This window comes from Nocardia sp. CDC159 (assembly GCF_023740735.1).
Taxonomy (GTDB): domain Bacteria; phylum Actinomycetota; class Actinomycetes; order Mycobacteriales; family Mycobacteriaceae; genus Nocardia; species Nocardia pulmonis.
In genome coordinates this window covers 568602-611830 of record NZ_JAMRXH010000003.1, presented here as the reverse complement: position 1 = coordinate 611830, position 43229 = coordinate 568602, and the positions used below count along the sequence as shown (strand labels likewise).

48 protein-coding genes and 1 pseudogene (1 of these 49 only partly in view) are annotated in these 43229 nt (G+C 67.7%); 27 read left to right on the top strand and 22 right to left on the bottom strand.

The features are described from left to right. The first annotated feature begins 258 nt into the window (after positions 1 to 258). Both NDR87_RS09855 and NDR87_RS09850 read left to right on the top strand, forming a co-directional pair. Positions 259 to 1080, top strand: coding sequence for a hypothetical protein (locus tag NDR87_RS09855; protein ID WP_251910826.1), 822 nt, complete (start codon positions 259 to 261; stop codon positions 1078 to 1080). A gap of 52 nt (positions 1081 to 1132) precedes the next feature. After that, positions 1133 to 1456 carry a GntR family transcriptional regulator gene (locus tag NDR87_RS09850; protein ID WP_251910825.1) on the top strand — a complete coding sequence of 108 codons (324 nt, stop codon included), beginning with the start codon at positions 1133 to 1135 and terminating at the stop codon, positions 1454 to 1456. Positions 1457 to 1980: 524 nt separating this feature from the next. Here the strand turns inward: NDR87_RS09850 and NDR87_RS09845 are convergent. Both NDR87_RS09845 and NDR87_RS09840 read right to left on the bottom strand, forming a co-directional pair. After that, positions 1981 to 2229, bottom strand: a pseudogene (locus NDR87_RS09845) (DNA-directed RNA polymerase subunit alpha C-terminal domain-containing protein); the annotation flags it as partial. A 67-nt stretch (positions 2230 to 2296) separates the two neighbouring features. Beyond that, positions 2297 to 2626: a M1 family aminopeptidase gene (locus NDR87_RS09840; protein WP_251910824.1), complete on the bottom strand. Its 330-nt coding sequence runs from the start codon at positions 2624 to 2626 to the stop codon at positions 2297 to 2299. A gap of 270 nt (positions 2627 to 2896) precedes the next feature. On the opposite strand from NDR87_RS09840, the gene NDR87_RS09835 reads away from it, so the two are divergent. After that, entirely contained in the window at positions 2897 to 3184 is a 288-nt protein-coding gene (locus tag NDR87_RS09835; protein WP_251910823.1) for a hypothetical protein, read from the top strand. Here the strand turns inward: NDR87_RS09835 and NDR87_RS09830 are convergent. Then, entirely contained in the window at positions 3153 to 3752 is a 600-nt protein-coding gene (locus NDR87_RS09830) for a GNAT family N-acetyltransferase (protein ID WP_251910822.1), read from the bottom strand. The genes NDR87_RS09835 and NDR87_RS09830 overlap by 32 nt on opposite strands. A 330-nt stretch (positions 3753 to 4082) precedes the next feature. On the opposite strand from NDR87_RS09830, the gene NDR87_RS09825 reads away from it, so the two are divergent. Next, the gene (locus NDR87_RS09825) at positions 4083 to 4295 is read left to right on the top strand and encodes a DUF397 domain-containing protein (RefSeq protein ID WP_251910821.1); all 213 of its coding nucleotides are present in this window, start codon (positions 4083 to 4085) and stop codon (positions 4293 to 4295) included. A gap of 494 nt (positions 4296 to 4789) precedes the next feature. Here NDR87_RS09825 and NDR87_RS09820 read toward each other — a convergent pair whose 3' ends face one another. After that, the gene (locus NDR87_RS09820; protein WP_251910820.1) at positions 4790 to 5077 is read right to left on the bottom strand and encodes a hypothetical protein; all 288 of its coding nucleotides are present in this window, start codon (positions 5075 to 5077) and stop codon (positions 4790 to 4792) included. Between the two features lie 325 nt (positions 5078 to 5402). Continuing rightward, a complete protein-coding gene (locus NDR87_RS09815; RefSeq protein ID WP_251910819.1) occupies positions 5403 to 5561 on the bottom strand; it encodes a hypothetical protein in 159 nt (52 codons plus the stop codon). 23 nt (positions 5562 to 5584) lie between these two features. Between NDR87_RS09815 and NDR87_RS09810 the strand changes: the two genes are divergently transcribed. The 3 genes from NDR87_RS09810 (at position 5585) to NDR87_RS09800 (ending at position 9789) form a co-directional block, all read left to right on the top strand. Beyond that, a complete protein-coding gene (locus NDR87_RS09810) occupies positions 5585 to 6535 on the top strand; it encodes an ankyrin repeat domain-containing protein (protein WP_251941106.1) in 951 nt (316 codons plus the stop codon). A 498-nt stretch (positions 6536 to 7033) separates the two neighbouring features. Then, entirely contained in the window at positions 7034 to 7195 is a 162-nt protein-coding gene (locus NDR87_RS09805; protein WP_251910817.1) for a hypothetical protein, read from the top strand. 680 nt (positions 7196 to 7875) lie between these two features. Continuing rightward, positions 7876 to 9789 carry a peptidase M61 gene (locus NDR87_RS09800; RefSeq protein ID WP_251910816.1) on the top strand — a complete coding sequence of 638 codons (1914 nt, stop codon included), beginning with the start codon at positions 7876 to 7878 and terminating at the stop codon, positions 9787 to 9789. 342 nt (positions 9790 to 10131) lie between these two features. Here the strand turns inward: NDR87_RS09800 and NDR87_RS09795 are convergent, their stop codons facing one another. Further along, entirely contained in the window at positions 10132 to 12213 is a 2082-nt protein-coding gene (locus tag NDR87_RS09795; protein WP_251910815.1) for an ATP-dependent DNA helicase RecQ, read from the bottom strand. Between the two features lie 165 nt (positions 12214 to 12378). Beyond that, complete coding sequence (locus NDR87_RS09790; protein ID WP_251910814.1) at positions 12379 to 12552, bottom strand: hypothetical protein; 174 nt, start codon at positions 12550 to 12552, stop codon at positions 12379 to 12381. 354 nt (positions 12553 to 12906) lie between these two features. Between NDR87_RS09790 and NDR87_RS09785 the strand changes: the two genes are divergently transcribed. Both NDR87_RS09785 and NDR87_RS09780 read left to right on the top strand, forming a co-directional pair. Then, positions 12907 to 13782, top strand: a complete 876-nt coding sequence (locus NDR87_RS09785; RefSeq protein WP_251910813.1) for a helix-turn-helix transcriptional regulator — start codon at positions 12907 to 12909, stop codon at positions 13780 to 13782. Further along, positions 13779 to 13955 carry a DUF397 domain-containing protein gene (locus NDR87_RS09780; RefSeq protein ID WP_251910812.1) on the top strand — a complete coding sequence of 59 codons (177 nt, stop codon included), beginning with the start codon at positions 13779 to 13781 and terminating at the stop codon, positions 13953 to 13955. The genes NDR87_RS09785 and NDR87_RS09780 overlap by 4 nt, the downstream gene beginning before the upstream one ends. A 7-nt stretch (positions 13956 to 13962) precedes the next feature. Here the strand turns inward: NDR87_RS09780 and NDR87_RS09775 are convergent, their stop codons facing one another. After that, a complete protein-coding gene (locus NDR87_RS09775; RefSeq protein WP_251910811.1) occupies positions 13963 to 14397 on the bottom strand; it encodes a GNAT family N-acetyltransferase in 435 nt (144 codons plus the stop codon). A 127-nt stretch (positions 14398 to 14524) separates the two neighbouring features. Here NDR87_RS09775 and NDR87_RS09770 point away from each other — a divergent pair, with 127 nt between their 5' ends. Next, positions 14525 to 15217 carry a hypothetical protein gene (locus tag NDR87_RS09770; protein WP_251910810.1) on the top strand — a complete coding sequence of 231 codons (693 nt, stop codon included), beginning with the start codon at positions 14525 to 14527 and terminating at the stop codon, positions 15215 to 15217. 8 nt (positions 15218 to 15225) lie between these two features. On the opposite strand, the gene NDR87_RS09765 is transcribed toward NDR87_RS09770, so the two are convergent. Further along, positions 15226 to 16593, bottom strand: coding sequence for an APC family permease (locus NDR87_RS09765; RefSeq protein ID WP_251910809.1), 1368 nt, complete (start codon positions 16591 to 16593; stop codon positions 15226 to 15228). 111 nt (positions 16594 to 16704) lie between these two features. After that, complete coding sequence (locus NDR87_RS09760; protein ID WP_251910808.1) at positions 16705 to 17742, bottom strand: M48 family metallopeptidase; 1038 nt, start codon at positions 17740 to 17742, stop codon at positions 16705 to 16707. A gap of 131 nt (positions 17743 to 17873) precedes the next feature. On the opposite strand from NDR87_RS09760, the gene NDR87_RS09755 reads away from it, so the two are divergent. Together NDR87_RS09755 and NDR87_RS09750 are read left to right on the top strand one after the other, a co-directional pair. Next, positions 17874 to 18287, top strand: a complete 414-nt coding sequence (locus NDR87_RS09755; RefSeq protein WP_251910807.1) for a nuclear transport factor 2 family protein — start codon at positions 17874 to 17876, stop codon at positions 18285 to 18287. A gap of 272 nt (positions 18288 to 18559) precedes the next feature. Continuing rightward, entirely contained in the window at positions 18560 to 18937 is a 378-nt protein-coding gene (locus tag NDR87_RS09750) for a VOC family protein (protein ID WP_251910806.1), read from the top strand. A gap of 7 nt (positions 18938 to 18944) precedes the next feature. On the opposite strand, the gene NDR87_RS09745 is transcribed toward NDR87_RS09750, so the two are convergent. Both NDR87_RS09745 and NDR87_RS37695 read right to left on the bottom strand, forming a co-directional pair. Next, the gene (locus NDR87_RS09745; RefSeq protein ID WP_251910805.1) at positions 18945 to 19211 is read right to left on the bottom strand and encodes a hypothetical protein; all 267 of its coding nucleotides are present in this window, start codon (positions 19209 to 19211) and stop codon (positions 18945 to 18947) included. Between the two features lie 167 nt (positions 19212 to 19378). Continuing rightward, positions 19379 to 20323, bottom strand: a complete 945-nt coding sequence (locus tag NDR87_RS37695) for a S1 family peptidase (RefSeq protein WP_251910804.1) — start codon at positions 20321 to 20323, stop codon at positions 19379 to 19381. Between the two features lie 529 nt (positions 20324 to 20852). On the opposite strand from NDR87_RS37695, the gene NDR87_RS09735 reads away from it, so the two are divergent. Both NDR87_RS09735 and NDR87_RS09730 read left to right on the top strand, forming a co-directional pair. After that, positions 20853 to 21518, top strand: coding sequence for an endonuclease/exonuclease/phosphatase family protein (locus NDR87_RS09735; RefSeq protein ID WP_251910803.1), 666 nt, complete (start codon positions 20853 to 20855; stop codon positions 21516 to 21518). Between the two features lie 58 nt (positions 21519 to 21576). Next, positions 21577 to 21924, top strand: coding sequence for an MmcQ/YjbR family DNA-binding protein (locus NDR87_RS09730; RefSeq protein WP_251910802.1), 348 nt, complete (start codon positions 21577 to 21579; stop codon positions 21922 to 21924). A 1-nt stretch (position 21925) separates the two neighbouring features. On the opposite strand, the gene NDR87_RS09725 is transcribed toward NDR87_RS09730, so the two are convergent. Beyond that, positions 21926 to 22312, bottom strand: a complete 387-nt coding sequence (locus tag NDR87_RS09725; RefSeq protein ID WP_251910801.1) for a MerR family transcriptional regulator — start codon at positions 22310 to 22312, stop codon at positions 21926 to 21928. A gap of 73 nt (positions 22313 to 22385) precedes the next feature. Here NDR87_RS09725 and NDR87_RS09720 point away from each other — a divergent pair, with 73 nt between their 5' ends. After that, positions 22386 to 23315 carry an LLM class flavin-dependent oxidoreductase gene (locus tag NDR87_RS09720; protein ID WP_251910800.1) on the top strand — a complete coding sequence of 310 codons (930 nt, stop codon included), beginning with the start codon at positions 22386 to 22388 and terminating at the stop codon, positions 23313 to 23315. On the opposite strand, the gene NDR87_RS09715 is transcribed toward NDR87_RS09720, so the two are convergent. Beyond that, entirely contained in the window at positions 23300 to 24187 is an 888-nt protein-coding gene (locus tag NDR87_RS09715) for an alpha/beta fold hydrolase (RefSeq protein ID WP_251910799.1), read from the bottom strand. The genes NDR87_RS09720 and NDR87_RS09715 overlap by 16 nt on opposite strands. A 186-nt stretch (positions 24188 to 24373) precedes the next feature. On the opposite strand from NDR87_RS09715, the gene NDR87_RS09710 reads away from it, so the two are divergent. Further along, complete coding sequence (locus tag NDR87_RS09710; RefSeq protein WP_251910798.1) at positions 24374 to 24790, top strand: hypothetical protein; 417 nt, start codon at positions 24374 to 24376, stop codon at positions 24788 to 24790. A gap of 3 nt (positions 24791 to 24793) precedes the next feature. Here NDR87_RS09710 and NDR87_RS09705 read toward each other — a convergent pair whose 3' ends face one another. Both NDR87_RS09705 and NDR87_RS09700 read right to left on the bottom strand, forming a co-directional pair. Continuing rightward, complete coding sequence (locus NDR87_RS09705) at positions 24794 to 25984, bottom strand: RtcB family protein (RefSeq protein WP_251910797.1); 1191 nt, start codon at positions 25982 to 25984, stop codon at positions 24794 to 24796. Between the two features lie 100 nt (positions 25985 to 26084). Beyond that, entirely contained in the window at positions 26085 to 26468 is a 384-nt protein-coding gene (locus tag NDR87_RS09700; protein WP_251910796.1) for a DUF6188 family protein, read from the bottom strand. 87 nt (positions 26469 to 26555) lie between these two features. Between NDR87_RS09700 and NDR87_RS09695 the strand changes: the two genes are divergently transcribed. Then, the gene (locus NDR87_RS09695) at positions 26556 to 27752 is read left to right on the top strand and encodes an aldose epimerase family protein (RefSeq protein WP_251910795.1); all 1197 of its coding nucleotides are present in this window, start codon (positions 26556 to 26558) and stop codon (positions 27750 to 27752) included. Positions 27753 to 28054: 302 nt separating this feature from the next. Here NDR87_RS09695 and NDR87_RS09690 read toward each other — a convergent pair whose 3' ends face one another. Then, a complete protein-coding gene (locus NDR87_RS09690; protein ID WP_251910794.1) occupies positions 28055 to 28861 on the bottom strand; it encodes an endo alpha-1,4 polygalactosaminidase in 807 nt (268 codons plus the stop codon). A gap of 28 nt (positions 28862 to 28889) precedes the next feature. Beyond that, the gene (locus NDR87_RS09685; protein ID WP_251910793.1) at positions 28890 to 29354 is read right to left on the bottom strand and encodes a cupin domain-containing protein; all 465 of its coding nucleotides are present in this window, start codon (positions 29352 to 29354) and stop codon (positions 28890 to 28892) included. Positions 29355 to 29523: 169 nt separating this feature from the next. Here NDR87_RS09685 and NDR87_RS09680 point away from each other — a divergent pair, with 169 nt between their 5' ends. Beyond that, positions 29524 to 31083 carry an esterase-like activity of phytase family protein gene (locus NDR87_RS09680; RefSeq protein WP_251910792.1) on the top strand — a complete coding sequence of 520 codons (1560 nt, stop codon included), beginning with the start codon at positions 29524 to 29526 and terminating at the stop codon, positions 31081 to 31083. Here the strand turns inward: NDR87_RS09680 and NDR87_RS09675 are convergent, their stop codons facing one another. Next, the gene (locus tag NDR87_RS09675) at positions 31084 to 31260 is read right to left on the bottom strand and encodes a hypothetical protein (RefSeq protein ID WP_251910791.1); all 177 of its coding nucleotides are present in this window, start codon (positions 31258 to 31260) and stop codon (positions 31084 to 31086) included. A 98-nt stretch (positions 31261 to 31358) separates the two neighbouring features. Here NDR87_RS09675 and NDR87_RS09670 point away from each other — a divergent pair, with 98 nt between their 5' ends. The 3 genes from NDR87_RS09670 to NDR87_RS09660 are packed head-to-tail and all read left to right on the top strand — an operon-like array spanning position 31359 to position 34208. Beyond that, entirely contained in the window at positions 31359 to 32198 is an 840-nt protein-coding gene (locus NDR87_RS09670; protein ID WP_251910790.1) for a glycosyl hydrolase family 32, read from the top strand. 32 nt (positions 32199 to 32230) lie between these two features. Further along, positions 32231 to 33709, top strand: coding sequence for an FGGY-family carbohydrate kinase (locus NDR87_RS09665; RefSeq protein WP_251910789.1), 1479 nt, complete (start codon positions 32231 to 32233; stop codon positions 33707 to 33709). Between the two features lie 31 nt (positions 33710 to 33740). Continuing rightward, the gene (locus tag NDR87_RS09660) at positions 33741 to 34208 is read left to right on the top strand and encodes a thioredoxin domain-containing protein (RefSeq protein WP_308212068.1); all 468 of its coding nucleotides are present in this window, start codon (positions 33741 to 33743) and stop codon (positions 34206 to 34208) included. A 19-nt stretch (positions 34209 to 34227) separates the two neighbouring features. Here NDR87_RS09660 and NDR87_RS09655 read toward each other — a convergent pair whose 3' ends face one another. Both NDR87_RS09655 and NDR87_RS09650 read right to left on the bottom strand, forming a co-directional pair. Continuing rightward, positions 34228 to 34986 (bottom strand): maleylpyruvate isomerase family mycothiol-dependent enzyme, encoded by a 759-nt coding sequence (locus NDR87_RS09655; RefSeq protein ID WP_251910788.1) that lies wholly within the window; start codon positions 34984 to 34986, stop codon positions 34228 to 34230. Between the two features lie 10 nt (positions 34987 to 34996). Further along, positions 34997 to 35758, bottom strand: a complete 762-nt coding sequence (locus NDR87_RS09650) for a nucleotidyltransferase domain-containing protein (protein ID WP_251910787.1) — start codon at positions 35756 to 35758, stop codon at positions 34997 to 34999. Positions 35759 to 35848: 90 nt separating this feature from the next. Here NDR87_RS09650 and NDR87_RS09645 point away from each other — a divergent pair, with 90 nt between their 5' ends. Genes NDR87_RS09645 through NDR87_RS09630 form a run of 4 tightly spaced genes read left to right on the top strand, consistent with a single transcriptional unit; the run spans position 35849 to position 39880 of the window. Continuing rightward, positions 35849 to 36868: a glycoside hydrolase family 172 protein gene (locus NDR87_RS09645; RefSeq protein WP_251910786.1), complete on the top strand. Its 1020-nt coding sequence runs from the start codon at positions 35849 to 35851 to the stop codon at positions 36866 to 36868. 54 nt (positions 36869 to 36922) lie between these two features. Then, positions 36923 to 37924, top strand: coding sequence for a zinc-dependent alcohol dehydrogenase family protein (locus NDR87_RS09640; protein ID WP_251910785.1), 1002 nt, complete (start codon positions 36923 to 36925; stop codon positions 37922 to 37924). Beyond that, complete coding sequence (gene xylB / locus NDR87_RS09635; protein ID WP_251910868.1) at positions 37921 to 39321, top strand: xylulokinase; 1401 nt, start codon at positions 37921 to 37923, stop codon at positions 39319 to 39321. The genes NDR87_RS09640 and xylB overlap by 4 nt, the downstream gene beginning before the upstream one ends. 37 nt (positions 39322 to 39358) lie before the next feature. After that, the gene (locus NDR87_RS09630) at positions 39359 to 39880 is read left to right on the top strand and encodes a DinB family protein (protein WP_251910784.1); all 522 of its coding nucleotides are present in this window, start codon (positions 39359 to 39361) and stop codon (positions 39878 to 39880) included. Here NDR87_RS09630 and NDR87_RS09625 read toward each other — a convergent pair. Beyond that, positions 39867 to 42143: a LuxR C-terminal-related transcriptional regulator gene (locus NDR87_RS09625; RefSeq protein WP_251910783.1), complete on the bottom strand. Its 2277-nt coding sequence runs from the start codon at positions 42141 to 42143 to the stop codon at positions 39867 to 39869. The two genes, NDR87_RS09630 and NDR87_RS09625, sit on opposite strands and share 14 nt — an antisense overlap. Positions 42144 to 42265: 122 nt before the next feature. Here NDR87_RS09625 and NDR87_RS09620 point away from each other — a divergent pair, with 122 nt between their 5' ends. Beyond that, positions 42266 to 43177: an LLM class F420-dependent oxidoreductase gene (locus NDR87_RS09620; protein ID WP_251910782.1), complete on the top strand. Its 912-nt coding sequence runs from the start codon at positions 42266 to 42268 to the stop codon at positions 43175 to 43177. Between the two features lie 44 nt (positions 43178 to 43221). Next, a protein-coding gene (locus tag NDR87_RS09615; RefSeq protein ID WP_251910781.1) for a bifunctional 2-polyprenyl-6-hydroxyphenol methylase/3-demethylubiquinol 3-O-methyltransferase UbiG crosses the window boundary here: on the top strand, positions 43222 to 43229 show its beginning. The gene runs 655 nt beyond the window's last position; only the first 8 of its 663 coding nucleotides appear in the window; its start codon is at positions 43222 to 43224; its stop codon lies off the right edge, out of view.

The window sequence follows — 43229 nt, the reverse complement described above, 5'->3', positions numbered from 1 at the left end:
GGCAAGCCAATTTGAGAGCCACACCGAACCCTGATGGTGGGCAGCCGAACGAGAGAGCACCCCCACCGGGCACCTGGACCGGATCCTGGCCGGGACCCGATCGTGATACCAGTTTCTAACTAGCCGACGAGCGGACGTCGGCGTCGGCCGGGTTCTGACGACGGATTCGCCGACGAGGAGCGTGCCCACCATCCGATCGACCGCAGCGGGTTTGACACATATGCCAGTATTGTGTCGACCCTTTGATACAAAGCTGGGATGGGCATGGGCACCTTCGCCGTCATTCACTTTGCGGCCCTCGCGGTGTCGGCCGCTGTACTGCTGTGGCTGCTATGGCCGAGTGAGCGCAGCGGGCCGAGGCTTCTCCGCAGATGGGGGGTGCCCGATCCCACCGAGGAACAGGGGCGAATCGTACGTACCTACCTGCGAAACCGTCGTGTGCTGTATGTGGTGTTTTTGGTCTTGCCCGGCTATTGGTTCGGCGGGCTCTGCTGGATACTGATCGCGTTACTGCTTGCTGAGCTGATCGCGATGATTCGACCGGTACGCGGCCGTTTCCGAGTTGCCACACTCACCCGTCGCAGCATCGGTGACATGTTGCCGACGTGGATGATCGCCGTACACCTCACTGCCGTGGCGCTGGCTGTCTGCGGTGTGTTGCTGACGTCCGCGGCGGAGACGTCGGCTACAGGACCGGCGACCGCCGGCGAGCCGTGGATCTCGGTGGCTGCGGCTGTGGGTAGCACGGGCGTTGTGTATGCCGTGGCGTGGTTGGCGATCGCCCGGCCCGCCATGGGCGACGTCGCGGTCGACACGGCGCTGCGGCTTCGCAGCGCGCGCGTGATGACGGGTCTGGGCACCATGGCCGCGGCGACGTTGCTCGCCGATGCGCTCTGGGGCTTGGCCAATCTTCGGCGGTCGGGCAAGGAGATGCCGGACTGGGTGGCGTGGATCGGCCCCCAGGCAATCCCGTTCGCCCTTGTCACGCTCCTGCTGGGCCTGGTTGCCTGGTGGTTCATGGTCAGGGTCCGGGTTCTTCGGACCGGCGCCGACAGCAAGCGTACTGTCTGCCATGACTGACCCTGTCCAGATCGTTGTCGAGCCGGACAGCGGTGTGGCACCGTGGCGCCAGGTGCGCGATCAGATCGCGGCCCGGGTCGGCTCCGGCGAACTGCCGGTCGGTTCGCGGTTGCCGACCATCCGGCAGCTCGCCCGCGATCTCGGCTTGGCCGCCGGCACCGTGGCGCGGGCGTATCACGAGTTGGAGATCGCCGGTATCGTTCACACCGCCCGGCGACAGGGAACTGTTGTGGCGCAACATATTTCCAATGACCGAGCCACCGATGGACTGCGTCTTGCGGCAGCAAGCTATGTCACAAACGCTCGCGCGTTGGGCTTCGACGCAGAGGCCACCCTCGCCGCCGTCGCCAACCTGCTCGAAGCATTCGACAAGTAATTCCCCCGAATCGATTTCGGTCCACGGCACAGACTGAGCCACGTCCGATAATGCCGCTGGTCGGGCGTTGGCCGGTCGTCCAGATTGGTTGGCTGGCAAGGCTTTCAACGCACGGAAATGCCGAATGCAGGATGTCATGAGCAAGGATGTCGTTGCCCGACAAGGGCTGTCGGGGCGACGGACGTGTCCGTCGCCTGGTGTGGGCTTAGCGGCCGAAACTGCGTCTGTCGAACCGGCACCGGGTCAGCCAGCGGGTTTCACCTCGAACTGCTGAGTCTTCTCGCCTGCAGCGCAGGAGCCGTAACTGAGCGCCTTGGAGGAGTTGTCCGTGGGCAGTCCCCAGCAGAAACGAGCCCGTCCCTCGTGGTTACGTTGATCTGTCCTGGTGTCGACGGAGCTGACACCGTGCCCGCGAACTGGGACTCGATTTCCTTGCTTTCCTTGGCCCTGATCGTGGCGCAGTCCTCGGATCTGATCCGCGCCACATTGGTTTGGGACCTGCCCCCACTGTGGTCGGGCAGTTCTTACTCGTCGGCGATGGATGCTGACGGCCAGTTCTCCACCGGCATTCCGAGGGAGAGCCCCCTGGAGGCGAGGACGTTCTTGATCTCCGCCAGGTCTTTCGTGCCGAGGTTCGGTGTCTTGAGGAGTTCCACTTCGGTGCGTTGAACCAGGTCGCCGATGTAGTGGATAGCCTCGTCTTTGAGACGGTTGGTAGTACGGACGGCGAGGTCGAGGCTATCGACCTTCCGAAGAAGGACTGGAGCCAACTCCGCAGACCTGGCGGTCTGGGCGGCATCCTCTTGATCACTCATGATCAGTATCTCATTCCATCGCGGATCAGCGTGCCGTGTGCGGTGGTGGTGTGCCGCGTAACTCGGTCAAATCGTCGGTGACGGTCTTCCAAAGCAGTTCGAGCGCAACCCGTATCGGATCATCACCCCGTGACCCGCGGACGAGGGCGTGCTCCCGGAAGGTGGTCAATCCCCAGTTCTCCCTGCCCCCGGAGCTGTAGTCGGGGATGCCCACCTGGTCGACCTTCGGATACTCGAAGCCGTCCAGTCGCTTGGTGAGCAGGCCCACGGCCGCGCGCGTGGCGGTTTCCGCGGTGGCACGGTCGGGCAGTCCGGCACGTGCCTGTACCTGGCCGATGAAGTCGTCGTCTGGCATGGGATCTCCTTCCGAACCGCTCTGTCCCGGTGCTACCACCTGGAATCGGCGGCAAACTCCTCCCCACGCTGCCGAACGCACGAAAATGCCGCGTTCCGGTCGCCCGGGGGGCCACAGTCGGTGGGCAATAAACGATCTTGCGGACTGCACGCTCATGGCTCCATGAGCGCCAGTGGCTGAATCATGGCTGGCAACTGAATCCTGGCCATGGGCTGGCCTCGAGGCGTAAAGTTGCTGGTCCACCTCGTCCGTAGAACGGCTGGAGCAACCATGGCGTTCCTGTTTTGCAACACGCGACAGATCCAGCTCGGTCCGCCTCACCCACCGACCATCGGGGAACACAAGGCCAACATCGCGCACCATCTGAATCAGAGTGCCTTTACCGACGTAATCAACAATGACGCCGAAGTTGCCGGCAATCGGGCCGGCATGCGTCTGTCCGTACTCCACCTGCCCATCAGCGGTGGACGCTTCTATGAGCAGGTTATGGCGGCAGGCGACAACCGCGATGCCACACTCGCGCTGGTCAACGAGACTGTCGCAGCCCTGAACTTCTGAAGACAAGAAACTCCTCGTGACGAAGCCTCGGCAACGCACGAGAATGCCGAGAAGTGGATGTCGGTAGGCCGCCAGCGATCTTCTCCCATCTGCGAAGCAGGCCCTCGCGTTGGTATCCGGCCGACTCCGCGGCGCGCCATGATCCCTCGTTCCATGGCTCGACATACAGCTCGAGCCGCGACACTTCCTCCAGAGTCCCGGCCCACGAGGTGAGCAGGCGCAGAGCCCGCCCTGCGTAACCACAGCGTCGATAGGCCGGTCCGACCCAGTACCCGACCGATGCTCTGCCATGACGAATATCTCGCCGCCGGAGCCCGATCTGCCCTACCGCCGAACCGGTGTCGAGATCCGAGACGGCGAACGACCACCCTTCCCCGGTCGCTGCCCGTTGGTACTGGCGCCGGATGAAGGCCTGCCCGTCGGCCTCATCCCCATGAGTAACCACCGTCGTGATCAGCGGAATCAACGGATCCTGCCCGGCGTCGACGATTAAGCCCACGTCTGCTGTCACAAAGGGCCGCAGCCGAATCCCCTCGCCCTCCAATACCGGCACCACCAGCGCTGTCACGAGCCCTACCCCACACCTGAGAGCCGCAGTCACGCAATTCGGTGACGTGGCGTCGACCGATCGACAGTGTGATAACCCGTTCCACATCTGTGCTGTCGTCGGTGGTCCCACGACTGGTAGAAGCAGAGGCTGAAACACCCGGTATCCCACCCGGGCGGAGGACACAATGCGGACAAGTCTTCCTGCTCACTCCAATGCGTTGTGCAGCAGTCGGTTTCGCGATGTGCCTATCGGGTAGGGCGAAGCGAGAGCGAATTGTCAGCGCTGTGGCCGCGTAACCACGACGACCTGGTTACCGGCATACTCGACCAACCGCAGAAGGGACTCGACATGACTGCCGATCCATCCACCGCCACCTGGTTCAAGAGCAGCTACAGCGATGGTGGCCCCGACTGCGTCGAGGTGGCCTTCCTCGACCACGGCCGCGTCGGCGTCCGCGACTCCAAGAATCCGACCGGCCCGGCCCTGGTCTTCACCGGCGACGAGTGGGCCGCCTTCACCGACGTACTGGACAACGGCGTCATCGCCGACCCGACCGCCTGATTCGGACCCACCAACTGTGCTCAGTGCCGGACCCCCCGACAGCGGTGCCCGGCCCGAAGCACGAACACCGGCCGCACGACGATTCACCCACGGCGATCTCGGTGAACGGAACCGGCCGGGGGTGCACGTGCTGGCAGTGCGCTGCCGCTACACCTCGCATCCTGACAGGTCATACAATGAATGACCGCCACGCCCGGCAATGCACGCTCATGGCGCTGCGCGGTCGTTCGGCACAGCGAGATCGACTGCGGCGCAGGACGTCCGCACATGCCGAGTTGAGGGCGTTGCAGAAGCTGCCGTCAGGCGGGAGGGCGGTCACACACCGGTGCGGACTCGAGCGCATGGTGGCGGATCCGATCGAGCTGGAAAGCAGGCGCGGGCAGTTGCTGGCGCAGGTGGGTGAGCTGCGCTGTGCGGCGCCGAACTGTCCGAAGGGTATGCGGCATTACCCGAGTCGGGGCCGATCATCGATACCGGTTGGGGCCGGGCACTGGCTACCCCCGGCTACTCGCGGGCTGCCGCCGCGACAGTGCGAGTATGAGCCCGCGGATCGCGGCGGCGACCAGCAGGAACGCGGCCGCGATCCCGGTGCCGAGAAACGTTCCCCAGAGGATGACGAAGGGACCGATGTAGCCGACCTGCGGCCAGAATCCGCAGGGCCCGACGTCTCCGGGGATCGCGACGCACTCCGGGTGGTCGTTCATGGCGAACACGATGGTCGCCGATATCGACAGGACCAGTGCCCCCAGCAACGCGAACATCAGCCCTTTGAGCAACCACATGGGGGCCACTGTACAAAAGGTCCGCGCAAACGCGCGGACCTTCGTCGTGCCATTGGATTGGGTTGTCGGACAGCGTGTTCCGAGCGGCGGCCCCGCCGCCCCGCCACGCAAATCATCCGCACAGGCCGACGAGTGTGCGTCTGCTCCGGAGGCGGATACGGGATGTTCTGAGGGTATCGGCATCCGGCTTGCCCTGGATTCGGTACGCCAGAGTTCGCTCTCGTCGGTATCACGTGTGACATCGTGTGGCACTCGGTCACGGCACCAACCCGCTACTCGCCAAGGCCCAAGGCGCGCCTGCCTCACGCGCAGTCCAGCCACCGCTTCACATACAGCAGCACCCACCGGAGGTGATGCGGATCTTCTCCGAGAAGCTCTTCACTCGCGCCACGCGCCGACCCGACTCGACGGCGCCGTCGCTCGGTACCGGCAGCTGTGCGCCACCGGTGTTGCCGGGACCGACGCAGCGGATTGCCGAACGCATGTTCGAGACTGCACACTGTAGTCATGCATGATGAGCAGGGTGGCTGGGCTGGCCTCGACTGGGCGGCATGGACCGATCCAGGGCAGATACGCGCACGTCTAGAAGCGGGTGCCGACCCCGATGCCCTACTGCGTTACCACCAGAGACCGTTGGACATTGCCGCCGTACACGGGTCTGCGGAGGTGGTGGCGGAGCTGGCGTCGTGGGTGTGTGATGTCGACGCGATGGCGTTGGGCCGTACCGCGTTGTGGCGTGCGGTGTACGCCAACCGTCCCGACAACGCCCGCGTGTTGCTGGCTGCGGGCGCTGATCCGGCGCGACCGATGATGGCGGGCTGGTCCCCGGGAAGGCTGAGCCTGGCTGGGCAGCATCCGCTGGTCACCGGCGAGTTGTCGGCCTCCGAACAGGCCGCGGTCGAGGAAAGGCGCCAGCTGACCACGGCACTGGGCGAAACATGGGTCGACGGGATGAGCCTGGTCTGTGTCGCGGGCATCGACGCGGCCGAGGCTGTCCGCCGGTTGGACGCCGAGGTCGTCCCGGCGGAATCGGTGACCGAGGAAGACATGTGCACCTATCCTCCGGCCAGCCACACCGAGTTGACGATGTGGGCGACCGACGTGCCCGGCGGCTGCGCAATCGTCCAACCCTGGTACTACATCGCCTCGGCGCCCGGCATCTCCATCCGCCTGTCTCCCGGCACGAAATGCTATGGGATGTACTTCAACCCGAAGAGCGGCTGCCAGGGCCGCACCAGTTTCGACGGCGTGCTCACCGACTCAGATATCAGTCCCGCCCCCATCCCGGACGAGGAGGATTCCGCCGAGGACATCCTCACCTCGTATCTGTATCAGTTCGATGTCCTCGCCTACTGCTGCGCGTGGGCCGGGTTGCGCCCGCGCGACGCGCGCGCCTTCGCTGGACCGCCGGACATCTGGCTACGTGTGCCCGACGGCGACTATCTGTACCGACCCTGACCGCGCGGATGACCGAACTGGTGGCCGCGGGCGCGGGGTGTCCCAGATCGCGAGCAGTACGAGCGCCTTTCATACATTCTGCAAAGGTGTCGACTGGCCGAACCGGAGAGGTATCGCCGCCGGCGGGACGAACCGCCCGGCCTCTACCTTCTCCCGGCGGAGAGCCTTGGGCAATGGTCGGATCGCGACGAGGACCAACGGTTCCCATTCGACCCGAAAGCGTGGTCGACATTCCAGTCGATTCCGCGTTCGTTCGGTTCTGACGCAGCGATGACGAGATCGCCGGCGGCGAATTCTATTCGGGGGCAATCTATTTGTTCCGATGGGACACGTCGCAGCCGCGATGCCTCGCGACGCGGCTGTCGACATAGTTGCGGTGACTGACACCGGCCCTTTGTTCCGTTTGGGTGCTATCAGATTGGTCGGGCCGCAGCCCGGTAGCGGGTCCCTTGGGGGGTAGATGAGACAGATCCTGTTCGCCGTGATGATTGCGTCGGCGTGTCGATCACGTTGACGCCGATGCTCGTCCGCTTGTTCACCCGCGAGAAGCTGGGCCAGGAAATCCGCGCGGCGTTGCCGCAGAGTCACCAGGTCATCGCCGCAGCCGCAGGACTGATGCTCTTCTACGGCGAGCACCTCGCCGTTACGGGCAATGGTTGAGAACGTACTGATGTGCCGCTGGCGGGTCGGTAGCCGGGGAAGATCGACTGCGCCGCAGGACATCCTGAAATGCCGTGTTGAGGGCGTTCGATCCGTTATCGGCCCCTGGAGCGTCCGGCCGAGCGGGTCGGGCTGTATTCCGCCCGTGGGTCCGCTTCGGGGTAGCGCTGTCGATCGATGATCATCCTCTACCAGTACACATCCCAAACCTCGTTGGACTTCGACCATTACAGGCCGGAACACCAGGAGCGGACCGGCGGCCCAGCCCACAGGTGGATTGGCGTTCTCCGCTCCGATGAAGCGCACCAACGAGGCCGAGGGCTCTGACGAGCGTTGCCGTCGCGCACCAAAACCAGTGCCTACCAGCGGGCTACGCCGTATCCGTCGGAAGTTCGGCCAGTCGGCGACCGCGCCGCGCGACAGGTATGACGCAGCCCACACTCGCTCCTCGCACACCGCGATACCAACCCTCGTAGTATGAACAATTAGTTCAGCAACCAAGGGACGCTCGCCGACCCGAACAAGCTATTCGAAGCGTTGACGCCGGAGGAGGGGATGGGGCAGGCGGTCGCGGCGACCGCACCGTACGCGACCTATCCTTGGCCGATGAATACCAGCCGCCGGGGCGGGCATTGCGTCTAATTCGTAGTGTAGACAAGATCGTCTGTGTGACTCGGGGAGTGTCGTTGTCCAAGATTCGTATCATTGGCGCTGTTGGCGTCGTCGTTATCATTCTCCTGGCAGGCTCGCTCTACTTCGGCTTGCGCAACAAGGCTGATAAAGCTCCGGCGAACCAGAAAGCGATCTCGGTGGCGGTCGACGTGACCAATCTGCCGCAACGCGTGATTCAGGTGAAACAGACGATTCCCGCTCAGCCGGGTGAGATGGTTTTACTTTTTCCGCAGTGGCTGCCCGGCAACCACTCTCCGTCCGGTCCGATCGACAAGATCGCGGGCATCACCTTCACCAGCGCCGGGAACAAGCTGGAGTGGAAGCGTGATCCGCTGAACGTGTATGCGTTCAAGGTTGCTGTGCCCGACGGCGTGGAATCGATCAACGCGAGCTTCCAGTACCTCACCCCCACCGATTCCACTCAAGGGCGCGTGGTGATGACGCCGAATATGCTGAATTTGCAGTGGAATGCCGTGGTGCTCTATCCGGCCGGTGCTCCCGTCAGTGAGATTCCCTTCACCGCGAGCGTTACCTACCCGCCAGGATTCGAGGCCGGAACCGCGCTGGAGATCGCCGGCAAGGACGGCGACACCGTGAATTACAAGCCGGTTCCGTTGGATATCCTCGTCGACTCGCCCGTGTATGCGGGGCGCTACCACAGAGAGTTCGACCTGGCTCCTGGCGCGAAAACCCCGGTGCGGCTGCAAGTATTCGCAGACGCACCGGAGCAGCTCGAAGCCAAGCCCGAGCACATTGAGCTGCACAGGGCTCTGGTGCGACAGGCTCTGGCACTGTACGGCTCACAACACTATGACCACTACGACTTCCTGCTGTCGTTGTCGGATCAGCTCAGCTCCAATGGGTTGGAACACCAACGATCCAGCGAGAACGGCCGACCCAAGGACTATTTCACGGGGTGGAACCCCGCGGTTGGCAGCGCCGATCTACTCGCGCACGAGTTCACCCATTCCTGGAACGGCAAGTTTCGACGCCCGGCCGACCTGTGGACACCCAACTACAACGTCCCGATGCAAGACAGCTTGTTGTGGGTCTACGAGGGACAGACGCAGTATTGGGGCAACGTGCTCACCGGACGGTCCGGCTTGCGACCCGCGGAAGCCTCTCGTGATGCGTTGGCTTCGGTAGTCGCCGCATACACCGAAGACCGGCCCGGACTCACCTGGCGCAATCTGCAGGACACCACCAACGATCCCATCATCGCTCAGCGGCGTACGAAGCCGTATCGGTCGTGGCAGCTCAGCGAGGATTACTACCGGGGCGGGCAACTGGTGTGGCTGGGGGTGGACGCGCGTATCCGTGAGCTGTCGGGGAACACGAAGTCACTCGATGATTTCGCTCGCGCGTTCTTCGGTGTCGACGATGGTAAGTGGGCGTCACAGAACACCTACGACTTCAACGACGTCGTCTCGACGCTGAATGGCGTGGTCTCCGACGATTGGGCGAAGTACCTGCGCGATCGCCTCGACGGAAAGGAACCGTTCGCCACGAGTGTCGAGAAGACGGGGTGGAAGTTGGTCTACGACAACAACCCAGGCGCCTTACTCACGGCTCAGATGAAAGAGGCCGAGGGCGCAGTCAACTACACCTACTCGATCGGTCTCAACGTGTCCGGTGAAGGCAAGGTCACCGACGTGCGATGGGACGGACCCGCATTCAAGGCAAAAGTCGGCTCCGGGATGACGGTGGTTTCGGTCAACGACGCCCCCTATTCCCAAGCCACGATGGAAGCCGCAATCGAGGCGGCCAAGACAGACCCCGCACCGATCCGATTGCAGGTGAAGGACTTCGATCAGACACGGACCGTTGAACTGAACTATCACGACGGCCTCCGTTACCCGCATCTGCAACGCATCGACGGCACCCCGGACTACCTCACCCAGATCCTGGCCGCGCGGAACTAGCGCCGTACGGTCTAGCATCGCGACGTCGCGGGCGCGCGGTTGTCGCGTGTGGGTCGATTGTCCAATCCGGTCAGTCTTGACTCGCCCTGGTGGTGAGTTTTCGATGACTGGATGGCATTTGGGCGATGCGGGCGCTGGTGTTAGTGGTGGTTTGGGACGGGCGCTTGGGTTACGGGCGGAGGGGGTTGTTCGACCAATTCGTCCAGGCCGGAGGCCCAGGGGGCCAGCTGCGGCCGTCGATCAGGAGTTTTCAGACGGTGGGGGCGGGGGGCGATGTGGTGGCGGTGACGTGATAGTGGGGCACGGTGATCCTTTTGTTGTTGAGCGTTGTGGCGCAAGGGATTAGGTGGGGGTGGCCAGGGCGAAGGGGAGGACTGCGGGGGCACCTGCGCGGCGGAGGGTTCGGGCGGCGAGGGTTAGGGTCCAGCCGGATTCGGTGTAGGTGTCCACCAACAGGATTGGGCCGTCGAGGGATGGTAGGGCTGGGGGTTCCCAGGAGTCGTAGAGGGCGGCTACGCGGTGGGCGGAGTTGGCGGCCGAGACCGGTGGGCGACCGGGGCGCGGGTGGAGGGTGCCGAGGTCTTGGAGGCGGCCGACCTTGGCGAGGCGAGTGGCCAGATCGGTGGTCAGTTGGGGGTGGGTAGGGGAGGGCATGGCCATGACGGAGGTGGGGCGCTGGGCCCAATTCCATTCGCGCAGAACGGCTATGCAGGCGTCGAAGATGTGGTCGGGGACCGGGCCGTCGGGCGCGTCGAGCAGGGCGCGCAGGCGGGTGCCCCAGCCGAGGTCGCTGAGGCGGCCCAGGACCCGACCGGTCTCGAGGCCGTCGGTTATCTTGCCGGACAGGGGAATTCCGAGTTTGGCCATGCCGGTGGGCCACTGTTTGCGCGGGGAGAGGTCGATGCCGGGGCGGTCCAGGCGGGTGCGGATGGCGGCGAGGTCGGCCTGGTCCACCGCGGTGTCGGGGCGGGTGCCGGTGCAGTTGTCGCAGCGGCCGCAGCCCTGGTCGGTGAGGCCGGGGTCGTCGAGCTGGCGGCGCAGGAAGTTCATCCGGCATTCGGTGGTGGACTGGTATTCGATCATCGCCTGCTGTTCGGCCTCGCGGGCCGCGGCCAGGCGCTCGTAGCGTTCGGCGTCGTAGTGCCACGGTTGGCCGGTGGCCAGCCAGCCGCCGCGCACGCGGCGCACCGCGCCGTCGACGTCGAGCACCTTGAGGACCATTTCCAGGCGGGAACGGTTGAGCTCGACCAGCGGTTCCAGCGCGATGGTCGACAGCGGGCGCTCGCGGTCGAGGGCGTCGAGCACCGCGCGGACCGCCGGTTCGCGCGGGAAGGCCACCGAGGCGAAGTAGCTCCAGATGCGGCGGTCTTCCGGGCCGGGCAGCAGGATCACCTCGGCGCGTTCGGTGCCGCGGCCCGCGCGCCCGACCTGTTGGTAGTAGGCGATGGGTGAGGAGGGTGCGCCGACGTGCACGACGAAGCCGAGGTCGGGTTTGTCGAAGCCCATGCCCAGCGCGGAGGTGGCCACCAGCGCCTTGACCTCGTTGTCGAGCAGGGCCGCCTCCAGTGCCTCGCGTTCGGCCGGATCGGTCTGGCCGGTGTAGGCCGAGACGCGGTGGCCGTGCGAGGCGAGGACGTCGGCCAGGTCGTGGGCCGCGGCGACCGTGAGGGTGTAGATGATGCCCGAGCCGGGCAGCTCGTGCAGGTAGCGGCTCAGCCAGGCGGTGCGCTGGACGGCGTCGTCCATGCGGATGACCGACATGTGCAGGGATTCGCGGTCGAGGGTGCCGCGCAGGACCAGGGCGTCGTCGCGGCCCAGGCCGATCTGGGTGGCCACGTCGGCGACCACGCGATCGTTGGCCGTGGCGGTGGTCGCCAGCACCGGGATATCGCTGCCGAGGTCGGCGATGAGGGTGCGGATGCGCCGGTAGTCGGGGCGGAAATCGTGGCCCCAGTCCGATACGCAATGTGCCTCGTCGATGACCACCAGCCCGGCGTCGGCGGCGAGTTTGGGCAGTACCGAATCGCGGAAGTCCGGGTTGTTGAGCCGCTCGGGACTGACCAGCAGTACGTCGACCGCACCGGCGGCGACCCGGGCGTGGATCTCGTCCCATTCGGTGACATTGCCCGAATTGATCGTCGCCGCAACGACTCCCGTGCGCTGGGCGGCGGCCACCTGGTTGCGCATCAGCGCCAGCAGGGGCGAGACGATGACCGTCGGCCCGCGGCCCTGGGCGCGCAGCAGTTTGGCGGAGATGAAATACACCGCCGATTTGCCCCATCCGGTGCGCTGCACCACCAGCGCGCGGCGACGGTCCACCACCAGCGCCTCGATGGCCGTCCATTGATCCTCACGCAGCCGCGCATGCGGCCCGGCCAGGTCGCGGAGCAGCGTCTCGGCGGATTCGCGCAGGTCGGTAGTCATGGGGCCTATCGTGCCCGAGCCCACCGACAACCGGCCAGAGGCGAATCGGACATCCGCACCCTTTATGGAGCATTTGTATCCCGCACACGTCGATAAGCGGTGCGGATGTCCGTATCGCGAAGGTCGGCCGACTATAGCGTGGAGGTGGCGGCCGCGAAAGGGCATTCACCTCGCGCTCGGTTTATTGCCGCGGATGCAGGTGGCCCAGAAATCGTGTCTCACGGCATTCCAGAGTCCGTCGAATTCCGGCAGCATTTCGCGAACCTCCACGAGATCCGGATAGTCGCGGGGTCCGAAGGAGACGGCCGGGGTCGGATCGGTGGCGTCGTAGACGGCCACTATTCCGATCCGGCAGGCTCGATCGAGCCGCCAAACGGCTTGCAGCCCATTGTCTTCTGTGCGATGGATACCCTCCATGATGTCGTTCGGTCAGCTGGTCGGATGTTCTGTCGATGTAATCTCCGAATTGTTCATTGGTACCCCCGATCGGTCGTAAAGTGTTGGGTGCGCCCGGGTTCCAGCTGGGGAGATTTGGAACTGGGTGGGACTTGTCTTCGTGGGTCCCGCGTCCCGGGCGCGGAGTAAGCACAGCTCGAACGAGGTCTCGGCGCAAGCGCAACAGCGAAACGATCCGAAACCTCCAGCGTCACATCCGCAATGCACGGATCTTTCGTTCAGACCAGGGAGGATGCCATGGGGGATACCAACCCGAAACGCACTGTGAGCGGTCCCGAAGTACCCCGCCGCCAGCTCGGCCGTCTGCTTCGCGATCTGCGGCAAGGAGCAGGATTGACGATTGCTCGGGTCGCCGAGCTCATCGAATGCGGGACTGCTACGGTCCAACGCCTGGAGACGGCTGGCACGCAGCGTATTGACCTGAACGAGCTCGAGGCCTTCTGTCGGGTATGCGGGGCGGACGACCACACAGTCGAGGCATTGCGTGATTTTGCGCAGGGCGGAAGTGAGAAGGGCTGGTTTTACAACTTCGAGCTTTATCTGGGGCTGGAGGCGATGGTCGAGTCGCTGACTATGTTCGCGGAGATTATGCCCGGGTTGTTGCAGACCGCTGATTACGCGCGTTTCTTGTTCCAGGTGGGGCACCCCGATGAGTCCCCCAGTCAAATCGAGCGGCGGGTCGAGATGCGCATGCGCCGTAAGCGTTCGATCGTACGGAAGGGCCGGCCGGTCCGGCTCGATGCCGTTGTCGATGAAATGGCGCTGCGCCGGGTGATCGGTGACAGGCGAATAATGCGGGCGCAGTGTCGCCACTTGGCGGACATGAGCACCAGGCCGAATATTACGGTCCGTATCTTGCCCTTCTCCGCAGGCCTGCCTGTGGGGGAGGTGACAGGACCTCTCATCATCATGGACTTCGGATCGAGGCCCGGTGGCGAGCCACTCGAGCGGTCCCTGGTCTACGTCGAGAATTACCGGGGCGCAATGTATTACGACGACAAAGACGAGGTCAAGGCCTATCGGGCCACGCACGAGGCGATGGTGCGGGCGGCATTGTGCCCCGACGCCAGCAGGGCGTTGCTTCGGCAGGCGGCGAGAGAGTACTCGGCATGACCGGCGACAAATCAGGAGCCCGCTGGTTTCAGGAGCAGTCACAGTGGTGGCAGCCAAACTTGGTGGCTGTCCGTGACTCCAAGAACCCGACCGGCCCCGCCCTGACCTTCACCCCCGCTGACTGGAACACCTTCATCGCAGGTGCCCAACACGGCGAATTCGACTGCCCCTGAACAGCTCTCAGAACTGCACCACGTACTGGATGAACCCCCGGTTCTCCGCTACCCGGTCGTAAAGCCGACGCGCGGTTCGGTTGCTCTCGTGCGTATGCCAGTACAACCGTGAGCAACCATGCTCACGTGCCCATTTCTCCGTCGCCGCGATCAGTGCGCGGGCGACGCCCCGACCGCGGGCCCCAGGATCGGTGAAGAGGTCTTGGAGGTAGCAGACGTCGGGGGAGGTGGTGCTGGCGTGGACGAGGAAGTGGGCTATGCCGACGAGGTGGTCGTCCAGGCGTGCGCCCAGGGCGTGGATGCGGTCGTCGTTGCGGATTTCCTTCCAGGTGCGGTCGGCCTGGTCGGAGGTGAGGTCGCGGCCGTAGAAGGTGTTGTAACCCTGGAACAATCGTTCCCAGGCGTGGCGGTCGCTGGCGCGTAGAGTACGGACTTCGATCACCGGGCCCATGGTGCCATCGTTCGGGCTTGCTCGCGGATTCGAGCCATTGGCCGGTTTGTCAATCCCCGAAAGGTTGCGGCCTGGGCGGGGTTAACGGGTGCGCTGGCCCGGTCGATTTTTCGACGTGATGAAAAATGTTGTGGCGGTGGCCGTTTCGGTGCTGGCCCTGGGTGTGCTGGCGGGCTGCGGTAATGAGGGTGGCGGGGGTGTCGCGGCCGACCGCACGGTGGTGACCATTTCCGGCTCCGCCGCGACCGGGTCTGCTCGGCCGAGTACGGCCGCGCCGGAGACCGCCACGGGGTCGCAGGTCGCGCCGCAACCGCCCGCGCCGCCCGCCCAGCCCGGGCCACCCGCCCCACCCGCGACGAAGGCGCCGCAGCAGCCCCCGCCCGCCCCCGGGGCGGTCGACTCCGGCGACATCCAGATGCGGGAGGCCAACGCCCGCGATTACCAGCGCGACAGCCGCCGCTACTTCTTCCAGTCGCCGTGGGGAAGTGTCATGTGTGGCTACACCGTCACCGACGCCATCATGGGATGCCAGCTCATCCGGGTCAAGGTCGCCTCCCCGGGACTCCCGGACTGTCGAAACACGGGTCATATCGCAGCCGAGATCGATAAGTTCGACGCTTCGCGATTCACCTGCCTCCCACTGCCGCACTACGTGGTCGACCCACACGGCGGCAGCCCGGCTCTGCCCTATGGCCAGTACTTGGACGTGGCCAATGTGGTCTGTGAGTCACGCTCCGCGGGGATCCGATGCACCGCCGGGAACAGCGGGCATGGATTCATGGTCGGGCCGGATGGGCAGTCGTTGTTCTGAGCACGGAATCACTCGCGCACCAAGCGCAGTTTGCGCAGCAGCGCCGGATGGGTGATCGCCCACAGCACGACACCGATGGCGAGCAGGATGGCCGCGACCACGTATTGGAACCGGTCGCGGCCGGTGAACGGGGTGACCAGGAAGCCGCAACACAGGGCGCCGATCACCGGCAGGATCGTGGGGGTGCGGAAGTGCTGGTGTGACACCGGATCTCGGCGCAACACCAGTACGGCGATATTGACGATGGTGAAGACCGCGAGCAGCAGCAGGGCCGTGGTGCCGCCGAGTTCGCGCACCTCGCCGACGAAGGTGATCAGGCCGATCGCGAGCAGGGTGGTGAAGGCGATCGAGACCCAGGGGGTGCGGCGCATCGGGTGGACCTGGCCGAGTACCCGGGGGATCACGCCCTGGCGGGCCATGCCGTAGAGCAGGCGGCTGGCCATGAGCATATTGATCAGTGCGGAATTGGCGACGGCGAACATGGTGATGAAGGCGAAGATTCGGGTGGGAAAGGCAGGCGCGCCGATCTCCACCACCTTCAACAGTGGGGTGTCGCCCGCGCCGAGTTCCTGCAGCGGGACCAGGGCGACCGCGGTGATCGCCACCAGCACGTACACCACGCCGGTGATGCAGATTCCGGCCAGCAGCACCTTGGGGAAGATGCGGCTGGGTTCCTTGCATTCCTCGGCCATGTTCACCGAGTCCTCGAATCCGACCATGGCGAAGAAGGCCAGGGTGGTAGCGACGATGACGCCGCCGAGGGCGGTCCGGTCACCGGTCTCGAATTCGACCACGCGGCTGAAGTCGCCGTTACCGAAACCCAGGGCCCACAGGCCGATTCCGACGATGATCAGCAGGCCGCTCAGCTCGACACAGGTGAGTACGACATTGGCCCAGACGCTTTCGCTGACGCCGCGCAGGTTGACCGCGGCGATCACCGCCATGAAGGCCACCGCCACCAGGGTGATGCCGATCCACGAGCTCAGGTTCAGGTGGAATGCCTCGGTGAAGTTGGCGGCGAAGGCGCGCGCCGCCGTGGAGGCGGAGGTGAGGCCCGAGCTCATCACCGCGAAAGCGACCATGAACGTGAGGAATTGGATGCCGAAGGCCTTGTGCGTGTACAGCGCGGCGCCAGCGGCGTGCGGATACTTCGTGACCAGTTCCAGATAGCTGAAGCCGGTGATGAGCGCGACCACGAACGCGACCACGAACGGCACCCAGACCGCGCCGCCGACATAGCCCGCGACCCGTCCGGTGAGGGCGTAGATGCCGGTGCCGAGGATGTCGCCGACGACGAACAGCAGGAGCAGGCCCGGGCCCATCACCCGTTTGAGGGGAGGTTCGGTATGCGTGGGATCCGCCGCAAGCTCGGCCATGCTGACTCCTCGATTCGCCCCGTCGCGGCTGCCGCCCCCGCGCGCCTGTGGTTCTTGGGTACCGAAAATAGTCGCGTCGCGAGGATTCGGGGCTCTAATCAGTGCAAAGGGCTAGAAGCCGAGCCGGTCGCGAATCTTCGAGGCCCGTTCGCTCACTTCCTGTCCCACGGTGCTCACCGCGGCGCCGACGTCGCGGCCGAGGTTGCGGACGGTGCGGATGAGCGGATCCTCCGATTGGTCGAAGTCGGACCGGTAGGAGCGGGCGGCCTCGCGGATCTCGTCGCTGATGCGGGCGTTGCGATCGTGCTCGCGCAGGGGATAGCGGCCGTCGAGGATGCGGTCGTAGTCGCCGCTGGCGATCCAGCGGCGTAATTCGGCGGCGCGCAGGACCGAGAACGGGTGGGATTGCAGTTCCAGGTTCAGCAGTTTCAGTACGCCGTCGCGCAGATCGCCCGCGCGGTCGTAGTCGTCGGCCTGCTGCAGGAAGGCGGCGTGGTTCATCTCGCGGACCATGGTGCCGCCCGCGAGTTTCATGTGCACGCGCACCGATGCCTCGACGTCCTGGCCGCACAGCAATCCGGCTCGGTCGCCGGACAATTCGGATTTGCGGCTCCACTCCATCAGCGCCGCCACGATGGCCCGCAGCGCCCAGCCGCCGATGGGCATCCAGCCGATCGAGCCCGCCAGTCGCAGCAGATGCAGCAGCATCGTGCGGTAGACGGCATGTCCGGACATCGCGTGTCCGAGTTCGTGGCCGATGACAAAGCGCAGTTCCTCGGTGTCGAGCAGTTCGACCAGGCCGGTGGTGAGGACGATGAACGGCTCGTCCATGCCGACGGTCAGGGCGTTGGCGGCGGGGTCCTGTACGACGAACATCTCCGGGGTCACCGGCGAGTCCAGTATGCGCACGCAATCCGCGCGCAGCTCGTGCAGGAGCCCGAACTGCCGCTCGTCCACCCGCACCGCGGTGGCCAGATACATCAGCCGATGCTGGCGCTCCGGCAGCAGACCCGACAGCGTGCGCAGTACGGTGTCGAATCCGGTCAGCATGCGCAGCATCACCAGCGCGGTGCGGTCGGCGGGATGCTCCCAGGCGCGGGTGCTGATATCCGGGAAGGTGCGCCGGATGCGATCTGGAGTGTCGGTCATGTCGCCCCCGTCAGGTTTCGTCGAGTCCGCGCTTCGCCGAAGGGTTTTCGGGGCGGCCTCGAGACCATCTGACCGCATGGATTGTGCTCGAGGCAAGAGCGCCTCGTCCCCGAGATTCATAGCATTGACCCATGTCTTCCCCACCAGCAGCCGGGGGTCGCAACGAGGCCGTCGAACGCGAGATCATCCGCCGGAGTGACGAGTGGGCGGCGGCCATCGTCGCCAACGACGCCGTCGCCCTGGCCGAGTTCGTGTCCGACGATTGGGTTTTCGTGACCGACCAGGGCATCTCCCCGGGCTCACAATTTCTCGACCTGGTCCGCGCGGGCAGGCTCACCCACTCCGCCATGACCCGAATAGGCGAGCCGCGCATCCGTGTCTACGGCAATACCGCCGTCTGCACGGCCCGGGTCACCAATACCGCACACTACGAGGGGCGACGATACGACGCCGATGAGTGGACCACCGACGTCTTCGTCGAACGGGATGGCAAGTGGGTCTGCGTCCTCACTCAGCTCACGAACTGCCGCGGCTCGGGAGAGTAGAACTCGGTCACCCGGATTCAACTATCCGCTTGGCCGACGCGCGGTACGGCAACCATGGCCGGGTCCAGAACGGCAGTCTCGGCGTGCGTATCGGCTAAATGCCGATGTCGGGAGCTGAAGAGGTACTTCCGGTAGCCGATGGATCGCAACGTCCCGGCCGTACCACGAAGTCCCTAGGAAGATCGCCGAATTCGATCGCCCACCGCGCATGGTGGTCGTGGGCGAGCAATAGCGCCGCTTTCCCGCGGCGAACCCGCCGCTAAGGTGGACCGGTGGCATCGGTCAAACAGGTTCAAATCACTTTCGACTGCGCGGAACCCGAGCGCCTCGCACGTTTCTGGTGCGAGGTGCTCGGTTACGAGTACCAGGGTGAGCATCGCGGTTCGGCATGCGTCGATCCCTCGGGTGTGGGGCCGCGCTTGTACTTCCAGCAAGTTCCCGAAGGAAAGGTTGTCAAGAACCGGGTGCATCTCGACGTGTCGGTCGGCGCCGGGCTCGTGGGTGAGGAGCGGGTGGCCGCACTCGAGGCCGAATGCGCCCGACTGGTCGCGCTCGGTGCGGTCCGCGTGCGATTACTGCGTTCCGACGGCGTTTACGAGTCGTGCCTGGTGATGCAGGACATCGAGGGCAACGAGTTCTGTCTCGATTGAGCGGGTGTCATTTACGCACCCAGAGCCCCCAGCCCTTCAGTTCCCGGCTGCACGAGTAGTCGGCGTAGATATCGCGGTTGACCAGGTTGTGGCCGGTCTGGCCGCACACCGCCTGCGTCGGATATACGCCGTACTTGATCCAGGGGGTGCCGGGCGGGGCGGACTCTCCCGCCGCGGGGGGTTCGCCCGGTGCGGCCTGGGCCGCGATCGGGCTGAGCGCGGTGAAAGCGCAAGCGGCGGCGATGGTCAGGACGTTGCGAGCGGACTTTTTCATCGTTCCCCCTCGGGTGCGAGTGTTCGAATTGGCACGCTATCTCCGGATTCGCTTGGCGCGCAGGCTAATCAGGCCGTCACATGTGCGGTCTTGACGTCGACCGGATTCTGCACCGCGACTGGGGAATTCGGTACGGTCGTTGCCGTCGGCGACCGGAGCGGGGGGCGTCACTCGGTGCGGATTCGCAGCCCGGGGTTTTCGGCCAGCACGATGGCTATCGGTTGGGCGATGGTGACCGGGACGGGTTGTGCGGGGCCGATTTCGCCGATGGTGCTGGCGGAGACGATGCCCAGCGCTTTGGTTCCGGTTACCACGGGGCCACCGCTGTCGCCGGGTACGGCGAGAATGTCGGCCCAGAACATGTTGTGCAGAAGGACGTTTCCGTTGGTGGTCAGCGACTCGTCGACGCCGCGGACCGTACCGCAGGTGAAGCCGGTGGTGGCGCCGGATTTGCACGCGGGTGCGCCGACCACGGGATCGGCCACCCCATCGATCGGAATCGCCGGGCCGCCGCGCACCCCGACCAGATTGTTCTGGAAACGGGATTCGGCCGCCGGATCGACGATTCGCACAATCGCGTAATCGCGACCGCCGAACATCGATTTCTGGAAGCTGCCGATCCGCCGCACGGTTCCCAGTGGCCTGCCCGGGGGCGGGGCGAGGTCGAGGACGAGGGCGGCCGCGTCCGGGGTGCCGGTGGCCGCCCGGTCCATATCGCAGTGGCCCGCGGTGATATTCACCGTATTGCCCTCGCTGTCGATGCCGTTGAATCCCGTCGAGCACGGTCCGCCGTTGCTCCTGCGGCCGTTGGTGGTGATGAAATACGGTGTCCCGCCGACGACGGGCGGACCGTCGGCGACGAGTGTGGTGCCCGCGGAGACGACCGACTTCGGTGTCGATTCCGGGTCGGCAATGGTCTCGATCGTGAATCCGGCACTTTCGGCGGCCGCGCGGGCAGCGAGTGCGGTCGGGCCGTCGGTCAGGGTGACGACCGGGCGTCCCGCGTCGTCGAGTCGAACGCCGGCGAACACCGACGGGTAATTCTGGCGCGCTGCCGATGCGAATTCCCCCAGTCGCTGGGCCGTGGCGGAGCGCTGGAGATATTGCGTCACCGTAAGTCCGAGATCGCGGGAAATGGCGACGGCCAATCCCGAAGGCAGATCGGCACCGTGCTGCGGGCTCGCCGAGGCGGCCGTGGCTCCGGTTCCCGCGGCCGACGCCGCGACACCGCAAATGACCAGCACGCGTGCGACGTGGCATCGCATGGACACTCAGCCTCCCACTCGTATTTGCCGGGCCGTTCCTATCCTGCTCCCCGTCGAGCGCGTGCCTGGTGTTTGCTTGCGGGTGTGTTATCGATGATTCGGGTCGGTATTGGCCTGCTCGCGGGGGTCGCGACCTTGTCGGGTGCGGCCGGTGTCGCATTGCATTTCAGTCGTTCGGAGGCTCGGCCGCTGGTGTTGGCCGCCTCCGTCGCGCCGTATCTGATGGTCGGCGCGCTTTTCGGGGTCGTGGTGTTCGCATTGCTGCGGTGGTGGAGCGGGGTGGCGGTGGCGGCCGTGGTGGTGGCCCCTGGCGGCCTGGACGCAGGCGCCGCTGTATGCCGGTGCCGCCGCGGGCGACGGGCCCGAGGTGACGGTGATGCAGGCCAATCTGCTCTTCGACGGGGCCGATCCGCGGGCGCTGGTCGAGCAGGTGCGGGCGCGCAAGGTCGGCGTGCTGACCGTGAACGAGCTCACCCCCGCGGCGGTCGAGATGCTCGGCCGGGCGGGGCTCGACGAGGTGTTGCCGCATCGCTATCTGTCGCCGGGGCGGACGGCGACGGGGACGGGGATCTGGAGCAGCTATCCGCTCTCGGACACCGTGGAATTCGACGGATTCGTCCTGAATCAGCTCGCGGCGACCGCGCATATCACGGACGTGGGGCCGGTACGGGTGTTCGCCTTCCACCCGGTGCCGCCGGTCTACGGGACGCGGGTCTGGGCCGATGAGCTGGCCCGGCTGCGCGGCATACTCGAGCGGTCGCCCGCCGATCCGCCGGTGATTGTGGGGGGCGACTTCAATGCGACCTACGACCATGCGCAGTTCCGCGCGATGCTGTCGGGACGGTTCGGCGACGCCGCGGAACAGGCGGGCGCGGGACATCTGGTTACCTATCCGACCGACAAGCCGATCCCGCCGCTGATCGGCATCGACCACATCCTCCTCGCCGGAGGCCGCGCGGCGGAGGTGTCCGCGGTCGGTCTGCCCGGTGCGGATCACCGCGCCCTGGTCGCGCGCGTTCATCTGGACCGCGAGCGGCGGTGACGTGTCGTGGTTCCCATTCGTCCAAGGCGTTCGCCGTTTGGTGGTGCAGACTGCGTGAATGGCGCTTACCTGGCAAGACGTGGTGGGGATCGCGACCGAACTGCCCGCGGTCGAGGAGTCCACGTGGTGGCGCAGCCCGGCGCTGAAGGTCGGCGGCAAGGGGTTCGCGCGGCTGCGCTCGGAGGCCGAGGGTGGGCTGGTGCTGCTGTGTGAGATGGCGGAGAAGCAGGCGCTCCTCGCCTCGGGCGATCCGGCCTTCTACACCACGCCGCACTACGACGGTTATCCCTACATCCTCATCGATCTGGATCGCGTCGCACCCGATCAACTGCGGGAACTCATCGATGCGGCGTGGTGGGCGGCGGCTCCGGCCAAGGTGCGCAAACAGCGGGAGCGAGACGCCTGACTCAGCGCGGCGCGGGGAAGTCGACCATCGCCCGGAAGCCGTCGCAATGCTCCAGTCCGGCGTCGTGCGGGCAGTCGAGCAGGCGGCGCAGATAGGCGCGCGCGGTGTCGAGCCGGGCCCTCTCGGTGTCGATGGCGGCAATGCGCGCGGTGACGATGTCCCGCCAATCGGGCGCGTCGAGCACGGCGGCGATCTCCTCGACCGGCAGCTGTCCGGTGCCGCGCCACAGGCGGATCAGCGCGATCCGGTAGATCTGATCGCGGTCGTAGCAGCGACGGCCGGACCGGCGGCTGGAGGTGATCAGACCGCGGCGTTCCCAATAGTGCAGCGTCGAGATGGGGAGGGCGAAATGGTCGGCGACTTGCCGGATCGGTATCAGGTCGGGCACCGAACCAGTTGAACTCAACCGGGGTTGAGCGGGCAAGGTGGGCAGCACCGACTCGGAAAGGACGGATATGCCCGTGAGCCTTGGCGTTTCGCTGCCCACCTTCGTCGACAGGGGCGGGGCCATCGGCGATATCCCCGCGCTGGCACGACATGTCGAGCAGGCCGGACTGGACGCGGTGTGGGCCGGTGATCACCTCAGCGCGCGGACGCCGTTTCTGGAGAGCGTGGTCGCGCTCACCGCGGCGGCCGCCGTCACCGAGCGAGTGCGGATCGGGTTCGGCGTCCTGCTGCTGGCACTGCGGCAGCAGGCGTGGGTGGCCAGACAGCTCGCCTCGCTGCAGTACCTGTCCGGCAATCGCGTCCTGCTCGGTGTCGGCGCGGGATTCGATCCGGACGAGTGGCCCGCGGCCGGAATACCTTTCGCCGGGCGCGGGCGTCGAACCGATCGGATGCTGCGCACGCTGCCCGCGCTGTTCGCGGGCGAGCCGACCCCATTGTCGACCGAGCCCGGCGCACCGGTGCTGCGGCTCGAACCGGCCGTGCCCGCGCCTCCGGTCTGGGTGGGCGGGATGTCCGATCGCGCACTGCGCCGAGCGCTCGACCACGGCGCCGGATGGCTGGCCTCGCTGCTCACCCCGGCCGAACTCGCCGAGCGCGCCGCGGTGTCGGCGGCGATGGCCGATGCGGCGGGCGTGCGGGCGCCGGAGGTCGGTACGACCGTATTCGCCGCTCTGAGTACCGATTCCGCGGGGGCGCGGTACGGACGCGAGCGAGTGGTCCGCTTCCTGCGCTCGTTGACCGGCGAGGCGGGGTTGAGCGAGCGGGCGGCGGATCGGCTGGTGGTCAGCGGGCCGCCCGAGCAGCTCGCCGAACGACTCGATCAGTACCTGCGGGCGGGTGCGAGCACCTTCGTGGTCAATCTCTCCGGCGAGGATCTGCCCCGGCAATACGAACTGCTCGCCGCGACCCGCGAACTCCTGCGCGACGCTCAGCCCGTGCGCTGAGCCGTTTCCGCCGCCAGCTCCAGCAGCCGCCGACGGACCAGGTCCGGGCGCTCCTCGGGGATGAAATGCCCGCAGCCCGAGACGTATTCGACGGTGTAGTCGTCCGCGCGGGCGGTGTCCGCGGCGGCGAGGGAGTGGTGGATGGCGCCGTCGTCGGTGCCGAACAGGGCACGGATGGGGATGGTGGCGCGGGGGCGGGGCCCGCGGAGCTGGGCGGGTAGGTCGCGCAGGAGGAAGGTGCGGTAGGTGTCGGTGGCGGCGCGGGCGGTGATCGGATCGCGGAAGCTTTCGCTGTAGGCGCGCACCACCTCGGGTGGGAATGCGGTGTGGTCGGTGACGCCGCGGCGGTAGAGCAGGCGCAGGAACGGGGTGTGCCGATGCAGCGGTACGCCGAGCGTCGCGACCAGCGGCTGGTACAGCAGGAAGCGCCAGGCGTGCGGGGCGAAGGTGCGGGCGCTCTGCCACGGATGGGCGATGTTCAGCGGGAGAAAGCCGTCGAAGCGTTCGGGCGCGCGCAGGATCAGCAGGAATCCGAGGTAGCCGCCCCAGTCGTGGCCGACCAGCAGGACCCGTTGCAGGCCCAGTGAATCGAGCAGGGCCAGCAGGTCGCTGGCGACCTCGTCCTTGCGCCAGCGGTGCGGCGGCGGGCCGGACCAGCCGTAGCCGGGCAGGTCGGGGGCGATGATGCGCAGGCCCGCGGGCGGATCGGCGAGCAGATGCCGGTAGGCGTAGTGATGCTGCGGCCAGCCGTGCAGCGCGAGCACCGGACGCCCGTCGGCCGGCCCCGCCTCGGTGACATGGAAACGTACGCCCCGGGCGGTGATATGGGTTCTGCGTACGCCGGGGATGGGTGGCGGTTCGGTGCGGGCCATACCCGATGCTAACCACGCGATAACGCGACAGCCGCGCCACGCGAACGATTTCCGACTCCGGTCGGACAATTTTCCGACCACGGCATGACAATGGATGCGGCAGACGAGGAGGACGGGCCGATGCCGAACAAGTTCGAGTCACCTGCGGGGTGGTCCCCGCCCGGTACCGAGTTCCAGAGTCGTGGTGTGACGGGCGGCACCCTGGTCGGAATTTTGTTCACGCTGGTGGTGACGCCCGTCGGGATCGCCTTGGCCGCCAAGGGCGGCGCGGACATCCGCTACTGGGTGATCGTCGGCCATGTCACCGATCGCTGGACGGCCGCGCTCGAGATCCTCGGTGGCTCAGTGCTGCTGTTGCTGATCGCCGCCTTCGCCACGTTCTCGCCCGCCGCCACCATCGTGGCCAGCCTGGTGTGGGGCGTCTTTCCCGGCATTCTGCACATCCTGTTTCCGGAGGACACTTTCCGCCTGATCAACGATCTGCCGCTGATCGACAACGCGATGAAGGTGGCCCTGCACGCCTGGGCGACCAACGGCTTCGCGCTGATCTCGGGATTCATGCTGCTGGGGGCGGGATTCGTGGGGGTGTTGCGCAGGAAGTGATCGTCAGCCCTTCACACAGAGCACCTGCCGCAGCGTCGCCACCACCTCGACCAGATCCCGCTGCGCGGCGATGACCTCGTCGATGTCCTTGTAGGCCGCCGGGATCTCATCGATCACGCCCGCGTCCTTGCGGGATTCGACCCCCTCGGTCTGCGCGATCAGATCCGCCACGGTGAACTGCCTGCGGGCGGCGTTGCGGCTCATCCGCCGCCCCGCACCGTGGGAGGCGGACTGGAACGAGGCCGGGTTCCCCTTGCCGCGCACGACATAGGAGCGCGTGCCCATCGAGCCGGGGATCAGTGCCAGCTCGCCCGCGCCCGCGCGGACCGCGCCCTTGCGGGTCACCAGCATCGGCATGCCATCGACGATCTCCTCGGACACGTAGTTGTGGTGGCAGGAGATCGGATCGTCGAAACGCACCGGCAGCCCGCCGAATTCCTCTCGCACGGCCCGGCAGATCAGGGCCAGCATGACCGCCCGATTGCGGGCGGCGTATTCCTGCGCCCAGGTCAGGTCGTGGCGATAGGCGTCCATTTCCGGTGTGCCGGACAGGAATACGGCCAGATCGCGGTCGGGCAGGTCGCGGTTGTGCGCCAGCTTGGCGGCCACCGACATGTGCCGCTCGGCCAGTTCCTTGCCGATATTGCGGCTGCCGGAGTGCAGCAGAATCCATACCTGATCGTCGGTGTCCAGGCACAGTTCCACAAAATGATTCCCGCCGCCGAGCGTGCCCATCTGCTTGTGCGCCTTGGCCTCCCGCCGGTGCACGGCCGGATCCAGCTCGTCGAACCCGCGCCAGAACCGATCCCAGCCGCCACCGGACAGATGCAGCCGCTCGACGTCGACCGGCTCGTCGTGCGCGGCGAATCCGACCGGGACCGCCGCCTCGATCCGCGACCGCAGCGAGCGCAGATCGTCGGGCAGATCGGCGGCGGTGAGCGAGGTCCGCACCGATTCCATGCCGCAGCCGATGTCCACACCGACCGCGGCCGGGGCGACCGCGTCGCGCATGGCGATGACCGAGCCGACCGTGGCGCCCTTGCCGAGGTGCACGTCCGGCATGACGCGGACGCCGTGGACCCAGGGCAGTTGGGCGATCGTGCGCAGCTGGCGCAGGGCGGCCGCCTCGATCTCGTGCTCGTGGGCCCACATGAGCGTCTGCGCCCTGGTGCCGCGCAGCTCGACGGGAAACATGGTCTCGGTCCTCTCTGGAAAGGGGTATCGATCCCACGGTAGGAAGCGCGCGGCGACGGCGCACCCGAATATGTGTGGCCATCGCCCGCGGATGCCGGGCTCAGTCGGGGCTGCCGGTGCCGCCGCCGGGCGGGCAGAAGATCCAGCTGCCGTCGGGTAGGTGGGCGGTCCACGCCTCGACGCGGGGGTCCGGTGCGCAGATGAGCCGGTCGCCGGTGTCGAAGGCCAGTTGCAGTTCCCAGTGCTCGACGCGGGCGGCCGAGATGTGATGGTGCAGCAGGGCCAGCACGGGGGCGGCGGTGCGGGGGTCGCGTTCTACGCTGATCCGCGACTCGTGGCCCCCGGCCTCGACGATGGTGAAGTCGGTGATGTCGATGAAGGTTCCGAGCTTTCCGGGCGGCCCCACATCGAAGACGAGCCGCAGCGACCACCAGATCCAGACCTGCTCCACCTCGAGGCCCTCGTAGGCCGAGAACATGCCCATGGGTCGGGGATTCTATGGACTTCGGCCGCCTACATCGGGGACCCCGGCGATAATGGCGTCGTCGGGGGTGGCTACGGGAGGTGTGCTTTGCGCGGCAACATCTTTCTCCGGGCGCTGGCGCTCGTCGGGGCGGTGAGCATGGCGGCGTGTGGCAATACGGCGACCACTCCGTCGCCGACCGGCAGCGGCACCGTGTCGGCGGATCCGGGACCGCGCCTCGACGTCGAACCGTTCGGAGAGGTGAACGGCAGCGCGGTCAGTCGCTACACGCTCACCAACGGCCGCGGGATGCGGGTGCGGATTCTCAACTACGGCGGCATCGTCCAGTCGCTGGAGGCGCCCGATCGCGACGGCCGCACCGAGAACGTGGTGCTCGGCTTTCCGACGCTGGACGGATATCTGGCCAGCAACGGCTTCGCGAGCAAACCGTATTTCGGTGCGATCGTGGGCCGCTACGCCAATCGGATCGCCAAGGGCACCTTCGCCCTCGACGGCGCGGTGCACCAGGTGCCGGTGAACAACAACGGCAACAGCCTGCACGGTGGGACCGCGGGTTTCGATCAGAAGGTGTGGCAGGTGCTGTGGGCCCGCAGCACCGACACGGCCGCGCTGCGGCTGCAATACGTCAGTCCCGCAGGCGAAATGGGCTATCCCGGCACGCTCACCGCCACCGTCGATTACACCCTCGATCGCGACAACCGACTGACGATCGACTACACCGCCACCACCGACGCGCCGACGGTGGTGAATCTGACCAACCACACCTACTGGAACCTCGGCGGCGAATCGGCCCTGCACGTCTACGACCACAAACTCACGGTGCACGCCGACCGCTACACCCCCACCGACGCGACCCAGATCCCGACCGGTGAGATCGCCCAGGTGCGGGGCACCCCAATGGATTTCACCGCCCCGACCCCGATCGGCGCCCGGATCACCGCCGCGGACCCACAGCTGATGACGGGCCAGGGCTACGACCTGAACTGGGTGCTCAACCGCGGTGACGGCACCGCACTGGTCCCGGCGGCCGAGGTGGAGGATCCGGCCTCGGGCCGCACGCTCACCGTGGAGACCACCGAACCCGGCATCCAGTTCTACTCCGGCAACTTCCTGACCGGGGCCTACACCGGCACCGGCGGCCACGCCTACCGGCAGGGCGCGGGCCTCGCGCTGGAGACTCAGCACTTCCCGGACTCGCCCAACCGTCCCGAATTCCCCAGTACCCGACTCGATCCCGGCCAGACCTATCACCAGACGACGGTCTACCGACTCGGCACCCGATAGCGGAGGGAATGCTCGCGCCGCGTTGCCTGTGCACGAGCTCGGCGAGCTGCCGCGCTCGCGAGCGAGGAGAGATTCGTTGTCGGACAAGGTATTCGCAGATCAACACGTGCTCGTCACCGGTGGTGGCACCGGAATCGGCCGCGCCGCGGCGCTGGCCTTCGCCGAACAGGGCGCGGCCCGGGTCACCGTCGTGGGACGCCGGAGCTGGGTCCCAAGGGAATTCGGGTCAACGGCATCGCGCCCGGCAATGTCGTCACCGGCGAGATCATCGTCATGGACGGTGGCCGGACGCTGATCTGAGGTCAGCAGGTACGGCGGAGGTAGCCGGGGGAGCCCTGCGGGACGACGTCTCGGTCGCGGCGCACGATGCTGATTCGGGATTTGAATCCGGCGCAGGCGGCCGAGAGGCCCGCGGCGGTGTATTCGACGTCGACCACGTTGTCGGCGAAGGCGTTCGCGTAGATCTCGCATTCGTCGGTGTCGCCGCATTCCTCGGCGACGGCGAAGTCCAGTCCATTTCGGGTGCGGTTGTCGGCCAGTTCGGCGGCGTTCTTCTGGGCGATGGCCAGGCCCCTGGCGTGAGCATGGGCCGACAGGCGGCGGATGAAGCTCTGGGCCTGGTCGGCGGTGAGCAGATCCTTGGAACGGGTGTAGCTGTCGTAGTTGTCCGGTTCGACGGCCTGGTAGCGCTTGGCAGCGCAGGTGTCGATCCAGCCGTTCACCTTGGCGGCGATGCGAGCCCGCTTGTCCTCGGTGCGGATGTCGAGCAGTACCTCGTTCCAGTCCTCGTCGATCACCAGCTCGCCATTGGCATCGCGCAGCAGCAGATCCGGATCCCATTCGCGCTCCGCGCCGGTCTGCACCTGAAAACCGTTGACGTAACAGATGTTGTACAGCCCCTCGGCGGGAGCGACCGAGTAGTCGCGCGAGACCACGCGGACCCCGGCGGGCGGGGGGTACGGGCCGCCGATCTGATAGTCGAATCCCGCGGCCCGCGGCGGCAGCGTCACCGCCGCGGGCTGCGCCGAAACCTCGGCGGCACAGGTGAATACGGAGGCGGCGGCCAGCGCCGCCGCGCCGAGCCGGGACAGATTCGCGAGCGTGGTCATCGTCGAGCAGTCAAGCAGGTGTGCTCGCTCAGCGCCACTGGGGTTCGCCGTCGAAATGGACGTCGAAGCGGTCGTGCAGGCCGTCCATGCTGTCCCAGTCCGCCTCGCCGCGGGCGATGCGGCCGAGCTGGCGGAAGTATTCGAATCGCGGCAGGCCCGGGGTGAGTACGGCGAAGAATTCCGCCGGGCCGTCGGGGGCGGCGCCGAAGGCGTGGGTCACCCCGGGCGGTACCACGACCAGGCCGCCCCTGGTGACGCTGTGGCGCTGGCCGTCGACCACGAATTCCATTGTCCCGCCGAGGATGTAGAAGAACTCGGTGGACCGGTCGTGGTGATGGGGTCGGGTGCCGTCCGCCCCCGCGGGCAGCAGCAGTCGGTTCGCGCCGAACAGGCCCTCGGTCCGCTCGCTGTCCTCCAGTAGCCAGAACGCCCCGCCGCCGGGCAGCGTCACCGCCTCGACGTCGCGCTCCTGCACGATCACCGGCTTCGACATGACAATTCCTCCGTTTCGCGGCGGCGTCATCGTTCGAGCGCCGCCGATCACGGCAACCGGACCACGGTCCGAATTCTTCCGGATACTCCCGCGATGTCCGAAAGCCGCTGGCGCGAGCTGTTCACGCAGCCGTCGACAGCGCGTCGCCTGCACGCGATAAACAGCGAGCGTGAGAGATCATCGCCGTATTTCCATCACCGTCCTTGCCGCCGTGCTGTGCGCGGCGACCGCCTGCTCGTCCGGGGGCGATGATCGGGGGCTGCACGCGGAGAAGGACCGGCCGCTGGTCATCGGGCTGGACGACCTGCTGGCCCGCGCGGGCGGCAGTGCGGCTGTGGCCGTGGGCAATCCGCAGCACGGGCGGATCGAGCGGCGCGGGGACGGCGCGCTGGTGTACACCCCGCAGGCCGGTTACACCGGCGCGGACAGCATCACCGTCACCACCACCGAGGCCGTGCGGCTCTACACGACCGACATTCCCGTGCTCGGGCAGTTCGGCGGAGTTACTGTGCAGGGCAGTGGATTCGGCTCGGCCCTCACCCCGGTGCCGGGTTCGGCCGACGAGTTCTACGGACTCACCGATCGGGGGCCGAATGCCGACGGGCCGAAGAAGAACGAGAAGATACTGCCCACACCGAATTTCGCGCCCAGGATCGGCAAATTCGAGTTGCGCGGGACCAAGGCGACCCTGATATCGACCATCGAGCTGAAGAACAGGGCGGGCGTTCCGTTCAACGGCCTGGTCGATACCGCGGCCGCGACGGGAGAGACGATGCGCGGTCTCGACGGTGCGCCGCTGCCACCCACCGATCACGGTCTGGATCCGGAGGGCCTGGTCGCCCTGCCCGACGGAACCTTCTGGGTCAGTGACGAATACGGCCCGTTCCTGGTGCACTTCGACGCCACCGGCACCGAGCTCGAGCGGTTGGCTCCGGGCAGCGGCCTGCCGCAGGAACTCTCCCTGCGCACCCCGAATCAGGGCATGGAGGGCCTGACCGTCACGCCCGACGGCAAGACGCTGGTCGGCGTGATCCAGAGCGGTCTGCAGGCCCCCGGTGCGGGACCGGCCCGCGAGGTGCCGATGACCCGCATCGTGACCGTCGATATCGCCACCCGGGCGGTGCGGGAGTTCGTCTACCCGCTCGAGGACCCCCAGAGCCAGCTCGCGGTCTCCGAGATCACCGCGACCGGCCCGAGCACCTTCGTGGTCGACGAGCGCGACGGCAAGCTCGCGCCCAAGGCGAACAAGAAGCTGTGGACCATCGACCTGTCCGGCGCGACCGATGTCGGCCCGCGGTCGACCGTGCCGGGCGCGCACTACGATCCGAAGCTCGGCCTGCTGGTCGACGGTAAGCCGCTCGAGGTCTACGTCGGTGCGGTGTCCACCGCCGACGGCATCGACGCCCTGCGCCGCGCCGGGATCACGCCGGTGGCCAAGAAGTCGAATCTGGATCTGGCCGGTCTGGTCACCGGGCTCGCCGCCGATGGCGGTTTCTTCGGTCACGACAAGATCGAGGGCGTGGCGACCCGCGACGGCGGCAAGACGCTCTACATCGCCAACGACAGCGATTTCGGGCTGGCGGGCAGCACCGGTGAGCAGCCGCCGTTCGGACTGAAGGCCAAGACGCTGCCGAACGGCGTCCAGGACGCCGGTGAGATCCTGCTGGTGGACACGGCCGAACTCCCGGCCGCGACCCGAACCGCCACGGTGCCGATCACCGTGCGCTGATCAGGAGTAGTCGCGGAAGGTCAAGACGAAGCCGATCAGGCCCAGCGCCACGAGCGCGACATACCCGGCCACGCGCAGGGCGAGCCACGGCAGCTGCTGCACACCGAACCCGCCGAGCATCGCGGCGATGAGCATCAGCACGCCGTAGCACGGCGTGCGCCGGGGATGTCGGCCCATACTGGAGGAATAACCCCGCCCGCGCGAATCATCGGGTGATCGCGGACACGCGGCGTGTCGTCACGGGGACCGGTGGGGTCGGCGGGCACGGTGGCGATATGGACGTGACCTCGGGGCCGTTTCGGCGCATCTACGATCCGAGCGTGGGGGAGGAGCGGGAGTGGTACATCAACGACCACACGCTGATCCGGGACGGATGCGGGCGCTGGCATCTGTACGGCATCACCCACCCGGAACCGGCCGATCCGTTCGACGAGACCCAGTTCGCCCACGCCATCGCCGATGAGCTGCTCGGTCCGTGGACCAAACAGCCGCCCGCGCTGATCGTCGACCGGTCCTACGGTGAGACGCATCTGTGGGCGCCGCATGTCGTGCACGACGGCGAGCGGTACCACATGTTCTACGACGGCGGCGGCGTCGACCGGACCGCGACCGCGATGAATCTGGCGACCTCCACCGATCTGTTCGACTGGCAGCGCCATCCGGACGGGCCGCTGTTCCGCGACGGCTACGACGCTCGCGATCCGATGGTGCTGTGGCTGGTGGATCGGTGGGTGATGTACTACTGCGCGACCAGCGATCCGGCCGGGGGCAACCACGTCGTGGCCTATCGCACCAGCACCGATCTGGTGGAGTGGAGCGATCGCGCCATCGCCTACACCGACCCGAGCACCGGCACCTTCGCGGGCAATACCGAATCGCCGTTCGTGCTGTGGCACAACGACTCCTGGTATCTGTTCATCGGGCCACGTCCGGACTATGTGGGCACCGAGGTGTTCCGCAGCGATGATCCGCTGTCGTTCCGGATCGAGGACAAGGTCGGTCATATCGCTGCCCACGCCGCCGAGGTCGTCGACGACGGCGAGCAGCTGTGGGTCACTCACGCGGGCTGGGGGCAGGGCGGGGTGTGGATCGCGCCCTTGATCTTCACCGAATAGGGGATGCTGGTGGGCGACCAGCGGGAGGAATCATGTTTCTCGGCATCGATATCGGGACGTCCAGCTCCAAGGGCGTGCTGGTGGATCGGGACGGCACCATCACGGCCCGGGCCGAACGGGCGCACGGGGTCTCGACGCCGCGGCCGGGCTGGGTGGAACACGATGCGGAGACGGTGTGGTGGGCCGAGTTCCGCGCGCTCGTCGGCGATCTGGTGCGCACCGACGACGAGCGCCGTGGACTGGAGGGGCTCGCGGTCAGCGGCATCGGTCCCTGCCTGCTGCCCGCCGATGGCGAGGGCAATCCGCTGCGCCCGGCGATCCTCTACGGCGTAGACACCCGGGCCACCGTCGAAATCGCCGAGTTGAACGAGGAATTGGGGGCGGAGGCGGTCCTGCGGCGGGCGGGTTCGCCGCTGACCAGTCAGGCCGTCGGGCCGAAGCTGCGCTGGCTGGCCCGGCACGAGCCGCAGGTCTACGTGCGCACCCGAATGGTGTTGATGGCCAGTTCGTTTCTCGTGCACCGACTCACCGGCCGGTACGTGCTCGACCATCAGTCGGCCAGTCAGTGCGTCCCCCTGTACGACCTGCGTCGGCGCGAATGGGCAACGGACTGGGCGGATGCGGTGGCGCCGGGACTGCCGCTGCCCGAGTTGGCCTGGCCCACCGAACGGGTCGGGCAGGTGACACGGGAGGCGGCCGCGGCCACCGGACTTCCGGCCGGGCTGCCGGTCACCACCGGTACCATCGATGCCTGGGCGGAGGCGGCCAGCGTCGGGGTGCGCGCGCCCGGCGATGCCATGGTCATGTACGGCACCACCATGTTCCTGGTGCAGGTGCTCACCGATCCGCGGCCGCATCCGGGGCTGTGGGGCACCTGCGGAACCTGGCCCGGCACATACACTCTCGCCGCGGGCATGGCGACCTCCGGTGCGGTGACCGACTGGCTGCGCCGGTTGGTGGGCGGGGAGTTCGGCGATCTGGTGCGCGAGGCCGATGCGGTGCCCGTGGGCAGTCGCGGGCTGATCCTGGTTCCGTATTTCGCGGGCGAGCGCACGCCACTGTTCGATCCCGACGCCCGCGGCCTGCTCGCCGGGCTCACCCTGGGGCACGGCCGCGCCGAGCTGTACCGGGCCGCGCTGGAGGGGATCGGTTACGGGGTGCGGCACAATCTCGACGCGATGGCGGCGGCCGGGGGTCGGGCGGGGCGGCTGGTCGCGGTCGGTGGCGGCACCAAGGGCGGGCTGTGGACGCGGATCGTCTCCGATATCACCGGCCTGCCGCAGCAGCTTCCGGCCGAAACCGTCGGCGCCTGCCTGGGCGATGCGCTGCTGGCCGCCGAGGCGAGCGGGATCGACACCGCCGACTGGAATCCGGTGGTGGCGACCGTGGCCCCGGACCCCGAGCACAGCGCCGGGTACGACGAGTACTACCGCCACTACCGGGCGCTCTACGAGTCCACCCGCGAGACCGCGCATTTCCTCGCCGATCAGCAGCGCCGCGCCGCCCGGTGACGGGACGCGCCGATCATGGGACAATGCGCCCATGTCCACGCAGGTGCTGACCGAGCAGAACTTTCAGCGGACGGTGTCCAGCAGTGCGATCGTGCTGGTGGACTTCTGGGCGGACTGGTGTGGCTGGTGCAGTCGCTTCGCGCCCATCTACGAGGAATCGTCGAGGCTGCACCTCGACATCGTGCACGGCACGGTCGACACCGAGGCCGAGCCCGCCCTGACCGCCGCCGCGCAGATCAGCAGTCTGCCGACGCTGCAGGCCTATCGTGAGGGCCTGCTGGTGTACTCGAATCCGGGCTTCCAGACCGCGGCCCAGCTCGAGGACGTCGTGCAGCAGATCATGTGGCTGGACATGGACGCGGTGCGGCGGGAACTGGCCGAGAAGATCCCGGGTTTCGCCGCGCCCCAACCCGGTTCGACGCCGACCGGTCCGACCCCGGTGGCGGGCCCGGCCACCGGGCCGTCCGCGTACGGCTGGCCCGGATTGCCGCTGCGCTGAACTCGGGGCGACGCGCCGGTCAGAACGCGGTGCGCTCCAGCCAGGTGGTGACCACCGACGGATCGCCGGAGATGCGAACGCGCGGCTGCTCGACCGGAATTCGGCGCAGCAGCACCAGGAACAGGTCCGCGGCCGTGGCGGCGAGCTCGGCGGTGGTGGGCGCGGTGTCGGCATCCCATTCGATCACGCTGCCGGACCGGCGAATTCGCCAGTGATCGGCATCGTCGGTGGCGTGCAGCGACAGGGTGATCCCCTCGTCCAGGGGCGTCCCGAAACGCGGCGATCCCATGGCCATGAGCCCCAGCAGCTCCGAGATGCCGTCGGCGGCCAGGGCTGGGTCGAGATCGACCTCGCGGCCGAGGGCCAGCAGGGCGTCGGCGCGATGAGCGGTCGTCTCGTGCAGGCGGCGGCGCACCCACCACTCGCTCGGCCGCGGCTGCGAAAACGGCGTCCACACCGGCACTTCCGGCCCGGTGGCGTCGATTGCGTCGATCACCACGCGCGCGCCCTCGCGCAGCCAGGCCGCCGCCGCGGCGACCTCGCGCGGGCGGCGGATCTCGGGAACCTGTGCGAAATCGAGGAATTCGGTGGCGCGGTCGGTGATCATGGCGGCGGCCCAGCGATGTCCGCCGCCGACGTGTGCGACCAGATTGGCCAGCGTCCAGTCCGGGCAGGTGGGAATGGGTGTGGCCGGGTCGGCGTCGAGATAGAGTTCGGCCAGTCGGTCGGTCTCGTCGAGCAGTGCCGCGCGCACGACCGTCGTGTCGAGAGAAGTCACGACGCGAACGCTAGTCATCATGATCGGTGCGGACCACTCGTGCCGCGTCCACGGGCGGCCCCGCGGCCCGGTAACCGTCGAACAGCCTGCCGCCGAAGCGATCCAGCACCCGGGTGACGACCGCGATCATCGGCTCGTCGGCGCCCGCGGCGACCGAGCGCACGGCATGGGCCAGCTCGCGCGCGTACTCGGTGCCGTGTTCGCGATCGAAGGCCGCGAGTTCCCGCTGCAGCCGCTTACCGCGCGCGGTCCAGCGGCGATGCCCGACCAGCAGCAGATCGGCGGCCTGGTGCCACAGATAGGTGGCGATCAGCAGCCGCTCATCGGCGTGGTCGGCGCCGATCAGATCGTCGAGCAGATCGGTGAGCCCGTAGCGCGCCGCGCGTAGTTCCCTGCCGCTCAACGGTTTCGGCCCGGCGGCGAGCCTGCGCCGGCTGAGTTCGCGCAGTCGCCCGCCGCTGCCGTCGTGGTCGAGCAGGAGCAGCGACTCGCCGACCAGCCGGAGCGTATTCGGCCGTCGCCGCTCGGTCTCGCGGGTGAAGAAATACTCCATCGCGGCATCGGTGTGCACGAACAGCTCCACCGGCCAGCCGTTGTAGTGCAGCGACTCCCGATACGGGGCGGGCGGGCCGTCCAGTAGCACGGTGATGTCCAGATCCGATGTGGCCGTGGCGGTTCCGTCGACCGTACTGCCGCCCAGCCAGGCCGCGCGGGCGAGCGGGAACAGCTCGCGCACCAATCGTTCGGCGATCTCGTGGCCATCGCTCGTCACCCCTCAATCGTGGCACCGATGGTGGGTGAAAATCCCGGGACCGACCGCGAATCGGCCCCGCGCGGACGCCGCGCGTGTCAAATTTGGAAGGTGCACGAGATATGGCGGCTCGATCAGGCACGGACCCGTTCGATCAGCGCGGAGAACCCCACGGGTGCGCCGGGCCAGGGTGGGCGCGCGACCACCGGGACGGGTGCGGAGGCGGCGCGCGATCTGGGCATCGGCTGGAAGGTCTCGCCCTCGATCCACCTGCAGGCAGGGGCGACGGCCGTCCTCGCCGACATCACCGGACCGGGCATCATTCGGCACTTCTGGCTCACCACCGACCGCACGCGACTACAGCAGATCACGCTGCGCGTGTTCTGGGACAGCGAGGTCGAACCGGCGATCGATATGCCCCTGGGGTCGTTCTTCTGCAACGCCTGGGGCGAGCTGGCGCTGGTGAACTCCGAGATGATGGTGGTTGCGCCCGCGGGCGGGCTGAACAGCTACTGGCCCATGCCGTTTCGGGCCCACGCCCGGATCGAGCTGACCAACCACGCCGACCGGATGGTGCCGGTGTACTACCAGGTGACCTACCTCGAGCAGGACGTGCCGCGCGAGGCGGGCTATCTGCATGCCACGTGGCGCCATCGCAATCCGCTCGGTCGTCCGGCCATCCACACCCTGCTCGACGAGGTGCCCGGGCCGGGCCGCTACGTCGGGACCTATCTGGCCATCCAGCCGAACGCGCCGCGGTGGTGGGGTGAGGGCGAGATGAAGTTCTACTTCGACGGCGACACCGAATTCCCCACCATCTGCGGCACCGGCACCGAGGACTATGTGGGCGGGGCGTGGAACTTCGATCTGGGCGGGCGCTACACCACCTACTCCACGCCCTACCTCGGCTTCATCCAGGCGCTGCCGCCGGATCGGATCTACGAGCCGTATCAGCGTTTCGGCCTGTTCCGGTGGCACGTGCGCGACCCCATCTGCTTCCAGCGCAGCATGCGGGTCACCATCCAGGCGCTGGGCTGGGGCGACAACGGGCGCTACCTGCCGCTGGAGAACGCCGATATCGGCAGCACCGCCTTTTGGTATCAGAACCGGTTGGTCACGGCACGCCGCTAGGTGATATCGGCGTCGTCACGGCATGCCTCGGCGAATCCGGGGCAAGGTGGAGATATGCAAGCCTTGGTGATCGATAAGCCCGGACGGTTCTCGGTCGAGTCGGTGCCCGATCCGACGCCCGGCCCCGGCGAGGTGGTGGTGCGGGTCGGTGCGGTCGGCATCTGCGGTACCGACGTGCACATCGTGGACGGGGAGTTTCCGCCGACGCCGTATCCGATCGTGCCCGGCCACGAGTTCGCCGGGGAGGTGGTGGCGCTCGGTGGCGACGCGGCGGGCGTGCGGGCCGGGGATATGGTGGCCGTGGATCCGTCGCTGTTCTGCGGGCGCTGCCACTTCTGCGCGATCGGCCGGGGCAATCTGTGCGAGAACTGGGCGGCGATCGGCGATACCGTCGACGGGGCCATGGCCGAATACGTGAAGGTCCCCGCGGCCAACTGCTACCGGCTGCCAGGGCATGTCTCGGCCGCGCACGGGGCGCTGGTGGAGCCGCTGTCGTGCGCGGTGCACGGATTCGACATGCTGCCGCGGCAGCTGGGTTCGCACTATCTGGTCTACGGCGCGGGCACCATGGGGCTGCTGATGCTGCAGCTGGCCACCGCGTCGGGGGCGGCCTCGGTGTCGATGGTGGACATCAACACCGGACGGCTCGAGGTGGCGCGCACGCTCGGCGCGGATGCCGCGGCGACCTCGGCCGACGAGCTGGGTCGGCCCGAGGGGTGGGAGATCGTGATCGACTGCACCGGTGCAATCCCGGCGATCGAGGACGGACTGTCGCGGGTCCGGCGCGGGGGCACCTTCCAGCAGTTCGGGGTCGCCGCGGGCGATGCCCGGGCGGCCATCTCGCCGTTTCGGATCTACAACGACGAGATCACCATCGTCGGATCGATGGCCGTGCTGCACAGCTTCGGGCGGGCGGTGGATCTGCTCGCCGAGGGTGTGATCGACGCCGACACCATGATCACTCACGATTTCCCGCTCACCGGATTCGACGAGGCGCTGCGCACCTTCCGCGCCGGGGCCGGGCGCAAGATCCAGATCCGGCCCGGACGGCGCTGATGCTGGTCGCGGGGGTCGACAGCTCGACGCAGTCGTGCAAGGTGGTGGTGTGCGAGGCCGAGAGCGGAAAGATCGTGCGGCAGCGCCGGATTGCGCACCCCGAGGGCACCGAGGTGCCCGCGCGGGCGTGGTGGGACGCCTGGCTGTCGGCCGCGGACGGCCTGCTCGACGGGGTCGCGGCCATTGCGGTGGCCGCGCAGCAGCACGGGCTGGTGACGCTGGACGCGCGGGGTCGGCCGGTGCGGGACGCGTTGCTGTGGAACGACACCCGCTCGGCCGGGGCGGCGGCCGCGCTGGTGGAGGAGCTGGGCGGACCGCAGGAGTGGGCGAAGGCGGTCGGTAGCGTGCCGCTGGCCGCGCATACGGTCGCCAAGTTGCGGTGGATGGCCGATCGGGAACCCGAACTCGCCGATCGGGTGGCACGGGTGCTGCTGCCGCACGACTACCTGACCTGGCGATTGCGCGGCGGCACCGTCGATGTCGAGCCGACCACCGATCGGGGCGACGCCTCGGGGACCGGGTACTGGTCGCCGGGCGAGGAGCGTTATCGAGAAGACCTGCTGGCGCTCGCCTTTCGGGGACGGCGGCCGGGGCTGCCGCGAGTGCTGGGCCCGGCGCAGACCGCGGGGCATACGCCCGATGGTGTGCTCGTGGCGGCCGGTACCGGCGACAATGCCGCCGCCGCACTGGGTTTGGGGTTGCGGGAGGGCGAGGTGGTGGTCTCGCTGGGCACCAGCGGCACCGTGTACACCCGCAGCTCCTCGCCCAGCGCCGACGCCACGGGCGCGATCAACGGCTTCGCCGATGCGACCGGTGCGTATCTGCCGCTGGTGTGCACGCTCAATGCGGCGCGGGTGCTCGAGGCCGCGGCGCGGATGCTGGGGGTGGCGGCGAGCGCGCTGGAAGGGCTGGCCCGCCAAGCGGTTGCGGGCGCGGACGGCCTCACACTGCTGCCCTATCTGACCGGCGAGCGCACCCCCGACCTGCCCGAGGCGACCGGCACCCTGCACGGTCTGACGCCGCGGAACATGCGGCCGCCGAATATCGCCCGCGCCGCGGCCGAGGGGATGGTGTGCAATCTCGCCGAGGCCCTGGACCGGTTGCGCGCGGGGGAGCTCCCACCGCGTCGCGTCGTGCTGATCGGCGGCGCGGCGGCCAGTCCATTGATCGCCGAGATCGCCCGCGACATCTTCGGTCTGGCGGTCGCGGTGCCCGAGCCGCGGGAATATGTGGCCCTCGGCGCGGCGCGCCAGGCCGCCTGGGCGCTGACCGCCACCGCGAATCCGCCCGACTGGCCGGTCCCGCCCGCGCGGGAAATCGAGGCGCCCGCAGTCGATTCCGGTCGCGCGATCCGGGAGCGGTATGGTCGCCTGCGCCGGGCGATCCACGGAAATTGAGATGATTCGGCACGGCCGGCTCCTCTACAGTCGCGCTATGACCTGGACCGTTCCCGAGGTCGACCGGCCCGAACCGCCCGGCATTGGCGCCGAGCGGGCAATGGTGCAGACGTGGCTGGATCACCATCGAATGACGTTGCTGCGCAAATGCGAGGGGCTCGACGCCGAGCAACTGCGGCTGCGCAGTGCCGAGCCGTCGGAGCTGTCGTTGCTCGGGCTGATTCGGCATCTGACCGATGTCGAGCGAACCTGGTTCCGCAAGCGCGTCTGCGGCGAGGACGTTCCGGATCTGTACTGGACCGAGGCGGATCAGGACGCGGACTTCCACGCGGTGGCCGATGCGGATGCCGCGGCCGCGGTGGCGGTATTCCGGGAGGAGATCGCGGCCTGCGACAAGGCCGTGGCCGAGCTCGCCCTGGACCACACCTTCGTCCACCCGCGCACCGGGGAAACCATGAGCCTGCGCTGGGTCTATCTGCACATGATCGAGGAGTATGCCCGCCACAACGGGCATGCGGATCTACTGCGCGAACGCATCGACGGCGTCACGGGGGAGTGAGCAGGCCGTGATCGCGGGCCCAGCCCGCGATCTGGGTGCGCGAGGTGAAACCGAGTTTGGTGAGGATGTGCTCGACGTGGGTTTCGGCCGTGCGCACCGAGATCACCAGTTCGGCGGCGATGCGCTTGTTGCTGTGGCCCACCGCGATCAGGCGGGCGACATCCTTCTCGCGCCGGGTGAGCACATCCAGTGCGGCGGTGTCGATTCGGCGCGGCGGGGCGGGCGGGTTCGCGGGCGCGGCGGTGCGGCCCAGCGCGTAGTCGATGGCGGCGGGCAACGGTAGCGCCGCACCGCTGTCGTAGGACGCGCGAAAGCCCTGTTCGCCCAGCGCGTTCCGGACCTGTTCGCGCACCTTCTCCCCGACGGTGCCGATGATGGCGTGCGCCAGCCGGACGGTGCTGCGCTGCAGGGTCTGCGCCGCGCCCATCAACCGGGCGGCCCGCTCGAATTCGCCGCGCGCCGCATCCGACCACGCCATTCCCTCGAATGCCGAGGCCAGCCAGACGCAGCGATCGAACCGGGCCAGCATTTCGATGGCGCGGCCCATGTAGTCCGCCGCCGCGTCCTGATTCCCGCGTCGCCAGTGGTCCAGTCCGACCGCCCACAGCGCCAGCCCGCCGAGGAGATGCGAGCCGTATCGGGTGGTCAGCGCGAGGAATTCCGTCGCGATCGCGGTGGCGCGCTCTTGCGCCAGTACCGTCGCGCAGATGAATCCGAAGGCCAGGCTGTCCATTTCGACGGTGGGCCGTCCGCATTCGCGGGCCAGTGTCGCGGCCTGATCGCAGCGGGTCAGCGCGCCCGCGGTGTCGCCGTCGGTGAACGCGATCAGCGCCGCGCCCAGCCGTGCCTCCGCGAGAATGTCGTCTGCGCTCAGTTCGGTTGCGAGCATGACGCATTCGTCCAGCAGCCGACCCGCCGCCGCGCGATCGGACAGCAGCCCCGCCAGCGAACCCGCCGAGGACAGCCCGCGCGCCCGCAGCGGTGTCGGATCCGGATAGCGGTCCAGCGCGTCGGTCAGCCAGCGATAGCCCTCCGACAGGAACCGGTAGTGCTCCCAGTAGGGCCGCAGCGCGGTGGCGGTCTCCACGGCCAGCGCCGGGGCGTCGGTGAGCGAGAACCGCAGTGCTGAGCGAAGATTGGCGTGCTCGCGAGTCAGCTCCGCGAACCACGCGACATCCTCCTCGCCGCCGTAGGCCCGCTGTCCCCGCAGCGCCAGGGCCCGGTAGTGATCGCGGTGGCGGGCCCGCACGACCGCGGCGTCGCCGCGCTCGGTCAACCGGTCGTGCCCGAACTGCCGAATCGGTTCCAGCATCGAATATCTGGCTGTCGCGCCCTCGTAGCGCAGCGTGAGCACGGACTTGTCCACCAGCCCCGTCAGCGCGTCGACCACATGTCCGCCCGGGGCGCAGACCGCCTCGGCGGCATCGATGTCGAAGCCGCCCGCGAATGCCGAAAACCGTTCCCACAGCCGCTGTTCGGCGGGTGAGCACAGCTCGTAGCTCCAGCGGATGGCACCCTCGATGGTCCGCTGGCGGTGCGGTGCGGTGCGGGGTCCGGCGCGCAGCAGTTCCATCGTGTTGTCCAGGCGGGCCAGGATCTGTTCGGGGGTGAAGACGCGAAACCGCAGGGCCGCCAGTTCGAGTGCGAGCGGGATGCCGTCGAGCCGACGGCAGATCGCGGTCAGGGTTCGGTGGTTGGCCGGGGTGCGGGCGAAGTCGGGGTTGGCGGCGCTCGCGCGCTCGACCAGCAGCCGCAGCGCGTCGCTGTCCGGTTCGACGGCGGGCAGCGGCGGCACCGGCATGACCTGTTCGCCGGGGATGCCCAGCACCTCGCGGCTGGTGGTGAGCACCCGTACCCGGTCGGTGCTGGCCACGATGCGCTCGACCAGGGTGGCCACCGCCTCGATGAGATGTTCGCAGTTGTCCACGATGAGCAGCAGCCGCTTGGCGGCCAGAAATTCCAGCAGCCTCGGCAGCGGTGCGGTGGTGTCGTCGCCCAGCTGCAGTGCGTCGGCCACGGCCAGCGTCACCAGCTCCGGATCGCGCACATCGGCCAGTTCCACCAGCCAGACGCCGTCGGGGAACCCGCGCGCCACGAGCTCACCCACCTGCCGCGACAGCCTGGTCTTGCCCACTCCGCCGGGACCGAGCAGGCTCAGCACCCGCGTCGAGGTCAGCAGCCGACGCGCGGTGGCCAGTTCGTCGCGGCGGCCGACGAAGCTGGTGACTTCGGCGGGAAGGTTTCCGGAGACACGCCGCGCCATGCTTGGTAACACTATCGAAACCCGTATTCCCGGTGGGTGGGCTTCGGCGGTGCGGGCATAGGCTGGACGGGCGTACAGGAGAACTGGCGCTCATATTTCGCCGCGACGAGGAGGCACCTGCCGTGCGCATCGGCATCATGCTCGGCCAACCGACCGGATCGGACGCATTGCTCCGGCTGACCGACGACCTGCGGCAAGCCGCCGAGGAGGGCTTCCAATCGGCCTGGTTGTCGCACATTTTCGGGATCGACGCGCTGACCGCCCTCGCGGTGGCGGGCAGCCAAGTCCCGGGTATCGAGCTCGGCACCGGCGTGGTGCCGACGTATCCGCGCCATCCCGGGGCGCTCGCGCAGCAGGCGCGCACCACCGCCCTGGCCGTCGGCCCGGACCGGCTGAGCCTGGGCATCGGGCTGTCGCATCGAATCGTCATCGAGAACATGTACGGATACGACTTCGACAAGCCCGCTCGGCATATGAAGGAGTACCTGTCGGTGCTGCTGCCGCTGCTCGCGGGTGAGCCGGTGTCCTATGCGGGTGAGACGATCCGCGCCAATCTCGCGCTGGAGGTGCCGAACGAGGATCGGGTGCCGGTGTTGCTGGCCGCGATGGGGCCGCAGATGCTGAAGCTGGCCGGGCGCCGCACCGACGGCACCGTGCTGTGGATGACCGGTCCGGCGACCATCCGCACCCATATCGCGCCGATCGTCACCGAGGCGGCGGCCGCGGCCGGACGACCCGCCCCGCGCGTGGTGTGCGCGCTGCCGGTCTGTGTGACCGACGACGCCGACGCGGCTCGGAACAAGGCCGCCACGGTGTTCGAGGCCTACGGCACGCTGCCGTCCTATCGGGCCATGATGGACCGCGAGGGCGTCGCGGGCCCCGGCGATCTGGCCATCGTCGGCACCGAGGATCAGGTCGCCGCCCGCATCCACGAGATCATCGCCTCGGGCGCAACCGAATTCGTCGGCGCGCTGTTCACCGGCGGCGAGTCCGCCGCCCGCACCCGCAAACTGCTCGCGGGGCTGGCGAGCTGAGTGTCGCTTGACCTCGAGCGCACTCGAGGTAGCAGGGTGGAGCCATGACGCA

Bases quoted from the DNA above. Each gene is read 5' to 3' on its own strand.
- NDR87_RS09855 (WP_251910826.1), top strand. From the start codon at position 259: ATGGGCATGGGCACCTTCGCCGTCATTCACTTTGCGGCCCTCGCGGTG.
- NDR87_RS09820 (WP_251910820.1), bottom strand. From the start codon at position 5,077: ATGTGGTTGCTCAAAGGGCTGATGTTCGCGTTGCTGGGGGCACTGGTC.
- NDR87_RS09700 (WP_251910796.1), bottom strand. From the start codon at position 26,468: ATGGGCATGTTCTCGGCCTACGAGGGCCTCGAGGTGGAGCAGGTCTGG.
- NDR87_RS09755 (WP_251910807.1), top strand. From the start codon at position 17,874: ATGTCTTCCCCACCAGCAGCCGGGGGTCGCAACGAGGCCGTCGAACGC.
- NDR87_RS09840 (WP_251910824.1), bottom strand. From the start codon at position 2,626: ATGCCAGACGACGACTTCATCGGCCAGGTACAGGCACGTGCCGGACTG.
- NDR87_RS09810 (WP_251941106.1), top strand. From the start codon at position 5,585: ATGCATGATGAGCAGGGTGGCTGGGCTGGCCTCGACTGGGCGGCATGG.
- NDR87_RS09640 (WP_251910785.1), top strand. From the start codon at position 36,923: ATGCAAGCCTTGGTGATCGATAAGCCCGGACGGTTCTCGGTCGAGTCG.
- NDR87_RS09735 (WP_251910803.1), top strand. From the start codon at position 20,853: ATGCAGGCCAATCTGCTCTTCGACGGGGCCGATCCGCGGGCGCTGGTC.
- NDR87_RS09770 (WP_251910810.1), top strand. From the start codon at position 14,525: ATGAAAAATGTTGTGGCGGTGGCCGTTTCGGTGCTGGCCCTGGGTGTG.
- NDR87_RS09675 (WP_251910791.1), bottom strand. From the start codon at position 31,260: ATGGGCCGACATCCCCGGCGCACGCCGTGCTACGGCGTGCTGATGCTC.
- NDR87_RS09685 (WP_251910793.1), bottom strand. From the start codon at position 29,354: ATGTCGAAGCCGGTGATCGTGCAGGAGCGCGACGTCGAGGCGGTGACG.
- NDR87_RS09795 (WP_251910815.1), bottom strand. From the start codon at position 12,213: ATGACTACCGACCTGCGCGAATCCGCCGAGACGCTGCTCCGCGACCTG.
- NDR87_RS09765 (WP_251910809.1), bottom strand. From the start codon at position 16,593: ATGGCCGAGCTTGCGGCGGATCCCACGCATACCGAACCTCCCCTCAAA.
- NDR87_RS09745 (WP_251910805.1), bottom strand. From the start codon at position 19,211: ATGAAAAAGTCCGCTCGCAACGTCCTGACCATCGCCGCCGCTTGCGCT.
- NDR87_RS09705 (WP_251910797.1), bottom strand. From the start codon at position 25,984: ATGTTTCCCGTCGAGCTGCGCGGCACCAGGGCGCAGACGCTCATGTGG.
- NDR87_RS09665 (WP_251910789.1), top strand. From the start codon at position 32,231: ATGTTTCTCGGCATCGATATCGGGACGTCCAGCTCCAAGGGCGTGCTG.
- NDR87_RS09690 (WP_251910794.1), bottom strand. From the start codon at position 28,861: ATGACCACGCTCGCGAATCTGTCCCGGCTCGGCGCGGCGGCGCTGGCC.
- NDR87_RS09730 (WP_251910802.1), top strand. From the start codon at position 21,577: ATGGCGCTTACCTGGCAAGACGTGGTGGGGATCGCGACCGAACTGCCC.
- NDR87_RS09780 (WP_251910812.1), top strand. From the start codon at position 13,779: ATGACCGGCGACAAATCAGGAGCCCGCTGGTTTCAGGAGCAGTCACAG.
- NDR87_RS09630 (WP_251910784.1), top strand. From the start codon at position 39,359: ATGACCTGGACCGTTCCCGAGGTCGACCGGCCCGAACCGCCCGGCATT.
- NDR87_RS09625 (WP_251910783.1), bottom strand. From the start codon at position 42,143: ATGGCGCGGCGTGTCTCCGGAAACCTTCCCGCCGAAGTCACCAGCTTC.
- NDR87_RS09785 (WP_251910813.1), top strand. From the start codon at position 12,907: ATGGGGGATACCAACCCGAAACGCACTGTGAGCGGTCCCGAAGTACCC.
- NDR87_RS09660 (WP_308212068.1), top strand. From the start codon at position 33,741: ATGTCCACGCAGGTGCTGACCGAGCAGAACTTTCAGCGGACGGTGTCC.
- NDR87_RS09815 (WP_251910819.1), bottom strand. From the start codon at position 5,561: ATGCGTTCGGCAATCCGCTGCGTCGGTCCCGGCAACACCGGTGGCGCA.
- NDR87_RS09835 (WP_251910823.1), top strand. From the start codon at position 2,897: ATGGCGTTCCTGTTTTGCAACACGCGACAGATCCAGCTCGGTCCGCCT.
- NDR87_RS09715 (WP_251910799.1), bottom strand. From the start codon at position 24,187: ATGGCCCGCACCGAACCGCCACCCATCCCCGGCGTACGCAGAACCCAT.
- NDR87_RS09825 (WP_251910821.1), top strand. From the start codon at position 4,083: ATGACTGCCGATCCATCCACCGCCACCTGGTTCAAGAGCAGCTACAGC.
- NDR87_RS09670 (WP_251910790.1), top strand. From the start codon at position 31,359: ATGGACGTGACCTCGGGGCCGTTTCGGCGCATCTACGATCCGAGCGTG.
- NDR87_RS09760 (WP_251910808.1), bottom strand. From the start codon at position 17,742: ATGACCGACACTCCAGATCGCATCCGGCGCACCTTCCCGGATATCAGC.